This window comes from Pelomonas margarita (assembly GCF_043555875.1).
Classification (GTDB): Bacteria; Pseudomonadota; Gammaproteobacteria; order Burkholderiales; family Burkholderiaceae_C; genus Pelomonas; species Pelomonas margarita.
The window spans coordinates 448,344-497,606 of sequence record NZ_JBIGHW010000001.1 but is presented as its reverse complement, the minus strand read 5'-3'; the positions used below and the strand labels follow the sequence as shown (position 1 = coordinate 497,606).

38 protein-coding genes (1 of these 38 cut by a window edge) are annotated in these 49,263 nt (G+C 70.3%); 20 read left to right on the top strand and 18 right to left on the bottom strand.

What is annotated here, in order from left to right:
- The 5 genes from ACG0Z3_RS02250 to ACG0Z3_RS02230 form a co-directional block, all read left to right on the top strand.
- The coding region (locus ACG0Z3_RS02250) for a PKD domain-containing protein (RefSeq protein WP_394394891.1) at positions 1 to 2,327 on the top strand (2,327 nt) is incomplete at its 5' end.
- Positions 2,328 to 2,442: 115 nt separating this feature from the next.
- A complete protein-coding gene (locus ACG0Z3_RS02245; RefSeq protein WP_394394889.1) occupies positions 2,443 to 3,072 on the top strand; it encodes a hypothetical protein in 630 nt (209 codons plus the stop codon).
- Positions 3,073 to 3,144: 72 nt separating this feature from the next.
- Positions 3,145 to 4,854, top strand: a complete 1,710-nt coding sequence (locus ACG0Z3_RS02240) for a type I secretion system permease/ATPase (protein WP_394394887.1) — start codon at positions 3,145 to 3,147, stop codon at positions 4,852 to 4,854.
- Positions 4,847 to 6,211 (top strand): HlyD family type I secretion periplasmic adaptor subunit, encoded by a 1,365-nt coding sequence (locus ACG0Z3_RS02235; protein WP_394394885.1) that lies wholly within the window; start codon positions 4,847 to 4,849, stop codon positions 6,209 to 6,211. The genes ACG0Z3_RS02240 and ACG0Z3_RS02235 overlap by 8 nt, the downstream gene beginning before the upstream one ends.
- 42 nt (positions 6,212 to 6,253) lie before the next feature.
- Positions 6,254 to 6,760: a DUF4124 domain-containing protein gene (locus tag ACG0Z3_RS02230; protein WP_394394884.1), complete on the top strand. Its 507-nt coding sequence runs from the start codon at positions 6,254 to 6,256 to the stop codon at positions 6,758 to 6,760.
- 1 nt (position 6,761) lies between these two features.
- On the opposite strand, the gene ACG0Z3_RS02225 is transcribed toward ACG0Z3_RS02230, so the two are convergent.
- Positions 6,762 to 7,070, bottom strand: coding sequence for an RnfH family protein (locus ACG0Z3_RS02225; RefSeq protein WP_394394882.1), 309 nt, complete (start codon positions 7,068 to 7,070; stop codon positions 6,762 to 6,764).
- Positions 7,060 to 7,518 carry a type II toxin-antitoxin system RatA family toxin gene (locus tag ACG0Z3_RS02220; RefSeq protein WP_394394881.1) on the bottom strand — a complete coding sequence of 153 codons (459 nt, stop codon included), beginning with the start codon at positions 7,516 to 7,518 and terminating at the stop codon, positions 7,060 to 7,062. The genes ACG0Z3_RS02225 and ACG0Z3_RS02220 overlap by 11 nt, the downstream gene beginning before the upstream one ends.
- A gap of 47 nt (positions 7,519 to 7,565) precedes the next feature.
- Here ACG0Z3_RS02220 and smpB point away from each other — a divergent pair, with 47 nt between their 5' ends.
- Positions 7,566 to 8,027: an SsrA-binding protein SmpB gene (smpB, locus tag ACG0Z3_RS02215; protein WP_394394880.1), complete on the top strand. Its 462-nt coding sequence runs from the start codon at positions 7,566 to 7,568 to the stop codon at positions 8,025 to 8,027.
- A gap of 62 nt (positions 8,028 to 8,089) precedes the next feature.
- On the opposite strand, the gene ACG0Z3_RS02210 is transcribed toward smpB, so the two are convergent.
- From ACG0Z3_RS02210 to ACG0Z3_RS02195, 4 genes are all read right to left on the bottom strand, one after another.
- Complete coding sequence (locus ACG0Z3_RS02210; RefSeq protein WP_394394879.1) at positions 8,090 to 9,274, bottom strand: PLP-dependent transferase; 1,185 nt, start codon at positions 9,272 to 9,274, stop codon at positions 8,090 to 8,092.
- Positions 9,271 to 10,653, bottom strand: a complete 1,383-nt coding sequence (rimO, locus tag ACG0Z3_RS02205; protein WP_394394878.1) for a 30S ribosomal protein S12 methylthiotransferase RimO — start codon at positions 10,651 to 10,653, stop codon at positions 9,271 to 9,273. Before rimO ends, ACG0Z3_RS02210 begins: the two co-directional genes overlap by 4 nt.
- Before the next feature lie 40 nt (positions 10,654 to 10,693).
- Entirely contained in the window at positions 10,694 to 11,224 is a 531-nt protein-coding gene (phaR, locus tag ACG0Z3_RS02200; protein ID WP_394394877.1) for a polyhydroxyalkanoate synthesis repressor PhaR, read from the bottom strand.
- Positions 11,225 to 11,361: 137 nt separating this feature from the next.
- Positions 11,362 to 12,447: a LacI family DNA-binding transcriptional regulator gene (locus ACG0Z3_RS02195; protein ID WP_394394876.1), complete on the bottom strand. Its 1,086-nt coding sequence runs from the start codon at positions 12,445 to 12,447 to the stop codon at positions 11,362 to 11,364.
- A 269-nt stretch (positions 12,448 to 12,716) separates the two neighbouring features.
- Between ACG0Z3_RS02195 and ACG0Z3_RS02190 the strand changes: the two genes are divergently transcribed.
- The 3 genes from ACG0Z3_RS02190 to ACG0Z3_RS02180 all read left to right on the top strand — a co-directional run bounded on the left by ACG0Z3_RS02190 (position 12,717) and on the right by ACG0Z3_RS02180 (position 16,411).
- Positions 12,717 to 13,580 (top strand): alpha/beta hydrolase, encoded by an 864-nt coding sequence (locus ACG0Z3_RS02190; protein WP_394394874.1) that lies wholly within the window; start codon positions 12,717 to 12,719, stop codon positions 13,578 to 13,580.
- Between the two features lie 99 nt (positions 13,581 to 13,679).
- A complete protein-coding gene (locus ACG0Z3_RS02185) occupies positions 13,680 to 15,659 on the top strand; it encodes a sialate O-acetylesterase (protein ID WP_394394873.1) in 1,980 nt (659 codons plus the stop codon).
- Positions 15,660 to 15,964: 305 nt separating this feature from the next.
- Positions 15,965 to 16,411 carry a hypothetical protein gene (locus ACG0Z3_RS02180; RefSeq protein WP_394394872.1) on the top strand — a complete coding sequence of 149 codons (447 nt, stop codon included), beginning with the start codon at positions 15,965 to 15,967 and terminating at the stop codon, positions 16,409 to 16,411.
- 309 nt (positions 16,412 to 16,720) lie between these two features.
- Here ACG0Z3_RS02180 and ACG0Z3_RS02175 read toward each other — a convergent pair whose 3' ends face one another.
- The 5 genes from ACG0Z3_RS02175 to galB form a co-directional block, all read right to left on the bottom strand.
- Positions 16,721 to 17,119 carry a RebB family R body protein gene (locus tag ACG0Z3_RS02175; protein ID WP_394394870.1) on the bottom strand — a complete coding sequence of 133 codons (399 nt, stop codon included), beginning with the start codon at positions 17,117 to 17,119 and terminating at the stop codon, positions 16,721 to 16,723.
- Positions 17,116 to 17,355 carry a RebB family R body protein gene (locus ACG0Z3_RS02170; protein WP_394394868.1) on the bottom strand — a complete coding sequence of 80 codons (240 nt, stop codon included), beginning with the start codon at positions 17,353 to 17,355 and terminating at the stop codon, positions 17,116 to 17,118. The genes ACG0Z3_RS02175 and ACG0Z3_RS02170 overlap by 4 nt, the downstream gene beginning before the upstream one ends.
- A gap of 3 nt (positions 17,356 to 17,358) precedes the next feature.
- Positions 17,359 to 17,598, bottom strand: a complete 240-nt coding sequence (locus ACG0Z3_RS02165; RefSeq protein ID WP_394394866.1) for a RebB family R body protein — start codon at positions 17,596 to 17,598, stop codon at positions 17,359 to 17,361.
- A 62-nt stretch (positions 17,599 to 17,660) separates the two neighbouring features.
- Positions 17,661 to 17,873, bottom strand: a complete 213-nt coding sequence (locus tag ACG0Z3_RS02160) for a hypothetical protein (protein WP_394394864.1) — start codon at positions 17,871 to 17,873, stop codon at positions 17,661 to 17,663.
- Between the two features lie 128 nt (positions 17,874 to 18,001).
- Complete coding sequence (gene galB, locus ACG0Z3_RS02155; protein ID WP_394394862.1) at positions 18,002 to 20,719, bottom strand: beta-galactosidase GalB; 2,718 nt, start codon at positions 20,717 to 20,719, stop codon at positions 18,002 to 18,004.
- Positions 20,720 to 20,853: 134 nt separating this feature from the next.
- Between galB and ACG0Z3_RS02150 the strand changes: the two genes are divergently transcribed.
- Complete coding sequence (locus tag ACG0Z3_RS02150; protein ID WP_394394860.1) at positions 20,854 to 21,915, top strand: LacI family DNA-binding transcriptional regulator; 1,062 nt, start codon at positions 20,854 to 20,856, stop codon at positions 21,913 to 21,915.
- Complete coding sequence (locus ACG0Z3_RS02145) at positions 21,912 to 23,495, top strand: glycoside hydrolase family 43 protein (RefSeq protein ID WP_394394858.1); 1,584 nt, start codon at positions 21,912 to 21,914, stop codon at positions 23,493 to 23,495. The genes ACG0Z3_RS02150 and ACG0Z3_RS02145 overlap by 4 nt, the downstream gene beginning before the upstream one ends.
- Before the next feature lie 18 nt (positions 23,496 to 23,513).
- On the opposite strand, the gene ACG0Z3_RS02140 is transcribed toward ACG0Z3_RS02145, so the two are convergent.
- From ACG0Z3_RS02140 to ACG0Z3_RS02120, 5 genes are all read right to left on the bottom strand, one after another.
- Positions 23,514 to 24,851 carry a family 43 glycosylhydrolase gene (locus ACG0Z3_RS02140; protein ID WP_394394856.1) on the bottom strand — a complete coding sequence of 446 codons (1,338 nt, stop codon included), beginning with the start codon at positions 24,849 to 24,851 and terminating at the stop codon, positions 23,514 to 23,516.
- Between the two features lie 114 nt (positions 24,852 to 24,965).
- Entirely contained in the window at positions 24,966 to 28,127 is a 3,162-nt protein-coding gene (locus ACG0Z3_RS02135) for a TonB-dependent receptor (protein WP_394394854.1), read from the bottom strand.
- Positions 28,128 to 28,330: 203 nt separating this feature from the next.
- Positions 28,331 to 29,980: a glycoside hydrolase family 43 protein gene (locus ACG0Z3_RS02130; RefSeq protein ID WP_394394852.1), complete on the bottom strand. Its 1,650-nt coding sequence runs from the start codon at positions 29,978 to 29,980 to the stop codon at positions 28,331 to 28,333.
- A gap of 205 nt (positions 29,981 to 30,185) precedes the next feature.
- Positions 30,186 to 33,029, bottom strand: coding sequence for a TonB-dependent receptor domain-containing protein (locus ACG0Z3_RS02125; protein WP_394394850.1), 2,844 nt, complete (start codon positions 33,027 to 33,029; stop codon positions 30,186 to 30,188).
- A 64-nt stretch (positions 33,030 to 33,093) separates the two neighbouring features.
- The gene (locus ACG0Z3_RS02120; protein ID WP_394394848.1) at positions 33,094 to 33,861 is read right to left on the bottom strand and encodes a FadR/GntR family transcriptional regulator; all 768 of its coding nucleotides are present in this window, start codon (positions 33,859 to 33,861) and stop codon (positions 33,094 to 33,096) included.
- A gap of 175 nt (positions 33,862 to 34,036) precedes the next feature.
- Between ACG0Z3_RS02120 and ACG0Z3_RS02115 the strand changes: the two genes are divergently transcribed.
- From ACG0Z3_RS02115 to ACG0Z3_RS02085, 7 genes are all read left to right on the top strand, one after another.
- Complete coding sequence (locus ACG0Z3_RS02115; protein WP_394394846.1) at positions 34,037 to 35,194, top strand: mandelate racemase family protein; 1,158 nt, start codon at positions 34,037 to 34,039, stop codon at positions 35,192 to 35,194.
- 113 nt (positions 35,195 to 35,307) lie between these two features.
- On the top strand, positions 35,308 to 36,930 hold the full coding sequence (locus tag ACG0Z3_RS02110) for an ABC transporter substrate-binding protein (protein WP_394394844.1): 1,623 nt from the start codon (positions 35,308 to 35,310) through the stop codon (positions 36,928 to 36,930).
- Entirely contained in the window at positions 36,927 to 37,934 is a 1,008-nt protein-coding gene (locus ACG0Z3_RS02105) for an ABC transporter permease (RefSeq protein ID WP_268166356.1), read from the top strand. Before ACG0Z3_RS02110 ends, ACG0Z3_RS02105 begins: the two co-directional genes overlap by 4 nt.
- Complete coding sequence (locus tag ACG0Z3_RS02100; protein WP_394394841.1) at positions 37,931 to 38,821, top strand: ABC transporter permease; 891 nt, start codon at positions 37,931 to 37,933, stop codon at positions 38,819 to 38,821. The genes ACG0Z3_RS02105 and ACG0Z3_RS02100 overlap by 4 nt, the downstream gene beginning before the upstream one ends.
- Entirely contained in the window at positions 38,818 to 39,648 is an 831-nt protein-coding gene (locus ACG0Z3_RS02095) for an ABC transporter ATP-binding protein (protein ID WP_394394840.1), read from the top strand. The genes ACG0Z3_RS02100 and ACG0Z3_RS02095 overlap by 4 nt, the downstream gene beginning before the upstream one ends.
- A 5-nt stretch (positions 39,649 to 39,653) precedes the next feature.
- Entirely contained in the window at positions 39,654 to 40,391 is a 738-nt protein-coding gene (locus ACG0Z3_RS02090) for an ABC transporter ATP-binding protein (protein WP_394395368.1), read from the top strand.
- An 84-nt stretch (positions 40,392 to 40,475) separates the two neighbouring features.
- Positions 40,476 to 42,596, top strand: a complete 2,121-nt coding sequence (locus ACG0Z3_RS02085; RefSeq protein ID WP_394394838.1) for an alpha/beta hydrolase domain-containing protein — start codon at positions 40,476 to 40,478, stop codon at positions 42,594 to 42,596.
- Positions 42,597 to 42,616: 20 nt separating this feature from the next.
- Here the strand turns inward: ACG0Z3_RS02085 and ACG0Z3_RS02080 are convergent, their stop codons facing one another.
- On the bottom strand, positions 42,617 to 45,316 hold the full coding sequence (locus ACG0Z3_RS02080; RefSeq protein WP_394394837.1) for an alpha-1,6-glucosidase domain-containing protein: 2,700 nt from the start codon (positions 45,314 to 45,316) through the stop codon (positions 42,617 to 42,619).
- 117 nt (positions 45,317 to 45,433) lie between these two features.
- Between ACG0Z3_RS02080 and ACG0Z3_RS02075 the strand changes: the two genes are divergently transcribed.
- Together ACG0Z3_RS02075 and ACG0Z3_RS02070 are read left to right on the top strand one after the other, a co-directional pair.
- On the top strand, positions 45,434 to 47,044 hold the full coding sequence (locus ACG0Z3_RS02075; protein ID WP_394394835.1) for an alpha-amylase family glycosyl hydrolase: 1,611 nt from the start codon (positions 45,434 to 45,436) through the stop codon (positions 47,042 to 47,044).
- Positions 47,041 to 48,969 (top strand): glycoside hydrolase family 13 protein, encoded by a 1,929-nt coding sequence (locus ACG0Z3_RS02070; RefSeq protein WP_394394833.1) that lies wholly within the window; start codon positions 47,041 to 47,043, stop codon positions 48,967 to 48,969. The genes ACG0Z3_RS02075 and ACG0Z3_RS02070 overlap by 4 nt, the downstream gene beginning before the upstream one ends.
- Positions 48,970 to 49,053: 84 nt before the next feature.
- Here ACG0Z3_RS02070 and ACG0Z3_RS02065 read toward each other — a convergent pair whose 3' ends face one another.
- Positions 49,054 to 49,263, bottom strand: the end of a protein-coding gene (locus ACG0Z3_RS02065) for a TRAP transporter substrate-binding protein (protein WP_394394832.1). 873 nt of this gene lie beyond the right edge of the window; 210 of the gene's 1,083 nt are visible here — the last part of the coding sequence; its start codon lies off the right edge, out of view; its stop codon occupies positions 49,054 to 49,056.

Below are 49,263 nucleotides of genomic sequence, written 5' to 3'. Positions count from 1 at the left end.
TCACCGCGGCACAACTCGCCACGCTGGGCGGCAGCGTCGGCCATGTGTTCGCGGACGATCAGGATGGCGCGGTCAACACCACCCCGCGCACCATCACCGTCACAGCCAGCGACGAGGACGGCGGCTCGGCGCAGGCCACCCGCGTCGTCAACGTCAACAACGTCGCGCCCACGCTGGCGCTGGGCGGCAGCGGTGCCGCCACCGCCGGCCAGGCCTACACGCTCAACCTCGGCGCCGTCACCGACCCCGGCCAGGACACGGCCACCAGCTACCTCATCGACTGGGGTGACGGCAGCCCGGCACAGACCGTCGCGGCCGCGGCGGGCAACGTCACCCACACCTACGCCAGCGCCGGCAACGCGACGATCTCCGTCACCGTCGTCGACGAGGACGGCAGCTTTGCCGCCGGCTCGCAGGCCGTGGCCATCGCGGCACCCACGCCGACGCTGAGCCTGGAAGCCGGCGCCGATGCCACGCTCGCCGAAGGCAGCACCTTCACGCGCACCATCAGCTTCAGCGACGGTCAGGACAACGGCGCTGCCGGCTGGACCTACACCGTCGACTACGGCGACGGCACCGTCATCAACGGCAGCACCGCCACGCCGTCGCTGGGCCTCAACCATGTCTACGCCGATGGCAGCACCAGCCATGCGGTCACGGTGACCGTCACCGATGTGGCCGGCGAGAGCGTCAGCGATGGCTTCAACGTCACGGTGAGCAACGTCGCGCCCACGGCCCCCGTGTCGGGTGCGGCCAGCGTCACCGAGGGCGTGGCCTACACGCTGTCGGTGGGTGTGGTCAGTGACCCTGGTGCCGATACGCGCAGCAGCTACAGCATCGCCTGGGGTGATGGCAGCGTCGAGAACTTCACGGCAGCCCAGTGGCAGGCTGCGGCTGGCAGCTTCTCGCATGTCTATGCCGATGGCAACGCCGCTCGCACCATCGTCGTCAGCACGACCGACGAAGACGGCAGCTTCGTGCTGGGCAGCCAGTCCGTGCAGGTCAACAACGCCAACCCGGGCCTGAGCCTGGCCGGTGCCGCCGCCACCAACGAAGGTGCCAGCTACTCGCTGGCCATCACCGGCTCGGACGTCAACGCCGACACCTTGAGCTACAGCATCGACTGGGGCGACGGCAGCCCGGCGCAGGTGGTCACCGCGGCGCAACTCGCCACGCTCGGCGGCAGCGTCGGCCACGTGTTCGCGGACGACCAGGATGGCCCCGTCAACACGACGGCGCGCACCATCACCGTCACGGCCAGCGACGAGGACGGCGGCTCCACGCAGACCACACACAGTGTCACGGTCAACAACGTCGCCCCGGGCATCGCCCTGGGTGGCAGCGGTGCCGCCACTGCGGGACAGGCCTACACGCTCAACCTCGGTGCCGTCACCGACCCCGGCCAGGACACACCCACCAGCTACGTCATCGACTGGGGCGACGGCAGCGGGCCGCAGACCGTGGCCGCCGTCAACGGCAACGTCACCCACACCTACGCCAATGCCGGCAACGCAACGATCTCCGTTAGCGTCGTGGACGAGGACGGCAGCTTCAACGCCGGTTCGCAGGCCGTGGTGATCGGCGGCGTGCCCACCGAAACCTTCCGCATCGGCGACTCGGCCGCCCGCAACAACAGCAGCGGCACGCTGTGGGGCGTTGACTGGACAGACCCCGAGGTGCTGGCGTCCACCCAGCACAAGGCCAACGCCACCAACACGGCGGAAGCCTGGACGACCGTGCGCCACAACGGCGCCTCGGCGCAGTTGCTGTCCGGACTTGACGTGTTCGCGGGCGACCTCGGCGTCAGCGGCCAGTCACTGGCCAGCAGCAGCGTGCGGCAGGAGATCGACGGCGCGGAAGCCCTGCGCTTCAACCTGGCTCGCGAAGCTGTCAGCGTGGACATCAACCTGTCGCGCTTCTTCCTGTCAGACGATGGCAGCGTCAACGCCGAGGCCGGCCTGCTGCGGCTGCTGGACGCGTCCGGCAACGTGGTCGGCGAGAAGGCCTTCTCCGCCACCAGCACCAGTGGCAGCCAGCTCGTCTCCGCCAGCGCCGCCGTCGGCTTCACGACGGTGGAACTGTGGGCGGGCGCCTACGACGGCAACACCTTCGTCCATGGCGCCTATGACGGCCCGAGCGGCACCGTGAATCCCTACACCGACAGCAGCGGCGCACACGGCAGCGACTACCTGCTGGACTGGGTGGAATTCACCTTCGAAATCCCCCAGCCGGCCGCAGCGCAGGTCATCGGCGTCGCGGGCTTGGAGCCCACCGACACGTCGCTGCCAGGCACCCCATACCGCCCGTGGATGCACACCGACGTATGACCACCAACGAACCCGTGACTCAGGGGTATGCCCGCTCACTGCACCGGCCTACAGTGGCGCGCATGAGCGCAGGCAGCAGGAGGCTGCCTCACCCTTCATACAGGACTCAAGAATCATGATGACAACTGCTCTGCGTTCCATCGCCGCCGCCTGCGGGGCGTTCTTCTGCTTCTCCATCCAGGCGGCCACCGTCGTCGTCGGCGAGCAATTGCCCGACACGACGCTGCTGGCGGGCGTGCAGTCCACCTCGGAAGCCACCCTCACCCCGGCCGCCCTGGCTGGCATCGCCGGCGGCTTTACCGGCTATCGCCTGGAGTTGATCCAGTGGTGGGGCTACGACCTGGCCGACCCGGACAACGCTGCAGCGCCGTTCGAAGTGAAGTTCAACGGCGCCGTGGTCACCGGCAGCCTCAGCCGCGATGCGGCAGGCGCGCTGGCTGCTGACGCCAACAGCCAGCCCGACACCCGGCTGTTCCTGTACTCGCTGGATCTGGACGATGCGGTCAATGTGTCGCTGACCGGTGCCAACAGCCTGTCCATCTGGAACATGGCACCGGACTCCGACTGGTACTGGCAGACCTCCGGCAGTGCCGACGAGGCCGACATGGCCTTCCGCTTGGCGGCCTCCCAGCCTGACAACAACCAGCTGCCCGAGCCCGCCTCGCTGGCCCTTGTAGCCTGTGCCGGTGTCGGCCTGCTGGCCGGAACGCGCCGTCGCAAGACCGTGCAGAACCCGACGCACTGAACGCGCCCTGGCGCACCCTGAACGCCCCGCCCTGCCGGGGCGTTGCTTTTGCTCTCGAACCAGGACTGCCGGATGAACCTGCTCGGCCAACGCCTGCCCCTTGTCACGCCGCTGGGCCGCGCCATGGCGGCCGTGCGCAGCACGCTGGGCTGGGTGGCGTTCTTCAGCTTCTTCGTCAACCTGCTGGCGTTGACCTCGTCGATCTACATGATGCAGGTCTACGACCGCGTGCTGGCCTCACACAGCCTGCCCACGCTGCTGGGCCTGACGCTGTTCGCACTGGCCTGCCTGCTGACGCTGGCGGGGCTAGAGGTGGTGCGCTCGCGTCTGCTGGTGCGCCTGGGCGCACGGCTGGATGCACAGCTCTCCGGCCTGCTGTTCGAGAAGACGCTCGCCGCCGGCCGCAACAGCCAGGCGCTGCGCGACCTGGACCAGCTGCGCGGCTTCGTCACGGGCAGCACCATGCTGTCGCTGCTGGACGCGCCGTGGATGCCCATCTACATCGGCCTGGTCTACCTGCTGCACCCGTGGCTGGGTCACGTTGCGCTGCTGGGGGGCGTGGTGCTGTTCCTGCTGGGCCTGTGGAACGAGCGCGCCACTCGCGCCGCGCTGGCAGAGGCTGGCGCCGAGATGGCGGCCGGCGCGCGCTTCGCCGAGATCTCGGCCCGCAACACCGACGTGATCCGCGCCATGGGCATGCTGCCTGGCCTCGCGCGGCTGTGGCGCCAGCGCCATGACTACGGCATCGGCCTGCAAGGCCTGGCCAGCGACAAGGCCGCGCTGGTGGCAGCCTGGGCTAAGTCCGTGCGGCTGCTGCTGCAGATCGCCGTGCTGGGCGTGGGCGCGTGGCTTGTCATCCGCGCCGAGTGCACGGCGGGCGTGATGATCGCCGCCAGCATCATCATGGGCCGGGGCCTCGCGCCGCTGGAGCAGGCCATCGGAGGCTGGCGCGGCTTCCTGCAGGCGCGCGAGAGCTATGGCCGGCTGCGCCAGGAGATCGGCCAGGAGAAGCCGCAAGACGAGCCCATGCCACTGCCGGCACCCAAGGGCCTGCTGGCCTTCGAGGGCGTGTCCGCTGCGCCGCCGCAGTCGCGCCGCCTGACGCTGCAAGGCATCGATTTCACGCTGCAGCCCGGCACGTGCCTGGGCATCACCGGCCCCAGCGCCGCAGGCAAGAGCACGCTGGTGCGGCTGGCGGTGGGCGTGTGGGCGCCGGCCGCCGGCGCTGTGCGCCTGGACGGCGCCCGCATCGACGAGTCCCCGCGAGAACATGTCGGCCCCCATATCGGCTATCTGCCGCAGGACATCGAGCTCTTCCCCGGCTCGGTGGCGGCCAACATCGCGCGCTTCGGCGAGGTGGATGCAGAGCGTGTCGTTGAGGCCGCGCAACTGGCGGGCTCGCACGCCATGATCCTGGCGCTGCCTGAGGGCTACGACACCGTCATCGGCCCCGCTGGCGCCAACCTGTCCGGCGGCCAGCGCCAGCGCATCGGCCTGGCGCGTGCCTTCTACGGCAACCCGCCGCTGATCGTGCTGGACGAGCCCACCAGCAACCTCGACGCCGAAGGCGAGGCCGCCGTGCGCCAGGGCATCGACGAGATGAAGCGCCGCCAGCGCACCGTGCTGGTGGTGGCCCACCGCCCGGCGCTGCTGGGCGGCACCGACCAGATGCTGGTGCTGGTGGGCGGCCAAGTCGTGAAGTTCGGCGCTACGCAGGAACTGATGCCGCAGATCACCCGCAAGAGCGCACTGGCGCCCGAAGAGGAGGCCGCCCGTGCCTGAAGCCGCAACTGCCGCCGCCGCACTGCGCGAGCAGGCGATCGCCGCCATGGTGGTGGGCGAGGACAAGGCGGCCGCCGAGACGCGCCGCTGGGTGCGCCTGGGCCTGCTGCTGCTGGCCAGCACGCTGGGCGTGGCGCTGGTGTGGTCGGCCAGCGTGCCGCTGGCGTCCGCCGTGGTGGGCTCCGGCATGCTCAAGGTGGACTCTAGCCGCAAGCGCCTGCAGCATGCCGAGGGCGGCATCGTGAAGGAGATCCTGGTGAGGGACGGCGCCCGCGTGACGGCCGGCCAGGTGCTGGTGCGGCTGGACGAGACGCGTGCCGCCGCCGGCCACGGCGTGGTCACCGGCGGGCGCGACGTGGCGCTGGCCTCGCTGGCGCGTCTGGTGGCCGAACGCGACGACAAGGCCGTCATCGCCTGGCCGCCGGAACTCGAGACACGCGCCGGCGACCAGCAGGTGGCCGAGATCCTGCGCGCGCAGCGCAGCATCTTCGAGTCGCGCCGCAGCAGCCGTCTGGGCGAGCTGTCCATCCTGGACCAGCAGATCGCCGCGCTACGCTCCGAGATCACGGGCTATGACAGCCAGCGCCGCAGCAAGGAAGAGCAGCTGGACAGCCTCAAGCGCGACCTCGAAGGCCTGCTGGACCTGGACAAGACCGGCATGGTCGAGAAGACCAGGCTGCGCGCCACCGAGCGCGACATCGCGCGGCTGGTGGGCGAACGCGACGAGCTCGTCTCGCGCGCCGCCACCACGCGCACCAGCATCAGCGAGAAGGAGCTGAAGAAGTTCCAGGTTCGCAAGGCCTTCCAGGAGGACGTAGCGGCCGAGCTGAAGAAGGTGCAGGCCGAGAACTTCGAGCTCATCGAGCGCGAGAGCGCCACCCGCCGCACGCTGGAACTGACCGAGGTGCGCGCGCCGGTGGACGGCGTCGTGACCGACCTGCGCATCCATACGCCCGGCGGCAGCATCTCGCCCGGTGAGCTGCTGATGGAACTGGTGCCCAGTGACGACAAGCTCGTCGTCGAGGTCAAGGTGCCACCGTTCGAGATCGACCGCGTGCAAGCCGGTCAGCTGGCCGGCGTCAAGCTGCATGCCTTCAACTCGCGCTCACTGCCTGAGCTGGACGGCCGCGTTACCTACGTCTCGGCCGACGCCGCGACCGACCCGCGCACCGAGCAGTCCTGGTTCGTCGCCAAGGTGGACATCCCGGCCAGCGAACTCGGCAAGCTGGGCGAAGGCAACCGGCTGCAGCCGGGCATGCTGGCCGACGTCTACATCCGCACCGGGGAACGCACCTTCCTGGGCTACCTGCTGGAACCGTTGACCGACAGCTTCCGTAAGGCGTGGCTGGAGCGCTGACAGCGGGTGGCCGTCAGGCTACCCGCCGCTAAACTGAATCCCATGCACCACAAGCTCCTCATCGCCGCCCTGATCGCGATCGGCCTGGCCGCCCCGGCGCAGGCCCAGTGGAAGTGGCGAGACGCGCAAGGAAAGGTGCAGTACAGCGACCGCCCGCCGCCCAGCGGCACGCCGGAGAAAGACGTGCTGCAGCGCCCCGCCAACGCCACGCGCACCATCACGGTGGTGCCGGTCGGCCAGGCTACCGCCGCAGCCGCATCGGCGCCCCGCGTGGCGGCCAGTGCGCCCTCCAAGGCCGAGCAGGAAGCGGCGGCACGCGACAAGCAGGAGCAGGACCGCGAAGCCGCCAAGCAGAAGGAAGCCGAGCATCGTCAGGCCGAGTTGCGCCGCCAGAACTGTGGCCGCGCCCAGGCCAACCTGCGCGAGCTGCAGAGCGGCATCCGCATCACGCGCACCAACGAGCAGGGCGAGCGCGTGTTCATGGATGACGCGCAGCGCCTGGCCGAGGTCGAGCGTGCGCGCGGCCTGATCACCAGCGAATGCCGCTGAGTCAGGTGCTGCTGCCAGCCTTGGGGCGGTGGCGCGACACGATGCGCTCGCCACGCGCGACATAGCGCTGCCGGCGAGCCTCCTTCGGGTCGACCGTCAGAGGGCGGTAGACCTCGATGCGGTCCCGCTCGCGCAGCGGCGTCGCCAGCGGCCGCGCGCGACCCCAGATGCCTACACGCAGCTCGCCCGGCGGCTGGGTGAAATCGGCGCAGCCCCGCAGCGCTGACTCGATGGTGGCGCCCGCCTCCACCTCCAGCCAGCGGTGCTGCACATCGCCCGCCTGCGGGCTCCAGACCAGCTCAACGCGCACCGTACTGCACCTCGGCGCGTTGCACGAAGCTGTCGACGAAGGTGTTGGCGATGCGGTCGAACACCGGGCTGACCACAGCCTCCAGCGCGCCGCTGCTGAACGCGTAGCTCAGCTCGAAGACGACCTTGCAGGCGCTGGGCTCGCCGGTCGTGCCGGGCTTGTTCAGTGGCAGGAACTGCCAGACGCCGTCCAGGTGCGAGAACGGGCCATCCACCAGCGTCATGTGCACGGTGCGGCCGGCCTCGTTGCGGTTGCGCGTGGTGAAGGCATGCCGCACACCGGCATAGGCCAGGTGCAGGCGCGCGGTGACGGCATCACCGTCCTGCGCCAGCACATCGACCTTGTTGCACCACGGCAGGAACTCGGGATAGCGCTCCACGCCGGTGACCAGCTCGTACATCTCCTGCGGCGTGTACCAGAGCAGAACGGACTTTTTGACCTGCTTCATAGAATGGCGGGATTGTAAGAAGGGCTTAGGCCCCCAAATTCGCTTCCATGTCCATTGCCGAGAACCGCCGCGCCCGTTACGACTACCACATCGAAGAGCAATTCGAGGCCGGCGTGGTGCTGTCGGGCTGGGAGATCAAGGCCATCCGTGCTGGCCAGGTGCAGCTGACCGACGGCTACGTGCTCATCAAGGACGGTGAGCTGTTCCTGATCGGCTGCCGCATCAATGCGCTGCGCAGCGCCTCCACGCACGTCACACCCGAAGCCGATCGCACGAAGAAGCTCTTAATGCACAAGGCCGAGATCAAGCGGCTGGTCGGCAAGGTGGAGCAGCGCGGCTTCACACTGGTGCCGCTGAACCTGCACTACAAGGGCGGCCGCGTGAAGGCCGACATCGCGCTGGCCAAGGGCAAGGCCCAGCATGACAAGCGCGAGACCGAGAAGAAGCGCGACTGGGAGCGTGAAAAGGGCCAATTGATGCGGCACGCATCAATTGGCCGCAAGGACTGACGAGACGCGCCAGCGGATCGTTGGCACTTTCGCCAAAAGGGCAGCTGATGCGGCACAAGGTGTCAGCCAAGGGCTGACAGCGCTTGTTCCAGGTCGGCCTGCAGGTTGGCCGCCGCTTCCAACCCGATGGCGAAGCGCACCAGCGTGCGGCCCTCGAAGGGCAGCGGCAGGTTGCGGCTGCGGCTCATGTCGTAGGGCACGGCCAGGCTCATCGGGCCAGCCCACGAGTAACCGATGCCGAACAGCTGCAGCGCATCGACGAAAGCGTCGACCTGGCGGGCGCCGTACCCGGGCTTGAACACCACCGAGAACAGGCAGGCCGCGCCCGCACCGCCGACCGCCAGCCAATGCTCGTGGCCCGGCGAGCCGGGCAGCGCCGGGTGGAAGACCTGCGCCACCTCGGGCCGGCCTGCCATCCATTGCGCCAGCTGACGCGTCACGCGGTCCTGAGCCTCGTAGCGCAGCTGCAGCGTCGGCAGGCCGCGCAGCACCAGCTCCACGTCGTTCTGGCCCAGGCCGTAGCCCAGGTGCTCGTGTGCGTGGTTGAGCCGGTCATGCAGGCGCTTGTCGCGCGTGCAGACGGAACCCATCAGCACGTCTGCGCCGCCGCTCGGGTATTTGGTCAGTGCCTGCACGACGATGTCGGCCCCCAGCCCCGGGTGGGTGGCCGGTGCCGGCTCGAAGCCGTTGAAGGCCAGGCCCGCGCCCCAGGTGTTGTCCAGCGCCGTGGTCACGCCGCGCGCGCGGCAGGCGGCCAGCGTGCCGAGCAGGTCGGGGAACTCCAGCGTGATGGAGCCCGCCGCTTCCAGCCACACCAGCTTGGTGTTGTCACGCAGCTCCGGCACCGTCAGTGGGTCGTAGAAGCGGTGCGTGACACCCCACTGCGGCAGCCACGATTCGGTGAGGTAGCGGTTCTGGCCGTAGACGTTGTCCGGCACCAGCACCTCGTCGCCCGGCCGCAACATGGCCAGCGAGGGCAGCGTCACGGCCGCCAGGCCGCTGGGCACCAGCAAGCAGTGCTCGGCGCTCTCCAGCGTGGCCAGGCGGGCCGCCAGCGTGTAGCTGGTGGGCGTGCCGTGCAGACCGTAGCGGTAGCTCAAGCCGTCACGCGGCCGGGGCTTGTGCAGGTCAGCCGTGTTCTTGAACAGCACGGTGGACGCCTTGGCCACGGGCACCGGCACCGCATCCCAGCCTTCGGGGGCGCGGTAGGGGTGATGGATCAGCGTCGTGGCCGGGCTGCGCTTCAAACGAGGCTCCCCACCAGGTCGTGCCCGTCGGCAGCGACGATGCGCACGCGCGCGAAGTCGCCCACCTTCATCGTCTTGCTGGCCTTCTCCGGCGGCAGGATCTTCACCGTGCCGTCGATCTCGGGCGCGTCAGCGTAGGTGCGGCCCACGCCGCCCTTGCGGCCCAGCGCCGGGGCGCTGTCCACCAGCACCTGCATGGTCTGGCCGACGCGGGCCTGCAGCTTGGCGGCCGACACCTGCTCGGCCACGGCCATGAAGCGAGCGCGGCGCTCCTCGCGCACCTCGTCGGGCAGCGCGCCGGGGATGTCATTGGCGCCGGCGCCTTCCACCGGCGAATAGGCGAAGCAGCCGGCGCGGTCAATCTGTGCTTCCTGCATGAAGTCCAGCAGGTACTGGAATTCCTCTTCCGTCTCACCGGGGAAGCCGGCGATGAAGGTGGAGCGGATCACCAGCTCCGGGCAGGCCTCGCGCCAGCGCAGGATGCGCTCCATGTTCTTCTCGCCGTTGGCGGGGCGCTTCATGCGCTTGAGCACGTCCGGGTGGGCGTGCTGGAAGGGCACATCCAGGTAGGGCAGCACCAGGCCCTGCGCCATCAGCGGCAGCACCTCGTCCACGTGCGGATACGGGTAGACGTAGTGCAGGCGCACCCAGGCACCAAAAGGCTTGGCCAATTCGCCGAGCTGGGCGACGAGGTCCAGCATGCGGGTCTTGACCGGCTTGCCGTCCCAGAAGCCCATGCGGTACTTCACGTCCACGCCGTAGGCCGACGTGTCCTGGCTGATGACCAGCAGCTCCTTCACACCGCTCTCGAACAGCGCGCGGGCCTCGTTCAGCACGTCGCCGATGGGGCGGGACACGAGGTCGCCGCGCATGCTGGGGATGATGCAGAACGAGCAGCGGTGGTTGCAGCCCTCGCTGATCTTCAGATAGGCGTAGTGCTTGGGCGTGAGCTTCACGCCAAAGGCCGGCACCAGATCGACGAAGGGGTCGTGCGGCTTGGGCACGTGCGTGTGCACCGCATCCATGACCTCCTGCGTCGCATGCGGGCCGGTCACGGCCAGCACGCTGGGGTGGATCTCGCGCACCAGGCTGCCGGCGTCGCTGCTGGCGGCACCGGCCTTGGCGCCCAGGCAGCCGGTCACGATGACCTTGCCGTTCTCGGCCAGTGCCTCACCGATGGTGTCCAGGCTTTCCTTGACGGCGTCGTCGATGAAGCCGCAGGTGTTGACGATCACCAGGTCGGCCCCGGCGAAGGTCTTGGAGGTCTCGTAGCCCTCGGCGCGGAGCTGGGTGAGGATCAGCTCGCTGTCGGTCAGGGCTTTCGGGCAGCCCAGACTGACAAAGCCGATCTTGGGGACGGAGGTGGTCGTGTCGTTCATCGCCGTATTTTCGGCGATGTGAGCGCGCTGGCCTACGGAGCTACTTCTTGGGGCCGAACGGGAACATCGCGCCCGCGTTCTTGAGCTGCTCCTGCCACTGGTTCATCAGCGTCTTTGACTGCTCCGCGTAGCCACCCATCAGGCCGGTCCAGGCGTCGGGGCTGAAGGGCGAACCCGGCGTCTGCTCGGTGAAGCGCTGCTGCATGTCGGTGAAGGCCTGCATCTGGCGCTCCAGCAGCCCGCCCATCACGCCCTGCATGGCCCCGCCGTAGAACCGGATGATCTGGGCCAGCGAGTTCGTGGAGAACATCGGCACGCCGCCGGTCTCCTCCTCCAGGATGATCTGCAGCAGGATGGCGCGGGTCAGATCCTCGTGAGTCTTGGCGTCATGCACCTCGAAGGCGATGCCGTCCAGCACCATGCGCTTCACATCGGCCAGCGTGATGTAACTGCTGGTCTGCGTGTCGTAGAGACGGCGGTTGGGGTACTTCTTGAGAATGCGCAGCCCAGCCTTGCTGTCGGGGGCGGCGGTGTCATCGGTACTTGCCGCTTTCTTGCGGGCAGTCGCCATGCGGGGATCTCCTGTGCAGTGCAGCAAATTCTAGGCAGTCCCCGAGCGTCGCCCCGGACGGGTTTCCCTGGGTCTCGGGAAAGCCACAACACGCGCCCCCCTTGGGCGTCAACACTCAGCGGCGTGAGCGGTCGGGCTCAGGCCGGTGCGAGCGGGCGCACCGCAGGCCGGCGCTTGGGAGCCGCATCTGACTGCCGGCGCACCAGCTCATGCGCCATCTGCTGCTGGACAGGCGCCAGCAGCCCGCCGTTGCGCGCGGCCCGGATGTGGCGCACCAGCACGTCCACGGCCGCGCCGGCCATGTCGCCGATGGGCTGGCGCACCGTCGTCAGCTCGGGCCAGATGGTGGTAGCCAGCGGGGTGTCGTCAAAACCCACGACGGTCAGGTCGCTGGGCACGTACAGGCCCAGGCGCTGCGCCGCCGCCACCGTGGCCGCGGCCATGTCGTCATTGCTCGCGAAGATGGCCGACGGGCGGCGGGGGCCCTGCAGCAACTGCTCGGCGGCCGCCAGCCCTGACTGGTAGCTGAAGCGCCCCTGCGCCGTCTGCACATCGAGCCGCGCATCCAGCCCCGCCTCGGCCACCGCAGCCTGGAAGCCAGCCAGCCGCCGCGCGGCGCTGCTCTGCGCGGGGTTACCCACGACGAAGCCCAGCCGCTGATGGCCGAGTGCCAGCAGGTGGCGGGTCATCTCGTAAGCGGCCTGGTAGTCGTCGATGCCCACGGCGTGCAGGCCGGGCTCGGCCCGCCCGGCCGACACCGTGACCGCCGGCGTACCGCTGCGGGCCACCAGGTCCAGCAGCGCCCGGGATTCGCAGAACGGCGGCGGCAGGATCAAGCCGTCCACACCCTCGGCCAGCATGGCGGCCACGACGTCGACACCGTCGCGGCCCACATCGCAGGCCCGGGCCAGCAACTGCACGTGACGCAGGCTGATCCTGGTCAGCAGGCCCAGCATGAAGCCGTTCAGATAGCCTGCCCGGCTGCTCCCGTACGGCAGGCCGATGACGATGGGCCGCGAGCCCGCCAGCCGCCGCGCTGCCGGGTTGGGCGTGTAGTTCAGCGCGGCAATCGCCGCCTGCACCTTGGCGCGGCTGTCGGGCCGCACCGAGGGCTCGGCATTGACGACGCGGGACACCGTCATCGTCGACACCCCGGCTAGCCGGGCGACATCGGCCACCGTCGCCGGCCTCGGCGCCGGGCCGGTTTGCCGTGTGTGCTTCATGGGCCTCCCTCCGAACCTCAGGCGCCCTGCGGCCCCGCCCTGCATCCTAGAAACCCTCAAACACAACGGGCAATCACATTCCCGCCGCCACCGATGCCGGCCTTGGCATCGCGTCCCTCACCACCGCACACACGGCGAGCGCGGCTGATTGACACGATCACCGAAGCCACATCGCCGCTGCGAGAGAAGTCATCAACGGGCTGGGCCGGCAGCACGCGGCGGCTGTCCACACTACGCCGACCATGACACCACGCCGTCGACACCTGCCCTTGCTGCTCGCGCCCCTGCTCGCCCTGATAGCCACGAGCACCGCCCGGGCCCAGCCGCCCGGCCCGCTGAGCTGGCCCATCACGCTGCGCGCCGACGACCGGCCCGCCTTCGGCGCGCCGCCACCCGGCTGGGACCGCCCGGGCGACGGTATCCCGCGCGGCCGCCTGGAGATGGTCAGCTACGACTCGCGCACCGTCGGCACGCGCCGCCGCCTGCTGGTCTATACGCCGCCGGGCCACGACCCGCAACGCGCCTACCCGGTGCTCTACCTGCTGCACGGCATCGGCGGCGACGAGACCGAATGGCAGCGCTTCGCCGCGCCCGAGGTGCTGCTGGACAAGCTCATCGCCGCCGGCCGCGCCCAGCCCATGATCGTCGTCATGCCCAACGGCCGGGCCCAGCCCAACGACCGGGCCGAGGGCAACGTGTTCGCGGCCGCGCCGGCCTTCGCCCGCTTCGAGCGCGACCTGCTGGACGACGTCATTCCCGCGATCGAATCACGCTACCGCACGCGCACCGACCGCGAGGGCCGCGCGCTGGCCGGCCTGTCCATGGGCGGCGGCCAGGCGTTGAACTTCGGGCTGCGCCACACCGACCGCTTCGCCTGGTTGGGCGGCTTCTCCGCCGCGCCGAACACCCTGCCCCCGGCCACGCTGGTGCCCGACGCCGCCGCCGTGGCCTCGCTCAAGCTGCTGTGGCTGTCCTGCGGCAGCAAGGACGGCTTGCTGCGCGTCAGCCAGGACCTGCACGCCCACCTCCAGACCCTGGGCGTGCCCCATGTCTGGCATGTGCCGGCCCACGGCCACGACGCCGCGCAGTGGAAGCAGGACCTGCACCACTTCGTACCGCTGCTGTTCCGCTAACGTCGCCGGCCACCGGCGGCCCGCACCACAGCCCGCAAAATCTCGCGCGCACGCGTCACTTCGGTGCCCGCCCCTTCGCAAAAATCAGGAGACAAACCCATGACGACCCCGCCCTGCACCCCGCCGCTGCGCCGGCTGCTGCTACCCGCCCTGTTCGCCCTGCTGGCCGGCACCGCCCAGGCCGAGGTGCGCCTGGCGCAGGTGTTCGGCGACCACATGGTGCTGCAGCGCGACCAGCCCATCCGCATCTGGGGCTGGGCCACGCCCGGCCGCACGCTGACCGTCAGCCTGGCCGACCGGCAGACCAAGGCCCAGGCCGGCGCCGATGGTCGCTGGACCGCCCAGCTGCCCGCGCTGCAGGCCGGCGGCCCGCACCAACTGCGCGTCAACGGCGACGGCGAAGCCAGCCGCCGCGACCTGCTGATCGGCGACGTCTGGCTACTGAGCGGCCAGTCCAACATGGAGTGGCCGCTCGCGGCCACCGACACTGGCGCGCAGGAGATCACGTCGCCGCAGAACGCCCAACTGCGCCAGCTGCGCGTGCCCCTGCGCGCCAGCCTGCGGCCCGAGGCCGACATCGCGCCTGCGCCCTGGGTGGTGGCCGAGGCCGGCAAGGTGGCTGAGTTCAGCGCTGTGGGCTACCACTTCGCGCGCCAGATGCAGACCACGCTGGGCGTGCCTGTCGGCCTGGTCAACACTGCCTGGGGCGGCTCGCACCTGGAGACCTGGATGCGCCGCGACGCCGTGCTCGCCGACGCCACGCTGGCCCCCTTCGTCAAGGACCTGCCCAGCGACAACGCCGGCTTCGCCCAGGCGCTGCGCCAGCGCCTGCAGGCCCGCGTGGCCGGCTGGCAGCCCGGCCTACCCCTGGCCGCCGCCGACGCTGCAGGCTGGAATGCCGCCCACGCGCTGGACGGCACCTGGCCCCAGCTGCAGGCACCCGGTGTGTGGGAAGGCCAGGGCCTGGCCGACCTGGACGGCATCGTCTGGCTGCGCCGGGCGGTCACGCTCAGCGCCGCCCAAGCCGGCGGTGCCGCCGAGCTGCATCTCGCCAAGGTGGACGACTGCGATGAGGTCTGGGTCAACGGCCAGAAGGTGGGCGGCCAGTGCGGCTACGACCAGCCGCGCCGTTACCCCGTGCCCGCCGGCCTGCTGCGCGCCGGGGACAACTGGATCGCCGTGCGCGTGACCGACACCGGCGGCGGCGGCGGCATCCACGGCGACGCCGCCTCGCTGCGGCTGGACACCGCAGCCGGCCCTGTACCGCTGGCCGGCGCTTGGCGCGCCCGCGTGGAGCAGGTCAGCGTGGCCAACGGCCCCACCGCCAACGACGCGCCCACGCTCGCCCACAACGGCCTCATCGCGCCGCTGCAAGGCCTGGCCTTGCGCGGCGTGCTCTGGTACCAGGGCGAAAGCAACGCCGGCCGCGCCGCCGCCTACGCAGGTGGCTTCCAGGCGCTGATTCAGGACTGGCGCCGCCAGTTCGGCCAGCCTCAGCTGCCCTTCTACTTCGTGCAGCTCGCGTCCTTCCTGCCGCTGCAGAACAACCGCCCCGGCCACGGCGGCTGGGCCGAGCTGCGTGACGCACAGGCCCAGGCGCTCAAGCTACCGAACACCGGCATGGCGGTCGCCATCGACGTGGGCGACGCCAACGACATCCACCCCCGCAACAAGCGCACGCTGGGCCAACGACTAGCCGGCCTGGCGCTGCACGACCTGGGCCTGCGCACCGCGCCCGCCACCGGCCCCGTACTGGCCGGCAGCGAGGTGCGCGGCGGCGAGCTGTGGCTGCGCTTCAAGCACACCGGCGGCGGCCTGCGCCCGGCACTGGCCAACGAAGCGCTGCGCGGCTTCGTGCTGGCAGGCGCCGACCGCAAGTTCGTGCCCGCGACGGCCCGCATCGAGGGCGACGCCGTCGTCCTCAGCAACCCTGCCGTGGCTGCTCCGGTGGCGGCCCGCTACGCGTGGATGGACAACCCGAGCGAGTCCAACCTCGTCGGCGGCGACGGTCTGCCGGCGGCACCGGCGCGCAGCGATGGCTGGGCGCTGGAGTCGGCGGGGAAGCGGTATCCACAGTGAGCGCCCGGGTGGGGTTGGTCTGATTGGCGCTCAAGATATCGGCCAGAGCATTGCCGTGGGGAAGGCCGATTGGCAGGCCGATCAGCCCGAATCGCCAGGTGCCAGAGACTTGATAGAACTCGCCGGCGCACTCGCCCATCTGCTTGCAGGCCACGATGAAACGCGATAGCTTGAGTTGCACACCGTCGAGCCCAACGAACGCCACGCCGGAACAGCGACGCTCAATGCTGCAGCCTGCAGGCGGCTCCCTTCCAACGTCACGCCCCATGCCACTTCGTTCAAGCGCCCTTCTGCTCCTGACCCTGATGTCCACCCCGGCGTGGACGGCCTCCGACACCGCGTTGGCGCCCGTGCAACGGGCCTACCGTGACTTCGCCTGGGAAGCGGTGGTGGACAGCCCTGGCGTGGGCCAGCCGCTGCTGACCCAGTCCAACGCGGCCTGGGCACGCTACTTCTCACCCGGCCTGATCCAGCAACTGCGCGCTGACAGGCGCTGCGTTGCCCGGACACGCGGACCCTGCCGGCTGGACTTCAGCCCGCTGTGGGCGTCGCAAGACCCCAGCGCGACGCGGCTGGTGATCCAGCCCGGCGCCATGCCGGCCACGGTCGAGGTGTCGTTCGACGTGCCCGGCAGCGGGCAGCAAGCGCGCATCGTCTTTCACGTCGTGCGGCGCCCCGAGGGCTGGCGCATTGACGACGTGACGTACGCAGACGGCCAGCGCCTGCGGCAGGTGCTGGCAGCGCCCCGCTGAGCGGCGATGCAGCACACGAGAGCCGGGCAAGCCGGCCGCCTTACTTTGGCGGCACGCTGATCAGCAGGCCCCGCCTCGTCGGCAGCGACGAATGGGCGCTGGGCCAACGGGAAAAAGGCCTCTGCGGTGAACAAGGTTCCATGGCCCAAAGACCTGCCGTCGTAGATTGGCGGCGCTCCGCTCCAGCCGCTGCAGGCAGCCATGTTCTTGCCCCCTTTCAATGGCGCGGCATTGCCCCGGGCTGCCGGGGGCGAGAGCGAGGCATCCCAGGGATGCCCGCGACACGGCGCGCCGTCCCGGCGCATCTGTTCAGGTGGCGGGCGTCGGCGCAACGGCAGGGTCCGGCACCGCAGCAATGGCTTTCTCGATCTCGTCGCGCAAACTCGCCAATGCGGCATGGAGTGCGCTGATCTGGCGGTCAATGCCAGGATTCATCAGCGGCGACTCTGCCAGTTTCAACACTGCCTCGGCCTGCTCGGTGCGACCATCCAACAGCGCCGTGGCAGCAGCCGTAGTCATCGCGCAGCGCAGCGTGAAGCTGTGCTGTTGTTGCTGAACTGCGTTGTGCATGGCCAAGCTCAGCGCATGAGAGAGCGCCTGGTAGGCGGCACCGGCTGCGAAAGGCTGCCGGCTGCCGCGCAGCAGGTCGTTGACCTGCTGCATCGCATCAACGACTTGATCGTTGCTTGCCGCAGCGTCCTCGGTCATGACTTCGATGCGGCAGCGCCCAGCAGTGTGGCGATAGCGCGTGTGGTAACCGCCTGTGCAAGGCTGGTACCGAGTTGCTGCTGGTCGGTAGCGTTCTGTGCTGCCAGTGCGAGTGCCTGGGCAGTAGCCTGGTAGAGCGCGCCCATCGACGCGGCTGCTGCATCGCCCAGAACCTGGACGTTGGCCTGCGTGACCGCATCGGTGATCTGGTCATTGACGGCGGTGGGGAAGGCCATGGCTTACACCTTGTCGGCTGCGCCGCCCAGCAGGATCTGGACACAACGGGTGGTGACCGCCTGGGCGATCTCATTGCCCTGCTGCTGTGCCGCAGTGGCATTGTGGGCAGCGTTTGCCAGTGCCTGTGCGGTGGCCTGGTAGAGACTACCCATCGCCATGGCGGGCGCGTCACCCAGGACCTTGACGTTGGATTGCGTCACGGCGTCCGTGATCTGACTGTTCACTGCGGTTGGGAAGGCCATGTGATTGCTCTCTTTCTTGGGGGGGCTGACACCTGCTCGCTACTGGCTTTGCAGGCCAATCATCAAGCTGACGGGAAGATTCGTTGCACCACCTGCGCCACCGAGGCGTCGGCAGCAGCCACGGCGTTCTCGGCAGCCTCCATGGAGAGCACGTGCGCTGGCGATTCGGGAACTTCCGGCTCCGCAGCGTCTTCCGACGGGCTCAGGGTGGCAGCGGGCGCCGCTGCAGAGGGCGGCAACTCTGCAGCCGCGTCGAGTGCTTCGGGAATGCTCATGCGCCGCATCCTGCCCAGTCGGCAGGTGGCCTGCATCCTGTTGATTGATGATGCCGTGTTGGTAACGCGTTAGATAGGTCAGCGGCTGCGTCAACCGCTGGCACCGCCCACACGGCTGGGCGAGTGCCCTACTTCGACTGCGTGGTGATCACGACCGCCGCCGGCGACAGCCCGTCGGCCTCGGCGCGCACGACCAGCCGCCCCGCCGCACCGGCACGGCTGCGGATGATGGCCAGCGCCTGGCCGCTGAAGGCACGGCGGCTGGCGGAGGGGAAGGGTTCGAAGCTGGAGGCGTCGCCGTTGTCGGTGGCGACGAGCTCGCCCGGGCTGTCGATGCTGAAGCGCACGCGCGTGTCGGCGCGTGGCACGGTGCGGCCTTGGGCGTCGGTGATGCGCAGCGTGATGAAGCTGAGGTCGCGCCCGTCGGCTGCGATGCCCGTACGGTCGGCCTGCAGCTCGAGCTTGTCGGCCACGCCGGCCGTCTCGACGCGGGCCGTCGCCCAGGGCTGGCCGGCCTTGTAGGCCTGCAGCGTCAGCGTGCCCGGCTCATAGACCACGTCGTCCCAGCGCAACCGGTATTCGCCCGGGCCCTTCTTGCGCTTGCCCAGCGAGCGGCCGTTCAGGAACAGCTCGGCCTCGTCGCCGCTGGTGAAAGCGTGCACAGGCGTGACCTGTCCGACCCGTTCGGGCCAGGTCCAGTGCGGCAGTAGGTGGGCCATGGGCAGCTCGGGCCGCCAGCGCGACTGGTAGAGCCAGTAGCGATCCTTGGGGAAACCGGCGAGGTCGACGATGCCGGAGTAGGAGCTGCGCGCCGCGTAGTAGGGCGTGGGCTCGCCGAGGTAGTCAAAGCCGGTCCAGACGAACTCGCCGGCGACGAACGGGTGGGCGTCCAGCGCCTTGAACACCTTGTCGGCGGACGAGCCGAAGTCCACCGCATACAGCTCGTAGCCGCTGACCTGCCGCGCGGCCGAGTCGCCGCCGCGGCCGTCGCGCGTGATGGAGCTCTGCGCGGGCGTGACAGGGAAGTGATAAACGCCGCGGCTGCTGAAGGCCGAGGCCGTCTCGCTGCTGAGAATGAGCTTGCCCGGGAAGGCTGCGCGGAAGTTGGGGTACTGCGGCGGCGTGCGGATGCGGTCGGTGCCGATGAACTCAGGGTCCTGGCGTATGCCCTCGCCCTGGTAGTTGAGGCTGATGACGTCCACCTCGGCGGGCAGCGGCATGTCGGCCTTGGCGAAGTTCATCGCAGTGGTGGTGGGACGCGTCGGGTCTTCCTCGCGAGCGATGGCGTGCAGGCGGCGCGCTACGGCAGCACCTTCGGCGCCGGTGTACTGCTCGCCCACCTCGTTGCCGATGCTCCACATGACGATGGACGGGTGGTTGCGGTCGCGGCGCAGCATGGCGCGCAGGTCGGGCTCGTGCCAGTCCGGGAAGATGAGGTGGAAGTCCAGCGGCGTCTTCTTGCGCTCCCAACTGTCGAAGATCTCGTCAACCACCAGCAGACCCAGGCGGTCGCACAGGTCCAGGAACTCGACCGCCGGCGGGTTGTGCGCCAGACGGATGGCGTTGGCGCCCATGGCCTGCAGGATCTGCAGCTGCCGCTCGGCGGCGCGCAGGTTAAAGGCTGTGCCCAAGGCGCCCAGGTCGTGGTGCAGGTTGACGCCCTGCAGCTTCACCAACTGGCCGTTGACGTGCAAGCCGGTGTTGGCATCGAAGCGCAGCGTGCGGATGCCGAAGGGCGTTTCATGCCGGTCCACCTCGCCGGCCGACGCGAGCAGCCGCGTGACGGCCACGTAGCGGTGCGGCTGCTGCTTCGGTGCCGGCCCCCACAGGCGCGGCCGGCGGACCTGCAGCGTGGCGGTCAGCTCGCCCTGCCCGCCCGCCGGCACGTCCAGGCCCCGCTGGCGCGCACGGGCGACGGCGCGGCCCTCGGGGCGGCCGTCGGCACCCAGGGCGTAGAGCTCGGTGAGCACGTCCACGGTGGCGGCGCGGGCGCCGTCGTTGTCGACCTGCACGCGCACCGCGACGGTGGCCCGCTCGGGCGACACCTGCGGCGTCGTCACCGTCGTGCCCCAGTGGGCCACATGCACCGGGGCGGTCTTGGTCAGCCAGACGCTACGGTACAGCCCGGCACCCGGGTACCAGCGGGCCGACTCGGGCGGGTTGTCCAGGCGGATGACGAGCTGGTTGGCCTCGCCAGGGCGGGCCCATGGCGTCAGGTCCAGCCGGAAGGAGTTGTAGCCATAGGGCCAGCCGCCCACGAGGCGGCCGTTGAGCCAGACGGTCGCGTACGACATCGCGCCATCCACGTCCAGAAACAGCGAGCGGCCCCTGTCGCTGGCAGGGATGTCCAGCGCGCGGCGGTACCAGACCGGCCCCCAGGTCTGCAGCCGGCCCATGCCGCCATAAGGGCCAGTCTCCAGGAAGGGCCCGGCGATGGCCCAGTCGTGCGGCAGCGTGACGGCCTGCCAGCCGCTGTCGTCAAAGCCCGGGCGTACGTAGTCCACCTCGCTGCCGGGGTGGCCCTCGGGGCGGCGGTGGCGCTTCGCCGGGTCTCGGATGAAGGGGTTGGCGCTGGGCAACACCCAGGGCTTGAGCACGCGGCCCGGCGCGCTGGCCACAGCCTTAACCGCTTCGTCGGGGCGCGCGTCGGCCACCTTGCCGTCGGCCGAGGCGGTCACCTCGGGCCGCAGGTCGTACATCAGCTGCGCCGTGGCGCCGACCGGGTCGCCGCGCTGGAAGCGCCAGCCGGCGGCCAGCTCGATGCGCTCGCGTGCGAGGGCCGGCAGCACGACCAGCAGGCTCAGGGCCAGACCGGCGGCAAGGCGCCGCCCGAGGGTACGAAGCATGGGAGTCTCCTGATCGTTGCCGGTATCGCTCTCAACGGCGTTCCGGTCTGTCCATCGCCTGGGAAAACACCAAACAGTGTGGCTTGGCCGACAAATATGATAGCGATACCAATCACGTCGAGACCACACTTCTCATGAAGTTGACCGAAGCCGGGATGCCGCCCGCGCCGCCCCCACGCCCGGTCTTGCGGGCGCGGCTGGACGACGTCGCCCGCGAGGCCGGCGTCAGCCTGGCCACGGTAGACCGGGCGCTGAACCGGCGCCCGGGCGTCAGCACGCGGACGCTGCAGCGCGTGCAGGAGGCGGTGTCGCTGCTGGCGATGCGCAGCGACGCAGCCACGGCGGCACAGCCCCGCGAGCGCTGCTGGCTGCTGTGCTTTCTGCTGCCCACCGGGGCTGGACCCTTCGTGGCGCAGGTGCGCGAGGCGCTGCAGGCGCTGGCGCCCTGGTTGGCGGCGCAGCAGGCGCGCGTTGACGTGCGCACGACCGACGCGGGCGCGCCGGCGGCTGCAGCGGCTGCCGTGCGCCGGCTGCGCGGGCAGTACGACGCGGTGGTGCTGATGCTGGCGGATGCGCCGGCCGTGCGCGACGCGGTCGCGCGCATGGCCGGCGACGGTACCTGCGTCGTCACGCTGGCGTCCGACATCGCAGCAGCGGCCCGCCAGCACTTCGTCGGCATCGACCACCAGGCCGCCGGGCGCACCGCCGCTGCGCTGCTCAGCCGCAGCCTCGCGGGGCGTGCGGGACAGATCGGCGTCCTGCTGGGCTCGCCGGCACTGCTGGGCCAGGCCCAGCGCCTGGCCGGGTTCCAGGAGCGCATGGCGCCCGAGCAGGATCGGCTCGAACTACTGGCGCCGCGCGTGTCGGGCGGGCGGCCCGAGCTGGCGCGGGCGCTGCTGGCGCAGCTGCGCGCCGAGCAGCCGGCGCTGGTGGGGCTGTACAGCATCGAGGCAGGCGACGACGGGCTGCACGGGGCGCTGCAGGGCAGCGGCCTGGCCTGGGTGTGCCACGAGCTGACGCCACACACCCGCGCGGCACTGCAGGACGGCACGGCCAGCGCGGTCATCGGGCAGTCGGCCGCGCAGCAGACGCAACTCGCCTGCCGCTGGGCGCTGGCCCGGCTGGCGCGCCAGCCGCCGCCCGCCGACGCCACGCCCCCGCGCATCGAGATCTACCTGAAGGACAACCTTCCATGATGTACATGCAGCTCACCGGCATCGCCCGGTCGCTGATGGCCGCAGCCTTCGCGGCGGCTGTACTGACCGCTCCGCTCGCCAGCGCCTGGCAGGCCGACAACGGCGACGGCACATACACCAACCCGCCGCTGAACGCCGACTACCCCGACCCCGACGTCATCCGCGTCGGCGAGGACTTCTACTTCGCCACCACCACCTTCGCGAACGCGCCGGGGCTGCGCATCCTGCACTCGCGCGACCTCGTCAACTGGACCATCGCCGGCCATGTGCTGCCGCGCCTGCCCGGCGGGCCGGCCTTCGACCTGGACGGCGGCAACGTCTACCGGCGCGGCGTGTTCGCGCCCAGCCTGCGCTTCCACCAAGGCGAGTTCATCGTGGCGTTCACCGTGGTGGGCCAGCACACGCGGCTGTGCCGCGCCGCGCAGGTGGCCGGCCCGTGGCGCTGCCACACGCTGGACCGCGCCGCCTTCGACCCGGCGCTGTTCTTCGACACCGACGGCCGCGCCTACATCGCCACCGCCATCGGCAGCGACGGCACTGTGACGCTGCTGTCGCTGAGCCCGGACCTCACCCGCGTGACCGAGGCGCGCCAGATCCACCACATCCCCGGCGCCGAGGGCTCCAAGCTGATACGCCGTGGCGACTGGATCTACCTGTTCAACGCGGTGCCCCGCCGGCTGGCGATGACGATCTCGCGCGCGCGCGCGCTCACCGGCCCGTGGGAAACCATCCCGTCCATCAACAGCGCCGAGACCGGCGGCCACCAGGGCGCCATCGTGGATCTGGCGGACGGTCGCTGGTGGGGCTTCGTCATGCAGGACCGGCCGGCCATCGGCCGCGTCACCAACTTCAGCCCCATCTTTTGGCGCGACGACTGGCCCGTGTGGGGCACGCCCGAGGCGCCCGGCCGCGTGCCGGCCATCGCGCGCAAGCCGGTGCAGGGCCAGCCACGCGCCGCGCCAGCCACCTCGGACGGCTTCGACGCGCCGCAGCTCGGCCTGCAATGGGCGTGGAATCACAACCCCGACGACACGCGCTGGTCGCTGACCGAGCGGCCGGGCTTCCTGCGCCTGAAGGCGACGACGGCCCGCAGCTTCTGGACCGCACGAAACACGCTGACGCAGAAGGGCCAGGGCCCGTACAGCCGCGCCGACGCGCAGCTGGACCTGCGCGGCCTGGCCGCCGGCGACCGCTGTGGCCTGGGCACACTGGGCAAGGTGAACGCCGGCATCGCTGTCGTGCGGGCGGCGGACGGCAGCCTCTCGCTGCAGCGCCACACCCTCATCGACCAGGGCGACAGCCAGGACGCCACCACCCTGCCCGGCCCGGCCGTGCCGCTGGCGGCCAGCCGCGTGACGCTGCGGCTCGAGATGGACTTCGGGCGCGCACGCGGGCGGCTGTCCTGGCTGGACGGCGCGCAGGCGCGGCCGCTGGGCGACGAGTTCGAGCTGATCTACGACTGGCGCACCGGCACCTTCCAGGGCCCGCAGGTAGCGCTGTTCTGCTTCAACCCGGACCGCGAGGGCGGCCACCTGGACGTGGACAGCGTGCAGTTCAGCGACAGGCCGCCGGCCGACTGAACGCGTTGGCCACGCGCCTCACGGCGCGGCGTCGTGCAGTGCGAAGGCGAAGTCGGCCGTGCGGCCCTGCTTGTCGTGGAAGCGCCGGCCGTCCAGGTAGGCCGCGCCGTCGGCGTAGGCATCGCCACGGCTGGCGCGCAGATAGCAGCTGAGCGCGCCACGCGGGCCGCGCAGTTCGAGCGCGTAGCGGCGGCCGGCCTTCAGCTGTACCGGCGGGCCACCCGCAAGCGTCAGCTCCAGCAGGCCGGCGCCTTGCGGCTGGTAGGCGAGCGCGAGGCCATCCCCGCCGCCCAGCAGCTCGGCGCCGCTGCCCAGGCTGTCGGCATCGGACTGCGCAGGCCCCAGGTCCAGCAGTGCCAGCCGCAGCGGCGCGGTGGCGGACGTACCCTGCCCGTCGCCCGCATACAGGCTGATGCGGCCCAGCGTGAAATCGGCGCGTGGCACAAAGGTCTGGGCCAAGCGGGCCGCCCCGCCATGGCTATTGAACCCCCAGGGCTCGGGTGCCTGCTCGAAGGGCGAGCGCACCGAGGCCAGCCGGACCTCGCCGCGCCAGGCCGACGGGTAGCCGGTGATGAACTGCCCCACCCGCAGCTGCGGGTCGCTGCGGCCGTGGTCCGGCACTGCCGGCCGGGCGGGCGGCGGTGTGGCCGGCCCGCTCACGCCAGCCTCGGTCTGGGCCACCGGCACCAGCGTGCCGTCTTCCAGGTAGTGCAGGTACTCCAGCGCCACGGAGCGCCGCCCCAGGGCGCCGGTCTGGCCGTCCGGCAGCGTCAGCGTGGCGTTGTGATAGACGAGGTAGGAGCGCCCCCGGAAGTCGTCGATGAGGCCGGCGTGGATGGTGTAGCTGTTGCGCGCGGTGCCGGTGAGCTCGCCGCGGTAGGTCCAGGGGCCGCGCATGCTGGGCGCGGTGGCGTAGGACAGGTGCTCCCACAGGCCCTGGCGGGCCATGGAGGCGTAGGTCAGGTAGTACAGGCCCCGGCGCTTGGACAGCCAGGGCCCCTCGGTGTAGTTGGGCAGCGCGATCTTCTCGATGGGGCCGTCCAGCTCGGTCATGTTCGGCTTGAGCCGGGCCAGGTAGAGCACCGGGTTGCCCCAAGCCATCCAGGCGCTGCCGTCGTCGTCGATGAAGACCGTGGGGTCGATGTCGTTCCAGCCGTAGGGGCTGGGCGTGGTGGCGTCGGTGACGAGGGCGCTGCCGCGTGCGTCCTTGAACGGGCCGAGCGGGTGGTCGGCGGTGAACACGTCACGCAGCGCAGGGTTGCTGCCCGGCGCGTGCGGCTGCGCGGCGCCCGCCTGGGCCGCCATCAAAGCCCAGGAGAACACGAAGGCACGCAAAGAAAAGCTGGCCTGGTTCATGACATTCCCGGCGCGCACGCCACAAAAAAGGCCGGCTTTGCAGCCGGCCCAAGCCCAACCGAGGGCACCAGAGGCCGGCGCCACCCAGGCGCCGGCAAACTTGCGCAGCACGCCTCAGAAGGCCATGCGCATGGACACGTTGTAGCTGGGGCCCGGCTTGTACTCGTCGAACGTGGCGCCCGGGAACTGCACCCAGGTGCGGCTGATCGCATTGGTGGCGTTCCAGACGCTGAGATTCAGGCTGGTGTCGTACTTGAAGCCGAAGGCCTGCTTGAAGTTGAGGCCGGCCGACAGGTCGTACTGCGTGCGCGCCGTCGTCCACATGTAGGCGGCCGGCGTGGACAGGCCCACGCTGGAGCCCACGATGTGCTCGGCCTGGTGCTGGCGCGAGACGCGCAAGCTGTAGCCGTCGCGCTCGTAGTACAGCGTCAGGTTGTCGGTGCGCGGCGGCACACCGGCCACCGGCAGCGCATTGGGCAGCGTGTCGGTCTGCTTGGTGTAGGTGTAGTTGGCCGTGAAGCCGAAGCCCTTGACCGGCAGGAAGTCCAGCGGCTGCTGCCAGGTCAGCTCGGCGCCGCGCACCTTCAGCTTGGCGCTGATGTTGAAGGGCTCGGTGATCTCGACGAGGTGGCGGTCACGCCCGCCGCTGGCGGTGACGGACTGGGTCTGCGCATCGGTCAGGCCCACGGTGCCGTACAGCGCGTCCAGCTGCGCCAGCGTGTAGCTGACGATGCGGTTGGCGGGGCGGCCTGTCAGGTCCTTGCCGAAGGCACTCAGCGCCACATAGGCCTCGCGGCTCATGTAGTACTCCAGCGCCAGGTCGAAGTTGTTGGACTTGAACGGCGACAGCTTGGGGTTGGTCAGGTTGCCCTGGCGCGCGCCCTGGTCACCGATGGTCAGGCGGGTCTGGCGCAGGTCGGCCGGGTTGGCCCGCGTCATGGACTTGGAGCCCGAGGCCCGCGCGATCAGGCTGGGCGTGATGTTGTAGGCCAGCGAGAAGGACGGCAGCAGGTTGGTGTAAACCGTGGACTCGTAGTTCCAGACGGCGATGTTGTCGTACTGGCCGCCATTGCCGATGCCGGTGTTGCGCGGGTCGGCCTGGGCGACGACCTCGCCGATGGTCTGCTGCGTCTCGGTGAGGCGCAGGCCGGCGTTGTAGCGCAGCGTGCGACCGAAGGGCTTGAGGATGCCGGTGGCCTCGGCGTAGGCGCCGAACACCTCCTCGCGGATATAGCCGCCGCTGCCGTTGTTGAAGCCGCGGCGGATGTTGTCGCGGAAATAGGCGTAGTCGGTGTCCTTGGCGAACTTGTCCCAGTTGACGGTGATGAAGCCCTGGCTGGACGCCATTGCGTAGTCCGGCACCTTGGCATTGGGCACGACCGAGCCCAGGTAGGCCAGCGCCGGGGCGCCGGCACTGGAGCCACGGCCGAAGCCGGGGTAGGCCGTGGCGGCATCAGCCATGACGCCGGTGGTCGTGCGGCCGTCGCAGCCCGGCTGGCGCAGCTGAGTGTTGGGCGCGAAGAACCGGTAGTTCATGTTGCCGCCGCAGGCGACGTTCATCCATGCGTCGGCCACGCCGTAGCTGCGGTAGCGGCGCTCGATGTCGTCGTAGGCCACGCCGGCCTTGATGTTGAACATCTCGTCGCCGTATTTGGCGTTGGCACGGAAGCCATTGGTGGTGTTGCGGCGGTCGTACAGGTCCATGCGCAGGCCCGACAGGCCCTGGCCACCCTGGTACCAGCCAAAGTTGGCCGGGTCGTTGATGTTCAGGTTGCTGCCGTAGCGCGGCAGCTCGCCCGGGCGTGAGTTGTCGTAGGTGATGACGGAATTGGGCGAGCGCGTGGCGAGCAGCACCGTGGGCATGTCACGGTAGAAGTCGCTGTAGGTCACGTTGACGTGCGCATCGATCGTCAGGTCGTCGCTGGGGCGCAGCTCGAAGCCGGGGTTGAAGCTCCAGAACTTGGTCTTCTCCTCCATGGGCCGGAACTCCAGCGACCAGAAGGTGTTGGCGAAGGTGGCCTTGGTCAGCACGCAGCCGCTGGTGCAGTCGCTGCGGTCGAACTCCATGCCGATGGGGATGGGCGTGTTCGCGCGGGTGCCGGCGTTCATCGCGTTGTAGACCATCTTGTTGGACTTCTCGGCGCCCATCATGTCCAGGTAGACGTCCCACTTCTCGTTGGGACGCCACTGCAGGCTGACGATGCCGCTGGCGCGTTCGCGCTCGCCTTCGTAGCTGAGGTGGCGGCCCAGGCGGCCCATCAGCGCGTTGTCGATCTGCTTGATGCTGGCACCGGGGTTCAGATCCAGCAGCATCTGGCGGTTGATCTGCGCACCGGGCACGAGCAGGGGGCGCGCATAGGCCGGCAGCGCATCCAGCGCCAGGCCCGAGGGCACGGTGTCGGGCGTTGACTGCGAGCCGCCGCCGGTGTTGTTGGGACTGTCGCTGGCCAGCGCCTGGAAGGACTTGAGCTGGAAGTTGCGCATGTCCACCGTCTGGAAGCCGGTGGTCTTGTACTGCGTGTTGCCCCAGGCCGCGCCGACCAGCACGCCGAAGTCGCCCAGCGTGTTGTGACGCCAGGTGTTGCTGACCAGCGCCGAGCCGGTGTCGCTCCACTTGCCGACCTGGTTGCGGTAGTTGCCGCTGACGGTGAACGCGGAGCGGAAGCCCTGCTTGTCGAACGGGCGCACGCTGCGCATGTCCACCGTGCCGGCGATGCCACCCTCCAGCACGCTGGCGCGCTGGCTCTTGTAGACCGTCGCGCTGCGGAACAGCTCCGACGGCAGGAAGTCCATGTCCACCTCGCGGTTGGCACTGATGGTGCCGCCCCAGTGGCCAGCCGAGGCCGACGCCATGGGCGCACCGTTCAACAGCACGCGCGTGAAGTTGGCGCCCATGCCACGGATGGAGATGTTCAGACCCTCGCCGTCGATGGTGGCGCGGTTCACGCGCACGCCGGGCACGCGGGACAACGAGTCGGCGATGCTGGAATCCGGGAACTTGCCGATGTCCTCAGCGAACACCGTCTCGCTCAGGCCAATGTCGTCGCGCTTCTCGCGCGCGGCATTGGCCAGCGAGCTGCGATAACCGGTCACCGTCACGGTGTCCAGCGTATTGGTCTTGGCGGCGGCCGGCTTGGGTGCGGAGGCCGCGGCGGCCGGGGGCTGCACGCCTTGCGCATAGGCGCAGGCAATCATGCCGGCCAGCGTGGTGGTTGCGAAAACATCGCGCGCCGCGCGCAGGCGTCGCTGACCGACACCCATGAGGGACTGGTTCACTCTTGTCTCCTGGTTGGCCCTGTTCTGGGGGCTCTTGCTGACTGGGTGCGGCCAATGGCCGCCCCGCGATTGCTGGTAAACCAACGCAATATTGGTAACGCAATCATTTCAGTCTAGTCTCGTCCGTTGTCCGACGTCCTATCGTTTTCCCGGTGAGCACGGCGCAGGACCCGGCCGCCCCTCACCGGGACGGGCTGCGACCCTCAAGGCCCCAGCGGCTCGAACTCCACCCAGGCCACATCGGCCGCCGCCGGCTTCGCGCTGCCGCTCAGTGCATACAGGCCCAGGTAGACGCCGGTGAAGCCGGTCGCCGTCTCCGTGGAAAGGCGATGTGTGGGAATGCGGCATAACGGCTGCCAGTCGCCCTGCCCGGCCAGCCGCCAACTGAGCCGGTACTGCTGCGGATCGGCATGCACCTGCAGTTGCACCGCGCCCGCCGCCAGCGCGGCCGACCCCAGCACCTGCGGCTCGCCGCCGGTGCGCAGCACACAGTCGACCCGGCGCTTGTCGGCGCCCGTCACCCGCAGCAGCGCGTGGTGGGATTCGTTCATGCGCAACGCCAGGCCGGCAGCGTCACCGTCGACCTGCGGCTGGAAGTCCAGCTCCGCGGCGAAGCGCTGGTTCAGCCGCTCTTGGCGGCGCCCGACAAAAGTCGGCGTGCCCACCACCTCCAGCCCCATGCGCGCGCCGATCAGGCGCAGACGCCCCGGCTTGTCGGTCAGCGACCACTGGCCCGCCGCCAGCGTGCGCAGGAAGACCCAGTGCGGCGGCAGCGGCCGGTCGGCCACGAAACGCTCACGCAACGGCGGCGCCGGCCAGGGCTGCCAGCTCGGCAGGCCCGCGGTGGGCTGGGGCTGGGCCAGCGCGCCGTTCTGGCCGAACACCGGCCAGCCGTCCGCCCGCCAGCGCACCGGGGACAGCAGCGTCTCCCGGCCGATGTGGTGGTGGCGCTGGCCGTCGGCCGCCTGCGGCCGGATGGCCAGCAGCGTGGCCCACCATTCACCCTGCGGCGTGGTCACGAGGTCGGCATGACCCAGCGCCTGCAAGGGGTGCTCGGGCAGATGGCGGTGCGTCAGGACGGGGTTGTCGGGATGGGGCTCGAACGGCCCCCACGGCGAGCGCGAACGGGCCATGGTGATGCGGTGGTCGTACGACGTACCGCCCTCGGCAATCATGAGGTAGTACCAACCGTCGCGCTTGTACAGATGGGGCCCCTCGGGCCAGATGCCACCCATGCCGCTCCACACCAGGCGGGGCTCCTCCAGCAGCTTGCCGGCCTTCAGGTCCACGCGGGCCTGGTAGACGCCGCCGTTGCGGCCGCCGCCGTGGCGCGTGTAGTACACGGTGCCGTCGTCGTCGAAGAAGAAGGACGGGTCCATGCCGAACACGTTCTCGGGCAGACGCACGGGGTCGGACCACGGGCCGGCCGGGTTGTCCGCAGTGAGGAAGAAGTTGCCGATGCCGCCCACATCCGTGGTGACGATGTAGAAGCGCCCGCCCTCGCAGCGGATGGTGGGCGCGAAGATGGCCTGCGAGCTCTTGCGGCCCACGAACGTGAGCTGGCTTTCGCGGCTCAGCGCATTGCCGATCAGACGCCAGTGCACCAGGTCCCGGCTGTGGTAGACCGGCAGGCCGGGCAGATACTCGAAGGTACTGGTGACGAGGTAGAAGTCCTCCCCCGTTCGGCACACGCTGGGGTCGGACGCGAAGCCGCTGAGCACCGGGTTGTCGAACGTGGCCGGCCTGGCCGCCGGCGCCTCTGCGGCGGCCTGCAAAGCGCCCACGCCAAACGCCATCGCCGCCGACAACGCCACACCGGCCCGCCGCCATCCACACCCGCGACCTTGTCTCATGCTTGCCTCATCGTTGTTTGAATAACAAGCAAATGATAGCGATATCACTCCTTGGTTATGCGCCGACTGCCATGCAGCACGGCCTTGCTTTGCGCGCGTAAAAAAGCCCCGACATCAGCCGGGGCGTAAAGGCCTTCGCCGGCACTGTCGTGGCAGGCCACGACAGGCTCGAAGACACCAGGGAGAGCAGGCCGGGTGCGGCGCCTCAGAAGCGGTAGTCGGCCGTCAGCACATAGGCACGGCCCAGCACGTCGGCGACGCTGGTGAGGTAGCCGCGGTAGGCGGTGTGGTTGGTCAGCGGCGGGGCCTTGTCCAGCAGGTTGCTGACGCCCAGCGACAGCTTGACGTTCTTGATGCCGCTGTACTTCACCATCAGGTTGTACTGGGCGTAGGCGGCCACGTCGCGCGGCCCGGTGGTGCCGGCGCCGGTGGCGGCCGCGAGGTTCTGGTCAACGATCTTGCTCTGGTAGCGCTGGGACAGCTGCACCATCCAGTCGGCGCCCTGCCAGGCGACCTGGGCCGTGTGGCGCCAGCGGTTGTTGAGGCCGCGCGTCGCGTTGGACAGGCCGGCATTCGGGTTCACAGGCACCACGTCGTTGTAGTAGCCCAGCGCCGAGACCCAGTTGCCGCCGTTGACACCTTCCGAGCGCGCATCCCAGCGCGTCAGGTAGGCGATGTCGATGCCACCGGACAGCGTGCCCCAGGCCTGCTTGGGCGCCACGTACTTGACGCTCGCGTCCAGCCCCGCGCCTCGCATCGAGCCGACGTTGGACGGCGTGTTGATGACCGCATCGCGCGAGCCGGTGGCTGACAGCACGCCCAGCGTGCCGTCGGCGTTGCGCAGGTACAGGCTGGGGTAGGTGGCCGGGTTGGCCAGGATGTAGTCGATAGCGCGGTTGCCGATGACGTCGTCGATCTGCGTGCGCCAGTAGTCCAGCGTCAGCGTCAGGTTCTTCAGCGGCTCGAAGCCGGCGCCGAAGGTCAGGCTGCGCGAGGTCTCGGGCTGCACGCCGGCGTTGTTGGGCACCTTGGTGATCTGGTTGTAGCCGGTCAGGCCGCAGACCAGTTCGGGCGCAAAGCCAGCCTTGGCCGTCGGCACGCCGTTGACCGTGGGGCAGTTCAGCGGGTCGTTGAACACCGGGATCAGCGTGCGCTCGGTTTCCTTGGTGTAGATCTCGGGCAGGCTGGGCGCGCGGTAGCCGGTGTTGGCCGAGGCGCGCAGCACCAGGCTCTTCAGCGGCGTCCAACGTGCGCTGAGCTTGGGGTTCACGGTGGTCTCGCCCAGGTCGCCATACTTGTCGCCACGCACCGAGGCGTTCAGCGTCAGGTCGCGGCGGATAGGCGCATCCAGCTCGGCATACAGCGACGTGATGGTGCGGCCGATCTGCGTGCTGGTGGCCGAGGTGGCACCGCTGGCGAGGTTGTCGCCGCCCAGCAGGTCGATCTGGCCGTTCAGCGCGGCGGACACGTCGTTGGCGGCCTGGCCGATGGCGCGCCAGGTGTCGCGGCGCAGCTCGCCGCCCATGGCCAGCATCATGTCGCCGCCGGACAGCTTCATCACGGCGCGCGAAAAGGTCGCATCCAGGCTGCTGTTCTCGGCCCGGTGCAGGCGCAGCGTGCGACCGTCCAGCGACGCCCCGGCCAGCAGCTCCAGCCCGGCCGCATCCTGCAGGCCGAAGGGGTTGAGCTTGGGGTCGAGGTACAGCGTGCGCGACGTCGTGCCCTGCACGCTGGCGATTCCGCTCACCTTCAGCCAGCCCGAGCCGGCCTTGGTGTTGCGCTCCGAGCGGCCGTAGTTCAGCCCGGCACGGTAATCCCAGTTGCCGAGCACGCCTTCGGCGGTCAGCACCAGGCGGTCATTGCTGTGCACGTCGTTGCGGATGCGCGCGCCGGCGTCTGCCACCGACCACAGCACGTCGATGGGCCGGCCGGCCAGGTTCAGCCCGGCCACCGCCGGCACCTTGCCATTGCCCGGGTAGTAGGGATGGGTGCTGGTCAGGCGCACCGTGGGCGCGGCGGGGTTGTTGTACTGGTCGACCTCGAACTGGCTGTGATTGAACTCGGCCGTCAGCAAGTGGTCGCCCGGCAACTGCAGCTTGCCCTGCGCGTAGAAGTTCAGGATGCCGTTGCGGTTGCCGAACGTCGTGTACTGGGTGTTGGCGTCCAGGAAGCAGGTCTGGCGGCCGCCCGAGGTGCTGGGCACCGAGTACGGCGGCAGACAGCCGGTGGCGTACATCGGGTTGTGGCGTACCGTGCGCAGCGACGTGGTCGGGTTGGTGGGATCGGTGAAGTTGCCCGGCGTTGCGGCAGCGCCCAGGCCCGGCGCCGTGCTGATGCCCAGCGCCGTCAGCGCCGAGCCGTCCGTCAGCTCGGGCCGTGCCGAGCGGGGCAGTTCCTCGCGCTTCTGGATGTCGAACGCGGCATAAACGTTCCAGCGGTCCTGCGCCAGGTCGCCCACGCCGGCGATCAGGCCCAGCGCCCGCGTGGCGCCACCGCCCGAGCGCTCGGGCTGCATGACCTCCACCTTGATGCCCACACCGGTGTAGGCCGGCAGCGTGTAAAAGGCCTGCACGCCACCCATTGCGTCGGAGCCGTAACTGGACGAGGCGCCGTCGCGCAAGATGTCCACATGGCTCATCGCCATGCGCGGCATCACGTTGACGCTGACGTACTGATTGGTCAGCGGCTCCTTGGCCAGGCGGCGACCGTTCAGCAGCGTCAGCGTGCGCATGGGGCCGAAGCCACGCAGGCTGGTCATGGGCCCGGCCGTGCCGGCATTGGTGCCGAGCGAATTGGCTTGCGGCAACTCCAGCATCATGTCCTTGAGCTCGGTGTTGACGCGGGCGCTCAGCTCGGTCGCCTTCATCGACGTGACTGGCAGCGCCGCCTCGTCATTGATGGAGCGCCGGATGATGGAGCCGGTGACTTCCACGCGCTCGATGACGGCGCGCTCCGGCTCCTGCGCCAGCACGGGCGTGCCGACCAGGCTCATCAACGCAAGCGCGATCGCGCTGGGGCGGGCGCCCGAGGGGCGGCGGGGGTGGTGCATGTCTTGTCTCCTGTGAGGGGCGGAAAGGGGCGCGGCCTCTGCGTGCCTGGGCCCCGGGGGCGGGTCAGCGGCTCGCGGTCTTCATGCGCTCGCGGCTGTTGTTGAGGTGCATGAACATGGCCGCCCGCGCGCCAGCGGCGTCGCCGCGGCGGATGGCCTCCAGCACGGCCCAGTGCTCCTGGGCCGTGATCTCCTTGCCCGGCCGCAGCTCGGGCGACGACTCGCCGAAGCGTGCGGCCTTCGTGGCGCTGGTACTGGTGCTGGTGCGGCGGGCTGCCGCCTGGCGCGGCATGGTGGCGTTGCCCAGCGTGCGCAGCACGTGCGAGAAATATTCGTTGCCGGTGGCCTGGGCGATCAGCTCGTGGAAGCGGAAGTCCGCCTCGGCCGTGCCCTCGCCTGTGGTGTGCTGGGTATCGAAGTCGTCCAGAGCCTGCTCCATCGCGCGCAACTGCTCGGGCGTGCGCCGCTGGGCGGCCAGCGCAGCGGCCTCCGGCTCCAGGCTCAGGCGCAGCTCCAGCATGGCCAGCTTCTGCTGCAGCTTCAGCTCCGCACCGGCTGCCTGCTGCAGCGACGGCAGACGCACCTGCGGCGCCAGCACGAAGCTGCCCACGCCCTGCTGCGTGCGCAGCAACCCGCTGGCCTGCAGCCGCGACACGGCCTCGCGCACCACGCTGCGGCTGACGCCAAACTCTTGCATCAGCACCGGCTCGGTGGGCACGCGGTCACCCGGCTTCAGCGCGCCACTGGCGATGCGCTCCGACAAGCCGTCGACGACGCGCTGCGACAGGCTGGGCGGGCGGGCACTGGCGGGTGAGGGGGCGTTGCTGTTCATGGCGGGTCTACTGTGTCGCCAAGTCATCTGACGACTGATGTCAGTATAGGCAAACCATCCCATCTTTGTTGACACGCCATCCGCGATTTAATCGTGGTTTTCCCTGAAAACACTGGCAATTCGTCGCTCGCTATGTACACTGCATGTCATCAGACGACTGACGAGATTGCAGACCATGATCAAGATTGAAAGCGTGCGCGCCGTCGAATTCACGCACCCCACACGGCGCTCGGTCGACGCCGCCGGCCACTCCCACCCCGGCCCGCTGGGCACGGGCCACCTGGCGCTGCTGAGCATCCGCAGCACCGATGGCGTGGAAGGCCACTGCTTCGCGCCGCCGCAGGTGGTGCGCCCGCACGTGCTGAACCAATTCGTGCGCCGCGTGCTGGTGGGCGGCGATGCGCTGCAACGCGAGAAGCTGTGGTGCGAGCTGGAGCACTGGCAGCGCGGCAGCGCCGGCCAGCTGACCGATCGGGCGCTGGGCGCCGTCGACAGCGCACTGCACGACCTCATCGGCCGCACGCTGGGCGTGCCGGTCTACCAGCTGCTGGGCGGCTACCGTGACAAGGTGCCCGCCTACGGCAGCACCATGTGCGGTGACGAACTCAAAGGCGGCCTGTCCACCCCCGAGGAATACGCCGACTTCGCGCGTCAGCTCGTGGCACGCGGCTACAAGGCCATCAAGCTGCACACCTGGATGCCGCCGGTCTCGTTCGCGCCCAGCGTCGCGATGGACATCAAGGCCTGCACCGCCGTGCGCGAGGCGGTAGGGCCGGACATCGAGCTCATGCTGGACGGCTACCACGAATACAGCCGCACCGACGCGTTGCGCATCGGCCGCGCGCTGGAGGAGCTGAACTTCGCGTGGTTCGAGGAAATGATGAACGAGCAGAGCACGGCCTCCTACACCTGGCTGGCCGGCCAGCTCGACGTGCCGCTGCTCGGCCCCGAGAGCCTGTCGGGCAAGCACTATGCGCGGGCCGACTGGGTCAAGGCCGGCGCCAGCGACATCCTGCGTGCTGGCGTCACCGGCTGCGGCGGCATCGCGCCGACGATGAAGGTGGCCCACCTGGCCGAGTCCTTCGGCATGAACTGCGAGGTGCACGGCAACGGCGCGCCCAACCTGGCCGTCGTCGGCGCCATCCGCAACTGCCGCTGGTACGAGCGCGGCCTGCTGCACCCCTTCCTGGACTACGACGAGGTGCCCGCGTATATGAACGCCCTCGTCGACCCCATGGACACGGACGGCTTCGTGCACCTGCCGCAGCAGCCGGGCCTGGGCGAAGACATCAACTTCGACTACATCGCGCGCCACACGGTCGCGACGTACTGAAGATGACACCGCCCCTGTTGCGCAAGTTCGTAGGGCGGGTCGCGACCCGCCGACACGATGGGCCCGGCACCACCCCACGGCGGGTCGCGACCCGCCCTACCCGCTGAGCCGCCATGCTGCCCGCTTTGCAACTGCCGCTGCGCCGCCGCAGTCTTCCCGCGCTGCTGGCCGCCGGCTGGGGCGCGGCCCAGGCCGAGTCCCCCGACGACCAGCTGCTGATCGGCATGAGCATGAACAACCTGCTCTCGCTGGACCCGGCCGCCGCCACCGGCCTGGACGCGGCCACCGTGGCCTGCAACCTTTACGACAGCCTGCTCGAAGTCGACGCGGCCGACCCGACGCGGCTGCGCCCCAGCCTCGCACAGTCATGGACCGTGAGCGACGCCGGCCGGCGCCTAACGCTGACGCTGCGCGGCGACGTGCGATTCGCCAGCGGCCGGCCGCTGACGGCCACGCACGCGGCCTGGTCGCTGCAGCGGGTGTTGAAGCTCAACCTCGCGCTGGCGTCGGTGTGGAAGAGCTACGGCTTCACGGCCGCCAACGCCACGACAAACATCCGCGCCGAGGACGTGCAGACGCTGGCCATCGACCTGCCCCAGCCCACCGACCCGGCGCTGGTGCTGATGACGCTGGCCACCTCCATGAGCGGCTACGTGCTGGACCGCGACACCGTGCTCGCCCACGAGCAACGCGGCGACCTCGGCAATGCCTGGCTCACCACGCATGCCGCCGGCTCCGGCGCCTTTGAGCTGGAGGAATGGCGCCCCAAGGAGCTGCTGACCATGCGCCGCGTGGCCACCTACTGGCAGCCCGCGGCCAAGCTGCGCCGCGTGGTCTTCCGCCACATGACCGAGTCGCAGACGCTGCGGCTGATGCTGATGCGCGGCGACCTGGACATCGCCGGCGGCATGTCCGCGCCCGACGTGCGCGCGCTGGCCAAGCGCCCCGAGCTCGTCGTCGAGGAAGTGCGCCGCGCCACGATGTACTACGTGGCCGTCAATGCCCGCCACCCGCGCTTTGCGGACGAACGCGTGCGCCGCGCCGTGCTGCGCCACCTGATTGACTTCCACGGCGTCGCCACCGGCGTGCTGCCCTTCTACGGCGCGCTGCAGATGCGCCCCGTGCCACCGGGGCTGCCGGCCTCGCTGCCGCATCCCGGCTACCGCTTCGACCCCGCCGCCGCACGCCGGCTGCTGGCCGAGGCCGGCCTGCCCGACGGCTTCGACACCACCATCCGCGTCATCGCCGAGGCGCCCTTCACCGGCATCGCCACCAGCCTGCAGGCCACGCTGGCGGAAGGCGGCATCCGCGCCAGTATCCTGCCGGGCACCGGCAATCAGGTCTACGGCGCCATGCGCGAGCGCAGCTTCGAGATCGTTGTCGGTCGCGGCGGCGGGGGCGGTGAGGCGCACCCGCACTCCAGCCTGCGTGCGCTGGTCTACAACCCCGACAACCGCGACAGCGCGCGCCTGAGCAACTTTCAGGGGTGGCGCACCGGCCATGCGGACACGGCACTGAACCGCCTCATCGAACAGGCCCTGCTGGCGCCCGACGCGGTCGCACAGACCGCGCTCTACCACCAAGCACAGCAGCGCTTTGACAGCCACATCGGCGCCATCCAGCCTATTGCGCAGATGCTGGACACGCAGGTGCTGCGCCGCGCCGTGCAGGGCTACCACGGCCACCCTAGCGGCGCGACGCGGCTGCGCGAGGTTCACAAGGAGAGTCGCGCATGACGAGTCGCTGGATGCGCCATGGCGGCAGCGCCGGGCTGGCCCTGCTGGGCCTGCTGCTGCTGACCTTCATGATCGGCCGCGTGATGCCGCTAGACCCGGTGCTGGCCATCGTCGGCCCCGACGCCGACCGCGCCACCTACGAGCAGGTCCACCAGCAGCTCGGCCTGGACCGGCCGCTGTGGGTGCAGTTCGGCCGCTACCTGGGCGACCTCGCGCAGGGCGAGCTCGGCCGCTCGCTGCTCACCGGCCTGCCAGTCACGCAAGACCTGGCCCGCGTCCTGCCTGCCACGCTGGAGCTGGCCACGCTGGCCATCGTGCTCGGCGCGCTGCTGGGAGTGCCGCTGGGCGTGTGGGCGGCCAGTCATCACAAGCGCTGGCCCGATCACGTCGCCCGTGTCGTCGGCCTGCTTGGCCACTCCACGCCGATCTTCTGGTTCGGCATGATGGGCCTGCTGGTGTTCTACGCGTGGCTGGGTTGGGCCGGCGGCATCGGCCGCATCGGCCTGGGGTTCGAGGGCGCCATCCCGCGCGTGACCGGCCTGATGCTCGTCGACACGCTGCTGGCCGGCGACATGGCGGCCTTTCGCAGCGCGCTGCGTCACCTGCTGCTGCCGGCCTGCGTGTTGGGCCTGCACTCCATGGCGTATCTCAGCCGCATGACGCGCAGCTTCATGCTCGCCCAGCTGAGCCAGGAGTACATCACCACCGCGCGCGTCAAGGGCCTCACGCGGCGCCAGGTGGTGTGGGGCCACGCCTTCCTGAACATCCGCGTGCAGCTGCTGACCATCCTGGCGCTGGCCTACGGCGGGCTGCTGGAAGGCGCCGTGCTCGTGGAAACCGTGTTCGGCTGGCCCGGCTTCGGCAGCTACCTGACCGGCAGCCTGCTGCTGGGGGACATGAACGCGGTGATGGGGTCGGTACTGGTCATCGGCCTGCTGTTCGTCACCCTCAACCTGACCGCCGACGCGCTGTACCGCGTGTTCGACCCGCGAGCCCGCACATGACCACCTCCACCCTCCCCGCGCCCGGCGGCGCCTGGCAAGCCTGGTGGGCCGACGCCAGCGCCACCGCGCGCAAGCTGCTCGCCAACCCGCTGACGGCCATCGGCATGGCCGTCATCGCCCTGCTCGTGCTGATGGCGCTGTTCGCACCGTGGATCGCCACCCACGACCCGCTGCGTCAGGACCTCGCCGCCGCATTGCAGCCGCCCAGCAGCATCCACTGGTTCGGCACCGACGAGTTCGGCCGCGACGTCTTCAGCCGCCTCGTGCACGGCACCCGCATCACGCTGTTCATCGTCGTGCTGGTGACGGTCGTGGTGGGCCCGCTGGGCATGGGCATCGGCGTGGTGTCGGGTTACTTCGGCGGCCGCGTCGACCTGCTGTGCATGCGCGTGGCCGACGTCTTCCTGTCCTTCCCCAGCCTGGTGCTGGCGCTGGCCTTCGTTGCTGCCTTGGGCCCGGGGCTGGACCACGCCGTGCTCGCCATCGCGCTGACCGCCTGGCCGGCGATCGCCCGCCTGGCCCGTGCCGAGGCCATGACGCTGCGCAACGCCGACTACATCGTCGCGGCCCAGCTGCAGGGCGCCTCGCACCTGCGCGTGCTGTGCCGACACCTGGCACCGCTGTGCCTGCCGTCGGTGCTGGTGCGGCTGACAATGAACATGGCCTCCGTCGTGCTGACGGCCGCGGGCCTGGGCTTCCTGGGCCTGGGCGCCCAGCCGCCGCTGCCCGAGTGGGGCGCCATGATCTCCGAGGGCCGCCGCTACATGCTGGACAGCTGGTGGACCGTGGCAGCGCCGGGTGCGGCCATCCTGGCCGTCAGCATGGCCTTCAACTTGCTGGGCGACGGCCTCAACGACGCGCTCGACCCGCGCCAATCCTCCTCATGACTGACCACCCCCTGCTGCAGGTCGAAGGCCTGCAAGTCGCCTACGGCAGCACGCCCGTCGTGCATGGCGTGTCCTTCACGCTGGGCCGCGAGAAGCTGGCCGTCGTCGGCGAGTCCGGCTCCGGCAAGACCACCGTCGGCCGCGCGCTGCTGAAACTGCTGCCGCCGCAGGCGCGCATCAGCGCCCGGCGCCTGCAGTTCGACGGCATGGACCTGCTGCGCAGCAGCGAGCGCGACATGCAGGCGCTGCGCGGGCGCCGGCTGTCAATGATCATGCAGGATCCCAAGTACTCGCTGAACCCGGTCATGAGCATCGGGCAGCAGATCGGCGAGGCCGTGCGGCGCACCGAGACACTGACGCGCGCCGAGTGCGAGGAGCGCATCGAGGCCCTCCTCGCCCGCGTGCGCATCCGCGAGCCCCGCCGCGTGGCGGCGCAGTACCCGCACGAGCTGTCCGGCGGCATGGGCCAACGCGTGATGATCGCGATGATGCTGGCCCAGCGCCCCCAGTTGCTGATCGCCGATGAGCCCACCTCGGCTCTGGACGTGTCGGTCCGCCAGGAGGTGCTGCAGCTGCTGGACGAGCTGGTGGCCGAGCAAGGCCTGGCCCTGCTGTTCATCAGCCACGACCTCCACCTCGTCAGCCGCTTCTGCGACCGCGTGCTGGTGATGTACGGCGGGCGCGTCGTCGAGACGCTGGCCGCTGCCGAGCTGCGCCAGCCCCACCACCCCTACACGCAGGGCCTGATGGCCGCCCTGCCCAGCCTGCGGCAGCGCCGCGCCGTGCTGCCGGTGCTGCAGCGGGATGCCGCCTGGAGTGCCGCATGAGCGCGATGTTGTCGGTGCAGGACCTGCGCCTGGCCTTTGGCGAGGGCAGCGCCGCGCGCACGGTGCTGCACGGCGTTGGCTTCGAGATCGCGCGCGGCCAGGCCTTCGGGCTGGTGGGCGAGTCCGGCTCGGGCAAGACCACCGTGCTGCGCTGCCTAGCCGGCCAGTACCGCCACTGGCAGGGCCGGGTGACGCTGGCCGGTGAGCCTTACCACGGCGAGCGCAGCCTGGCCCACGCCGCCCGCGCGCAGATGGTGTTCCAGGACCCCTACGGCTCGCTGCATCCACGGCACACCGTGCACACGGCGCTCGCCGAACCGCTGCGCGTGCACGGGCTGGACCGCATCGAGGAGCGCATCGACGAGGCCCTGCAGCAGGTAGGCCTGCCCCTGCATTTCCGCTTCCGCTACCCGCACCAGATCTCTGGCGGCCAGCGCCAGCGTGTCGCGATCGCCCGCGCACTCATCCTCAGGCCACCACTGCTGCTGCTGGACGAGCCCACCTCGGCGCTGGACGTCTCGGTGCAGGCCGAGATCCTGAACCTGCTGGCCGACCTGCGGCAGCGGCACGGCCTGACCTACCTGCTGGTCAGCCACGACCTGGGCGTGGTGGCGCACCTGTGCGAACACCTGGCCGTCATGCAGCAGGGCCGCATCGTCGAGACGCTGAGCCGCGACGCGCTGTGCGAGGACCGCGCCGCCCATGCCTACACGCGATCACTCGTGGCGGCGGCCGAGCATTGACGGCCCGTCGCACGCGCAGCGCATCACGGCACACCCGCTGAGCGGGCGGTAAGCTGCCGCGTCCCTGGACGAATGAATCTCCCGATGCGCCTGCTGACCCTGTTTTTCCTTCTCGCCTGTGTGGCCGGCGGCGCGCTGGCTGCGCCGGCCGGCGTCATCGACCGCCTGGAGATCATCGCCACCCAGGACGCCTACCAAGGCGCCACGCCGGCCGGCGCCGCCGGGCCGTATGTCGTCATCACGGCCATCGTGCACGGCCGGCTGGACCCCGCCCACCCGGACAACGCCACCATCGTCGACCTGCCGCTTGCGCCGCGCGACGCCGACGGCTGGGTGCGCTACGCCACCGACGCCACGCTGCTGCGCCCCAGGCACGCGAAGGACGCCCGCCGCGTGCTGTTCTACGACGTCGTCAACCGTGGCGGCAAGCTCGGCCAGGGCGTGTTCATCGGCGGCGGCGCGCTGACCGACGGCGCCGCGCCGGGCGAGCACTTCCCGTCGCTGCTGCGCCGCGGCTACACCGTGGTGTGGAGTGGCTGGCAGGGCGACGTCGCGCTGACCGGCCGTGGCGCGACGGCGGCGCTCGGCACGCGCTTTCCCATCGCCACGGCCGCGGACGGCACGCCGCTGACCGGCATGAGCCGCGAGGAGTTCATCCCCGACCAGGCCGGCGGCGGCAGCACGCTGACGCTGAACCACCGGCCGGCCTCCCTGACCGACCGCAGCGAGGTGCAGTTCACGGCCCGCCCGGCCTGGCGCAATGCCGACGGCCTGGCCGACTACGCCAGCACGCCGGCCGCCGCCGTCACCGACTGGCACTACCTGCCCCTGCCCGACGGCCGCGTGGCCGTGCGCTTCACGCCACCCGCCGCGCTGCCCGTGGCCGGCGGCGGCACGGTGGTGCCGGACAAAGGCACGATCTACAGCTTCGTCTACCGCGCCACCGAGCCGCGCGTCGCGGCCATCGGCTTTGCGGCGGTGCGCGATCTGCTGCACTTCCTGAAGACGGCCCGCGCTGACGCGCAGGGCCAACCCAACCCGCTCAACGACATGAAGGCAGCCGCCTGCGCCCGCGGCAGCGACTGCCCGGCCGAGCCGGCCGACAACTTCGACGTGGTGCTGGGAGAAGGCACCTCGCAGTCCGGCCGCTTCCTGCGCGACTTCCTGTACCTCGGCTTCAACCGTGCGGCCACTGGCCAGCGCGTGTTCGACGGCCTGCTGGCCATCATCCCGGGGGGGCGCCGCACCTGGACGGCGGTGCGCTTCGCGCAGCAGGGGCGCTGGTCGCGCCAGCACGAAGACCACTTCATGCAGGGCGACCAGTTCCCGTTCAGCTACGCGACGTTCACCGACCCCGTCAGCGGCCGACACGACGGCCTGCTCAAGCGCTGCGAAGCCGACAACACCTGCCCCAAGCTGATGCAGATCGATGGCAGCTTCGAATGGTGGGGCGGGCGCGGCTCGCTGAACGTGACCGACGGCGCGGGCCGCGACGTGATCCTGCCCGCCAACGTGCGCTACTACCTCGTGCCCGGCACACAGCACGGCGGCGGCGGCGGCGTGACGACCGGGCTCGCCAAGCCGCCCGATGCCGGCAGCGCCTGCCGCCTGCCCAACAGTCCCGTCACGATGACGCCCATCGAACGCGCGCTGCTCGCGGCGCTAGAGGCCTGGGTGGTGCACGGCACGCCGCCGCCGCCGTCCGCCCACCCGCGCGTGGCTGACGGCAGCGCCACCGCGCCGCCGGCCGTGCCACTGGCGGGCACCGGCCAGCTCAGCACGCTGTTCGTCACCGAGCATGCGGCGGGCGTTCCGCGCCTGCAGCTCGACAAGCCCTACCGCCAGTGGGTGCCCGCCGTGGACGTTGACGGCAACGAGACCGCCGGCATCGCCACGCCCGAGGTGCGTGTGCCGCTGGCCACCTACCTGGGCTGGAACGTGCGCAAGGCCGGCCATGCTGAGGGCGAGGGCTGCAGCGCGGCGGGCGCCATGCTGCCGTTCGCCGTGGACGAGGCCAGCCGCCCGGCCGGCGACCCGCGTGCGCCGCTGTCAGCGCGCTACACGGGGCGCGCCGACTACCTCGCGCGCTTCGACGCGGCGACGCAGGCGCTGGTGCGCCAGCGCCTGCTGCTGCCGCTGGACGCCGAGCACGTCTACCGCGCCAACGCCGCCAAGGTCGCGCCGCAGCTGCTGCCCAGCCCCTGAACGCCGGGCCCGCAGTGGCCCTACTCCAGCACAAACACCGCCGCGCTGCGGGCCGGCACCTCGAAGCGGCCGTCCGCGAAGCGGGCTTCGCGGCGCACGCGGGCGTCGGCGCCCTGGCGCTGCACCGGGTGCAGCACCCAGCGCCGGCTGGCCTCGGCGGGCAGAGCAAGCACCTGGGCCGTGGGCGCCACGTTGATGAGCGTCATGACCGCCTGGAAGCCGGCCATGCCGCTGCCGTCCAGCCGCGTGGCGATAAGCACCGGGTTCTGGCCCGGGCCGCTGCCGGGGAAGCTCAGGCGCCGCTGCACCTCGGCCGTTCTGGACAGGCGCAGCAGCGGCGTGCGAGCGCGGATCTTCAGCAGGTCGCGGAACACGTCGCGGGACCACGCGATCTCGGCCGGCGTGGGCGCGATGCCAGCATCAGCCAGCCGCTCGCGCGCCAGCGCCCAGTCGCGGCCGTCCTGGCCGAAGTTGTCCTGCTTCGGGGGCAGGCCGGTGCCGAAGTGGTTGGTCTGGTAGGTCCAGTCCAGGCGGTTGAACCAGTCGCCGCTGTCGTAGCTGTTGCGGTCCAAACTCTTGCTGCGCAGGATGTCCTGACCGGCATGGAAATAGGCCACGCCCTGGCTGAAGGCCACCAGCGCCGCGCCCAGCATCTGCACGCGGGCACGGTCCTCGCGCGAGGTGCTGCGCGGCAGCTTCAGTGTGTTGACATCGAATAGCGTCTGGTTGTCGTGGTTCTCCACGTAGTTGACGACCTCGCCGGGCTGGCTGACGAAGCCGGCCGGCTGGCCCGCGTAGTCGAGCTGCGACAGGCGGCGGGTGTCGCCACGCCAGGTGGTCAGCGTGAAGTCGCGCAGCGAGCCGGCCAGGCCGACGCGAATCAGATCGGCCGCCTGCAGCAGATCCTCGCGCGGGCGCTCGCCGCCCAGCGCGTTGGGCGCGTAGACCAGGCCGTTGAGCCAGCCCTGGTTGCGCACGCTGGCGTCGCCGCCCTCGCCCGCACCGCCGCCGCGCGCGGCATCGCGCGCCCGGTCGCTGAACGACGCGATGCCGCTGCCGTTGAGCGACAGCTGCGAGGCCTGCACGAAGCGCGCGCCGTTGGCCACCTCGCCGAAGTTCCAGCCCTCCCCGAGCAGCTGCACCGGCCGGCCGGCCTCGGCGTCCACGCGCTGCTGCAGGCGCTCCATGGCCTCGCGCGGCTGGTGGCCCATCAGGTCAAAGCGCATGGAGTCGATCTTGTACTCGCGCACCCACAGCGCCGCCGAGTCGATCATCAGCTTGGCCATCATGCGGTGCTCGGTGGCCGTGTTGTCGCAGCAGGTGGAGCGCTCCATCTCGCCGCGCGCGTTGAGGCGGTGGTAGTAGCCCGGCACCACGCGGTCCAGCACCGACTTCGGATGCTGGCCGGCGGCGGCCATGTGGTTGTAGACCATGTCCATGCCCACGCGCAGGCCAGCGCGGTGCAACGCCATCACCATGCGGCGGAACTCCATCACGCGCTGCAGCGGGTCGGTCGCATAGCTGCCCTCGGGCGCATTGAAGTGCCAGGGGTCATAGCCCCAGTTGAAGCAGTCGTCGGCGGCAACGGCCATCACGGCCGCCTGCTGGGCCTCGCTGTCGGCCGGCGCGGGCGGCACGGTGGGCGTCCTGCAGCCGCGCTCGGGCACGCTGGCGAGGTCGAACACCGGCAGCAGGTGCACGTCGGTCAGGCCCGCCTGGGCCAACGCCTTCAGGTGGCGCATGCCGTGGGACGCGGGCTCGGTGAAGGCGAGGTATTTGCCGCGCCAGGCCGGGCGCACGCTGGCGTCGCTGAGGGAGAAGTCCCGCACGTGCAGCTCGTAGATGAGCTGGTCGGTCGCGGCCTTGACCCGGGCGGGTGCACTCGAGCGGTCCCAGCCGGGCGGCTTGAGCGCGGGGGACCCCAGGTCGGCGACAAGACTCAGGCGTGAGTCGGCGCTCAGCGCCACCGAGTAGGGGTCGGTGACGAGGTTGCGCTGCAGGCCGTGTGTGGGCGTGATCACGTCCACGAGGTAGCGGTAGGCCTGGCCGCCGAGGTTGCCCGGCAGCGTGGCGCGCCAGACGCCGGTCGCCGGGTCGCGCTGCAGGGGCTCGGCGGCGGTCGCGGGCGCGTCGGGGCCGGCATGGCGGCACAGCAGCACGCGCTGCGCCGTGGGCGCCCAGACGGCGAAGCGCGTGTGCGTGCGGCCCGGGTGGGCGCCGAGGTCGGGCACGGCCTCGGCGGCAGCGTACAGGTCGTCCAGGGCGCCGGGCGTCTGCAGACCGGTAGCGGCGATGACGCGACCGTCCGCCGCCTCATGCACTAGCAGCAGTTGGCCGCGCAGCAGTGTGGCCACGTCCGCCTCCACCGTGAAGCGCGGCCCGTCGCCGATGAAACGCCAGCGCGCGGCCTGGGCCGGGCTCAGCGCCGCCCCGGCGGGCAGCACTGCCACCGCGACATCACCGCCGCTGACCGGCGCGCCCGGCGCCGCCTGCAGCCCGCCCGCCCGGGCATGGTGCAGCCGCAAGCGCTCGCCGGCGGCCAGCGTCAACCCCGGCCACTGCACGGTGCGGGCGTCCAGCCAGTACGCCTGGGCCAGCGCGGGCGCCGCGACGCTAGGCGGCGCCGGTTCGGCCTGGCAGTCCTGCAGATCACCGGCGCGGGCCACCTGGGCCTGCACCGCGAGCACCAGCAGCGCCAGGGGCGCGAGGCGTGAAGTCATGCGTGTCTCCTCTTGTCTCTCGAAATAGTAGCAAAACTACACAATCAGTTAGGTCACTGGCACAAAACAACGCCACAGCCCTATGCTTCCGGCACGGAGACAAAGTAGTTTGAATACATGAACGCCACCAAGCTATTGACTTGCCTGACGCTGACGGCAGCCGCTGCGGCCGCGACTGCCCAGATCGACACCAGCCCCGTGCCACCCCAGCCCCGGGCCAGCACGCTGTCGCCGCACTGGCAGCACGGCGTGTTCATGGAGATCTTTGTGCGCGCCTACCAGGACAGCAACGGCGACGGCATCGGCGACCTGAAGGGCCTGACGCGCCGGCTGGACTACCTGCAAAAGCTGGGCGTGAGCGGCCTGTGGCTGATGCCCATCACCGCCAGCGCCGACCGCGACCACGGCTACGCCACCACCGACTACCGCGCCATCGAGCCGCAGTACGGCACGCTGGCGGACTTCGACGAGCTGGTACGCGAGGCGCACAAGCGCGGCATCGGCATCGTGATGGACTACGTCATCAACCATGCCTCGCACCAGTTCCCGCCCTTCCAGGCAGCGCTCAAGGACCGCGCCAGCCCCTGGCGCAGCTGGTTTGTCTGGAACCCGGACCCCGGCCCGGGCTGGGACATCTGGGGCAAGCTGCCGTGGTACGACGCGGCCACCCAGCCCTGGACTTTCTCCGGCCTGCTGAAGGACCTGCCGCCGCCGAAGACCGGCTCGCCGGACATTTACTTCGGCACCTTCGGCCCGCACATGCCCGACTTCAACATGCGCAACCCCGACGTGGTGAAGTACCACGAGGATTCGCTGCGCTTCTGGCTCAACCGCGGGCTGGACGGCTACCGGCTGGACGCCGTGCCGCACTTCATCGAGAACAACGCCAAGGACTGGAACGACCAGCCCGAAAGCCGCGCGCTGACCAAGCGCTTCCAGGACCTCATCAAGAGCTACCCCGGACGTTATGTGGTGTGCGAGGCCACGGCCGAGCCCATCGCCTACGGCAAGCCCGAGCTGTGCGGCGGCGCCTTCGCGTTCAACCAAAACTACGAGATCGTCAAGGCCGCCAAGGGCGAGCCGGCCGCCGTGCAGAAGATGGCCGACTACTACCGCACGATGGCGCCGATGATGGCGACCTTCCTGCACAACCACGACATCTTCACCGGCCGCCGCGTGTGGGATCAGCTTTACGGCGACGAGGCCCGTTACCGGCTGGCCGCCGCCAGCTACCTGCTGCTGCCGGGCACGCCCTTCGTTTACTACGGCGAAGAGGTCGGCCAGTCCGGCATAGCCGGCAAGAACGCCGATGACGACGCCCCGCTGCGCGCGCCCATGAGCTGGACGCCCAGCAACCGCGGCCCCGGCGGTTTCACGACCGGTGACCAGCCCTACCGTCCGCTGGCGCTGAACCGCAGCCGGCATAACGCCGAGAACCAGCAGCGCGAGGCCGGCTCGCTGTTCAACTTCTACCGCCAGCTCATCGCCTTGCGCCGCGCCTCGCCGGCACTGACACTGGGCCACTACGCGGCGGACCGCGTGGACGGCCTGGTGTGGCGCTTCGAGCGCGTGCACGGCCGCGAGCGCGTGCTGGTGGCTATCAACTACGGCGACACACCGGCGCCGCTGACCGTGCCGGCCGGCGCCCGCCTGCTGCACCCCACCAACGCCAGCGGCACGACGCTGCCGCCGCTGTCCCTGAGGGTCTACCGACTGGAGCCGCGATGAAGTCCCTGATCACCACCCTTGCCACCACCCTGCTGATGAGCCTGAGCCTGTCTGCCACCGCCGCCCCGGCCACCCCGTCCCAACGCATCGAGCCGCCCAACTGGTGGGTGGGCATGCGTGATAGCAGGCTGCAGCTGATGCTGCACGCGCCCGGCGTGGCCGACGCCCGCCCCACGCTGGCGCCCTACCCCGGCGTGACGCTCACCGGCAGCCACCGCGCCACCAGCCACAACTACCTGTTCATCGACCTGGACATCGCACCCACCGCCGCCGCCGGCGAGCTGACGCTGACCGTAGGCGGCCGCACGTTGCGCTACCCGCTGCTGGCGCGCGCGCCGGGCTCGGCGGAGCGCGTGGGCTTCGGCCCCAAGGACGCGATCTACCTGGTCGTGCCCGACCGCTTTGCCCAGGGTGGCCAGCTGGGACAGGCCGGCATGCGCGAGGGCCTGGACCGCGCCAACCCGGGCGGCCGCCATGGCGGTGACCTCGCCGGCATGCGCCAGCACCTGGGCTACGTCGCCGGCCTGGGCTTCACGCAGGTCTGGCCCACGCCGCTGCTGGAGAACAACAGCGCCGACTACAGCTACCACGGCTACGCGGCGACCGACTTCTACAAGATCGACCCGCGCTTCGGCACGAACGACGACTTCGGCGCCTACGTCACCGAAGCCCGCGCCCGGGGCGTGGGCGTCATCCAGGATGTGGTGCTCAACCACATCGGCTCCGGCCACTGGTGGATGGCCGACCTGCCGGCGCCGGACTGGGTCAATGCGTGGCCGCTCGACGAGGCGCCGGGCCGCCCCCAAGCCTCGTCGCCCCCCGCGGGGGGTGGGGTGACCGTACAGGTCACCCCCGGGGGCATCAGGTTCACCGAGACGCACCATGCGCGCATGACGCTGCAGGACCCGTACGCGTCGGCCGCCGACCGCAAGCGCTTCACCGACGGCTGGTTCGTGCCCGGCATGCCCGACCTGAACCAGCGCCGCCCCGAGCTGGCGACCTACCTGACGCAGATGACGCTGTGGTGGATCGAGCGCTACGGTCTGTCCGGCATCCGCACCGACACCTACTCCTACTCGGATCGCGACTTCCTGACTCGCTGGTCGGCCCGCGTGATGCAGGAGTACCCGCGCCTGAACATCGTCGGCGAGGAATGGAGCCCGCACCCAGCCGTCGTGTCGTACTGGCAGCGCGGCAAGAAGAACCACGACGGCTATGTGTCCTACACGCCCAGCCTGATGGACTTCCCGATGCAGACCAACCTGCTGGCGGCACTGACCGAGGCCGACGGCCCGCACACCGGCCTGACCAAGCTCTACGAGGGCCTTGCGCATGACTTCGTCTACCCGGACCCGGCCAACCTCGTGCTGTTCGACGGCAACCACGACACGCCGCGGCTGTTCTCGCTGCTGAAGGACGACGCCGGCCTGGCCCGCATCGCGCTGGCCTACATGGCTACCACGCGGCGCATCCCGCAGCTCTTCTACGGTACTGAGATCCTCATGCAGAGCCCGCTGGAGCGCGACGACGGCCGCGTGCGCGCCGACATGCCCGGCGGCTGGCGTGGCGACACCGTCAACGCCTTCACCGGCGCCGGCCTCACGGCCGCGCAGCGCGACATGCAGGACTGGACGCGGCGCCTGTTCAACTGGCGCAAGGGCGAGCGCCTCATCCACGACGGCGCGCTGATGCAGTTCGCGCCGCTGGACGGCGTCTACACGTTCTTCCGCTTCGATGCGGGCCGTGCTGTCATGGTGGTGCTGAACAAGAACGGCCGCCCGGCCGAGCTGGCCCTGGGCCGCTTCGCCGAGCGCATCGCCCCGGGCCAGCGTGCCCGCGACGTGATGACGGGCCAAGCCTTCACGCTGGGCCAGACGCTCACGGTGCCGGCACGCGCGCCGCTGGTGCTTGAGATCACGCGCTGACCTCTGCCAGCCCAAACGAAAAGGGGAACGCACCGGCGTTCCCCTTTTGCTTGGTGCGGGCGGCCTCGCGCCGCCCTGCATTCGTCAGAGCTTTTGCTGCTGCACGAACTCGTCGAAGCCCGCCTCGGCGAAGCGGAACCACAGGTTCTGGTCACGGCGGAAGGTGGCGTAGTCCTCGTAGACCTTCTTCCAGTTCGGGTTCTTGGCCGACAGCTCGCTGTAGATGGCCATGGACTCCTTGAACGCCGCGTTCAGCACATCCTTGGGGAAGCGGAACAGCTTGGTGCCCGAGCC

Excerpts from the sequence above, each read along its gene's own strand:
- ACG0Z3_RS02245 (WP_394394889.1), top strand. The coding sequence starts at position 2,443 with ATGATGACAACTGCTCTGCGTTCCATCGCCGCCGCCTGCGGGGCGTTC.
- ACG0Z3_RS02240 (WP_394394887.1), top strand. The coding sequence starts at position 3,145 with ATGAACCTGCTCGGCCAACGCCTGCCCCTTGTCACGCCGCTGGGCCGC.
- ACG0Z3_RS02230 (WP_394394884.1), top strand. The coding sequence starts at position 6,254 with ATGCACCACAAGCTCCTCATCGCCGCCCTGATCGCGATCGGCCTGGCC.
- ACG0Z3_RS02220 (WP_394394881.1), bottom strand. The coding sequence starts at position 7,518 with ATGAAGCAGGTCAAAAAGTCCGTTCTGCTCTGGTACACGCCGCAGGAG.
- smpB (WP_394394880.1), top strand. The coding sequence starts at position 7,566 with ATGTCCATTGCCGAGAACCGCCGCGCCCGTTACGACTACCACATCGAA.
- rimO (WP_394394878.1), bottom strand. The coding sequence starts at position 10,653 with ATGAACGACACGACCACCTCCGTCCCCAAGATCGGCTTTGTCAGTCTG.
- phaR (WP_394394877.1), bottom strand. The coding sequence starts at position 11,224 with ATGGCGACTGCCCGCAAGAAAGCGGCAAGTACCGATGACACCGCCGCC.
- ACG0Z3_RS02195 (WP_394394876.1), bottom strand. The coding sequence starts at position 12,447 with ATGAAGCACACACGGCAAACCGGCCCGGCGCCGAGGCCGGCGACGGTG.
- ACG0Z3_RS02185 (WP_394394873.1), top strand. The coding sequence starts at position 13,680 with ATGACGACCCCGCCCTGCACCCCGCCGCTGCGCCGGCTGCTGCTACCC.
- ACG0Z3_RS02180 (WP_394394872.1), top strand. The coding sequence starts at position 15,965 with ATGTCCACCCCGGCGTGGACGGCCTCCGACACCGCGTTGGCGCCCGTG.
- ACG0Z3_RS02175 (WP_394394870.1), bottom strand. The coding sequence starts at position 17,119 with ATGACCGAGGACGCTGCGGCAAGCAACGATCAAGTCGTTGATGCGATG.
- ACG0Z3_RS02170 (WP_394394868.1), bottom strand. The coding sequence starts at position 17,355 with ATGGCCTTCCCCACCGCCGTCAATGACCAGATCACCGATGCGGTCACG.
- ACG0Z3_RS02165 (WP_394394866.1), bottom strand. The coding sequence starts at position 17,598 with ATGGCCTTCCCAACCGCAGTGAACAGTCAGATCACGGACGCCGTGACG.
- ACG0Z3_RS02160 (WP_394394864.1), bottom strand. The coding sequence starts at position 17,873 with ATGAGCATTCCCGAAGCACTCGACGCGGCTGCAGAGTTGCCGCCCTCT.
- galB (WP_394394862.1), bottom strand. The coding sequence starts at position 20,719 with ATGCTTCGTACCCTCGGGCGGCGCCTTGCCGCCGGTCTGGCCCTGAGC.
- ACG0Z3_RS02150 (WP_394394860.1), top strand. The coding sequence starts at position 20,854 with ATGAAGTTGACCGAAGCCGGGATGCCGCCCGCGCCGCCCCCACGCCCG.
- ACG0Z3_RS02145 (WP_394394858.1), top strand. The coding sequence starts at position 21,912 with ATGATGTACATGCAGCTCACCGGCATCGCCCGGTCGCTGATGGCCGCA.
- ACG0Z3_RS02140 (WP_394394856.1), bottom strand. The coding sequence starts at position 24,851 with ATGAACCAGGCCAGCTTTTCTTTGCGTGCCTTCGTGTTCTCCTGGGCT.
- ACG0Z3_RS02130 (WP_394394852.1), bottom strand. The coding sequence starts at position 29,980 with ATGAGACAAGGTCGCGGGTGTGGATGGCGGCGGGCCGGTGTGGCGTTG.
- ACG0Z3_RS02125 (WP_394394850.1), bottom strand. The coding sequence starts at position 33,029 with ATGCACCACCCCCGCCGCCCCTCGGGCGCCCGCCCCAGCGCGATCGCG.
- ACG0Z3_RS02120 (WP_394394848.1), bottom strand. The coding sequence starts at position 33,861 with ATGAACAGCAACGCCCCCTCACCCGCCAGTGCCCGCCCGCCCAGCCTG.
- ACG0Z3_RS02115 (WP_394394846.1), top strand. The coding sequence starts at position 34,037 with ATGATCAAGATTGAAAGCGTGCGCGCCGTCGAATTCACGCACCCCACA.
- ACG0Z3_RS02110 (WP_394394844.1), top strand. The coding sequence starts at position 35,308 with ATGCTGCCCGCTTTGCAACTGCCGCTGCGCCGCCGCAGTCTTCCCGCG.
- ACG0Z3_RS02105 (WP_268166356.1), top strand. The coding sequence starts at position 36,927 with ATGACGAGTCGCTGGATGCGCCATGGCGGCAGCGCCGGGCTGGCCCTG.
- ACG0Z3_RS02100 (WP_394394841.1), top strand. The coding sequence starts at position 37,931 with ATGACCACCTCCACCCTCCCCGCGCCCGGCGGCGCCTGGCAAGCCTGG.
- ACG0Z3_RS02095 (WP_394394840.1), top strand. The coding sequence starts at position 38,818 with ATGACTGACCACCCCCTGCTGCAGGTCGAAGGCCTGCAAGTCGCCTAC.
- ACG0Z3_RS02090 (WP_394395368.1), top strand. The coding sequence starts at position 39,654 with ATGTTGTCGGTGCAGGACCTGCGCCTGGCCTTTGGCGAGGGCAGCGCC.
- ACG0Z3_RS02085 (WP_394394838.1), top strand. The coding sequence starts at position 40,476 with ATGCGCCTGCTGACCCTGTTTTTCCTTCTCGCCTGTGTGGCCGGCGGC.
- ACG0Z3_RS02080 (WP_394394837.1), bottom strand. The coding sequence starts at position 45,316 with ATGACTTCACGCCTCGCGCCCCTGGCGCTGCTGGTGCTCGCGGTGCAG.
- ACG0Z3_RS02075 (WP_394394835.1), top strand. The coding sequence starts at position 45,434 with ATGAACGCCACCAAGCTATTGACTTGCCTGACGCTGACGGCAGCCGCT.
- ACG0Z3_RS02070 (WP_394394833.1), top strand. The coding sequence starts at position 47,041 with ATGAAGTCCCTGATCACCACCCTTGCCACCACCCTGCTGATGAGCCTG.